We start from the raw sequence: 57,671 nt of genomic DNA, 5'->3' as shown, positions 1-57,671 counted from the left end.
TTTTTCTCCATCAATTGATGGCACAGCTTCTAGTAAGCTTCTTGTATATGGATGAAGTGAGTTATGAGCTATTTCAGAAGTTGAACCAACTTCCAGTAATCTACCTTTGTTCATAACTGCAATACGATCAGAAATGTATTCGACCATTCTTAAGTCGTGAGCAATAAATAAAATTGTTAAGTTATATTTTTCTTTTAAATCATTGAAAATATTTATAACTTGAGCTTGAATTGAAACGTCTAAAGCTGAAATTGGTTCATCAGCTACTAATAATTGTGGTCTAAGTACCACGGCACGCGAAATCCCAATTCTTTGTTGTTGTCCACCACTAAATTCAAGTGGGTAACGTTTTAGCACTGAACTATCAAGTCCAACACTTTCAAGTATATCAATTACTAATTGTTTTTTACATTGTTTTTCAGATCATTTATTTAATTCTAAACGCTGATTTTTGGCATTAGTTAAATATTCAATTGCTTCTTTATCTTTATACTCGTCTAAATCACTAAGTAATTGTTCATATAAAGCCTTAAAAGCTTCATCTTCGTTGGTTACAATTGCTTTATTTAAGTTAGTTAAATATTCACCATAAAACTGCTTATGTGAAGCTTTTGTAAAATAAGTTTCATACAGTTCTTTTTGGACACTTTGGTCGATGTTGTATAAATAAATTTCTTTTGAAGTTTTTAAGTTATCTAACCCTTCTGAAACTACACTTTCGATGTTATTGTATGGGTTTAAGGAGTTAGCTGGATCTTGGAAAATCATTTGTACTTTATTAACCATAAAGTTTTCAATTTCTTTATATTCTTGCAGTTTTTTACCAAATTTTAAACCACGTTTTAAAACTTTTGGCAAGGTTTTATTAAGTAATTTGATTTCACCAAAACTATAAGGAACTAGTCCAACTAGTGTTTTTCCAATGGTACTTTTACCACTACCACTTTCACCAACCAGTCCTAAAACTTCTCCTTTATAAATATTTAAGTTTAAGTCAGTTACAGCTCTGAAAGTTTTTGATCCGTGTCCATATGAAATATCAACGTTTCTTAGTGAAGCTAAGATTTCTTCTCCATGTTTTGGAGTTAACATATCATTTGTTCCAGCTACAATATCACGCACATATCTTTTTTTACGAAAGAATTTATATTTAACTTCTGTATAGTATTCTTTATTTTCCATCTTGATTTGCTTGTAAATATTCCTTTCATAATTTTTGAATAATAGCTGGTGGTTGATATTTTGGTGCATTTGGATCTAGTAAAGCTGATTTAACACGGTGAGTTTCACTCACATAATAAAATTTAGGTTCTTCAACAAAATCAATTCCTAAAGCATATTCATTTCTAGGAGCAAATGCGTCTCCAACAATATTATTTAAGTTTGCTGGCACGCTTCCACGAATCGTTGCCAATCTTTCACCAGTATTAACATCTGGCATTGATAAAATCAGTCCTCAAGTATATGGATGTTGCGGATAACGAAGCACTTCTTCGTTAGTTCCTTCTTCCACAATTTGTCCAGCATACATAATTGAAATATAATCACTAATTGAAGCTACCACACCTAAGTCGTGAGTAATAAAGACAATTGATAATTTTAGTTTTTCTTGCAGTTCTTTAATAATATCTAAAACTAAAGCTTGTACGGTTGGATCTAGCGCAGTCGTAGGTTCATCCATAACTAAAACTTTTGGTTCTAAAGATACTATAGCAGCAATAACAACACGTTGAATCATCCCCCCACTCATTTCGTGTGGGTATAGATGCATTACAGCTTCTGGATCATTGATTTTAGTTAGTTTTAAGTATTCAAGGGCTCTCTGGTATGCTTCTTTTTTAGTTTTAACTACTTTATTAATTAACATACCTTCCATAATTTGTTTTCCTACTTTCATCGTAGGGTTTAAGGTAGACATTGGGTTTTGGAACACAGCTGAAACTACTTTTCCACGGTATTGAGAATTTTCTCAATCTCTTAAGCTAAATTTTTCAATGTTATTGTTATAAAGCTTGATTTCGCCACTTTCAATAACTGCATTATCTCCAGTTAGTCCGTATAAAAGTGAAGTAATAACACTTTTACCACTACCACTTTCACCGATAATAGCATGCACTTTTCCTTCGTAAATTTTAATACTTGGTCCACGTAGGACTAAGTTTTTTTCACCTGGACGAGCTGGGTTAGTAAATGATAAATAAACATCATTAATTTCAGCAGCTATTTTTAGTTTTTCTCCATTAGAAAACTCTTGATATTGGACATTTTTATAAAACTCATCTCAATCAAAATTATGACGCTTGTTTCTAACAAAAGGCAACTTTGATTTTAGTTTTTTTCATAGTTGTGATTTATTTGAATTACTTAACTCTTTTTCCATTGTTGCCTCCTATCTTTGTCTTCTTAATGAGTCTTGAATTCCAGCACCAATTAACTGAATACTTGCAGTAATTAGAATTAAAAAACTTGCAGGTATAAACACATATCTTAAGTAACTAGGGAATTCTTTTTGTCCGTCAGAAATTAATTTTCCAAGAGTTGGTACATCATCAATTGCTAGTCCAATGAAAGCTAAAGACGTTTCACTTAAAATAACACCTGGAATTGAGAAAACTAATTGTGTAATTAAAATTGGTAAGATAACTGGTACATAGTTTTTTAAGATTTTATAAGTTGGAGTTCCAAGTACCTTAGAAGCTGCCACTCATTCAAAGTTTCTCGCACGTTTTACTTGTGCTCTGATTTGGTTGGCAATACCTGTTCAAGAAGTAATTGATAAAGCAAAAACAATAACTCAGAAACTAGGTTTAACAATAATAGTTAATAAAATTAACAAAATAATACTTGGTACGACTGAAATAATTTTAATAATGAAGGTAAAGAATGCATCAATTTTTTCAAATTGACCCATTAAAACTCCAACCACCACACCAACTACGACTGTAATAAATGTAACTACAAAAGCTAAAGCTAATGAGTATCTCAGTCCATGTCATAACAGTGCTCAATAATCACTTCCGTGGTTGTTTGTACCTAAAATATGGAAGATAAATCCTTGTTGTGATGAGCTTCCTGGTGGTAAGTGAAATGGGTGTTCTGGACTAGTTGAATAAGTAGTTAAAGGAATAATTAAAGCTGATACTAAAATTAAAACTAAAACAACAAATCCAAATAGCGCACCATAATTACGAGAAAAACGGTAAACAAACTCTTTAAAAGGTTTGGCTTCAGGTCTTAATTGACGTGCTTCATTGTATTCAAAAATATCACCGATAATTTTTCATTGTTGATGTTCAAATGGTTTTGTGTACTTATTTGGAGCATATTCTTCTTGAGCTTTATTTAAGTCATTTAAATTATCTCTAGCTCTGATTTTATTGGCAGTATTGTCAATTCAATTTCTTAATTTACCCATTATGCTCCTCTTTTTCTTACACGTGGGTCGATGATTTCATACAGAATATCACGTGTAGCATATGAAATAATTGTTAGTAATGTGTACATAATAACCATAAATAAGATTACGTTGTAATCTTTAGTTTGAATAGCTTGAAGCATTGTAGCTCCTGATCCAGGAATGAAGAAGATTTGTTCGATAAATAAACTTCCTAAGAATGAACCAAACACAACAGCAGGAAAGAAAGTTGCAATTGGGAATAATGAAGGTTTTAAAGCGTGTTTTCAGACAAATTGATTTTTGGTTAAACCTTTTAAGTATGCAAATTTAGCATGTACTGAATTAAGTTCACGGTTTAATTCAGTACGAATATATTTAATATAAATGATAATGCTTCCAAGTGATAAAGCTAAACCAGGTAAAATATAAGTTAAAAAGTTACTTTCTTCAAAAACATAAGGTAAGCCAACTAAACGACCAATAAATACTAAGACTAGCGCGAAAATAATTGATGGAACTGATGAAAAGACAGAAACTACGATAGTGGTAATGTTATCAACTAATCCACCTGGGTTTCTACCCACTCACACTCCAACTGTAATTCCAACGACTGTTGTAATTAAAACGCTGAAAATTCCAACTAAAAAGGATTTGTAAAATCTAATTCAAATAAATGAATTTAACTCTTCACCAGGGAAAATAGCATAAGAAATACCAAAATCACTATGAAGAAGTCTTTCTAAATAAACTAGATATTGTACAAATAAAGGTTGATCTAGTCCGTATTTAGCTTCAATGGCTTTAGCTACTGCTTCTTGTAAATTAGCAGTTAAACCACTTTTTCCAGCAACAGCATTAATTAAGAAGAAAGTAATTGTAATAACAGCTCATGCAATTACGATAAATTCTAAAATCATTTTAGTTAGTTTTCAAAGCGATCTTAGAACTGGTGAATCTACTGCTGTTAGTTTTTGTAAAAGTGTTAGTTCCGTATTACGTTTTTGATTAATAATCATTTGACTGGAGCTAACTTCGTATTTTTTACCATCAATAGTACGATGTTTGTGCATTATTCTCCTCCTGGTGTTTTACTTGGTAAGCCTGGTTTTGGTGGTTTGGTTACATCATAAGCATATTGTAAGTTGAAGGTATAAACCGAATCAACTCCACCTAGTTTTGTTACTTCCCAGTTGGTATCAACTTCCATAAGCGGAATAACTGGTGAAGCATCTCTAATTATTTTTTCCATCACACCAACAAATGGATAAACAGCAGTTGCTTCTCAATGTTGTTCTAATTCTGCATCAGTAAAGTTACTTGAGAAAAAGGCGTTGATTCTGTCTAAATATTGTTGTAATGTTTCTTCAGGTTTTTTGAAACTTAATTCAATCATTTTGGTTCAAAAATCAATTAAATTTCCATCGCTTGCTCTATATGGTTTTACATTTAATCTTTCAACTATTTGGTCTGTAAATCCTTTGATTCCTTCAACACCATATTTTTGGAAAACATAGTTTTCATAAGCTAGTTCTAGTTTAGCTAGCATAATGTTTTGAAGTTTTTGTCTTTGCTCTAAGTTTGTTGGTTTAATTCTTGAAACTAAAACATATTTTAAAATGTTGTTTACAAAATCAATGTTGTAGTATTTAGCGTTTTCACTATCACTTGCTTTAGCTGCATCAGCTATTTCATGTTCAATTGAAACTACTAAATCACTGATTTTAGTGATGTTTTCGTATGTAATTGTGCTTAATTCTGTTTTTAAGCTTTGGTTTTGAGCTGTTTGAGCATCTAAAGCTTTAGTTAACTGTTGTATAAATGGAGTTAAAGTTGCTTGTTCAGTTTCACGGTTGTGGTTTTTGACAATGTCTGCAAAGTATCTAGCGTAAGTAAATCCACCTGTTGGATTTGTTCTAAATCCTTGGTTTTTCGCTACTAATGCATCAGTTTCATCTTGAAGCATAAAGGCCGCAACATAATCTTGAACATTGTTTCCACCTAAACGATCAAAGTTATCATAAACTAAATCATATTGTCCACGGTCAACGTAGTAAGCAAAGGTATTTTCAGGTAATGAACGAAGATCTAAATTAATTAATCCATTACTTACTTTATATAATTTGTCTTTTAAATATAAAGCTGCATTTTTATGCTCATCATTACTTGCGTTAAGCAAGAATGTTAAAGTTACTTGTTTAACATTTGGATTTTGTTTTCTAAATTGATCAATGTAATATTCAGCTGTTTTTACATCGTGGGTTTTGTCGGTTCTATCTGTAATTTCAAAGTTAAAGTTTTTAGCATTATGTTCAATAACTGTATAGTTTTCTAATGGAAATTCTTTGTTATTTTTAGCTTTAACTTTTTCATTTTGCAAGTAAATTTCAAGGTTTACACCATCAAAAGTACGATATTGACCATAAGCGGTTCAAGTTGTTAAAGGTAAAGAGAAATCTCAACCAACAAATTTTAATAATTCAGCACGGTTAACAGCATAATAAATTGCGTTTCTAATGTTTTGATCTTGAATGTAGCTTTGTCCATTTGATTGTTTATCTAGGTTAAAAGCAAACGCAATTGTTCCATAACCACCATTTTTCTTTAAGTACTGTTTTAAGTTTGGGTTATTTCAGTATTGAAGAATTTTATCTGCAGTTATGTAGCTTTGAGAAATATATCCATCTTCAAAAAAGACAGCATTAATATTTCTTTCAGTTGAGAAAATAATTTTAATTTTGTTAGAAATAGTATTTTGTCTATCAAAATATGAGTTGTTTTTAAATAGCTCAATATATCCTTGTGGACCTAGCACTACATTTTCAGGTTTAATCACAAACGGTCCACTAGTTAAAAATCTTTCAGGCGTACTCCCGAACCTACTGATTCCACCGATTTCATTTTCGATGTATTTTCTATTAACAGGGTATAACTTTTGCATTACGCTAAATAAAGTAAATGTTAAACTACCAGTTTTGTTTCTATCGTAAATATAAGTAAATGAAGTTTCATCTCCAGCTAGTGATTTAATTTTGTTTGTTAATTTACCGTTTTCAATGGCATACTTTTGATTTGGTAAAACATATGGATTTCTCACTAGTTTAACTGTAATTTCAGTTCCATTATCATTTACTTTAAAGTCTTGTACATCAGCTTGTAAGTTAAAATCTGGGTTTAAGTGTAAGTTGTCACTAATTAAATCATTTGGATAGTCTAAAAAGTATTGTCCAGTATAAAACCCAAAACTTAAAGCAGCTTTTTTAATTGCTTCTACATAAGTTTCATCACCTGGGTTTTGACTTTGTCAAACTTGTTGGTCTGGGTCTTGGATATATCTAAATTTAGCTATTTTGGAAGGGATAAATTTTCTTCTTCCTCATGGGTTGATATATGGTTTGTTGAATTTTTTAATATATTCGTTTTGAGCATTCGTAAACTCTTCTGATCCACGAATTGAAAGCTTTTTGATTTCTTCAATTTTTTGGCTACCAGAGTTAAAGTCTAAAATGTATTCAAAATAATCACGTAAGTCTTGAGCTGTAATTACATCACCATTGCTTCACACGTTTTTTTCTTTATTAACAAAACCTGTAAAAGCCATTATGTTATTTGGTGTTCTGGGGTTTGCAAAACTATAAATAGTTGGTGCTCTTTTAATGTCAGTAATACTATCACGACCAGTTCCACCAAAAATACCAAAATCATGCAGTCCATATCAACGACCTTCAACTAGTCCATAACCATCATCACCTTCTAAGTTTTCGAGGTTGCTTGCGATAAATTCATCAAAATCACTAGTTCTAGCTCCTTTTGATGTATCAACTGTAGTCATATTAAATTTTGTTGTACTTAATAAGTTTTTTAACTCATCAGTAGGTCCAGATTTTAAGAATCCATCAACTAATGAAGGTAAAATTTTATCTACAGATTTGTTAATTACGTAGTTTAAAGAGTTTAACGGTTGTGTTGTTAAACCTAAATCATAATTTGCGTTAGCATTCACTTTTGTTTTTGCTTGTTGATTGTTGTTTGTAGTTGTACAAGCTACAATAGGTAGCAACAAACTAGTTGAAACTATTGATGCTAAAGGTAAAATAAATTTTCTTTTCATATAATTTGCTACTCCTAATCTTTATTAAATTGGTTTCTAACTACCATAACCGCTTTACCTGTTTTTTTACCATTTACTACTTCAGCTTCAATATAAACAGGACTTTGTACGGCTAGTTTTCCATTTTCTGTTAGTAAATCACGATGTCCTAAAAGTGTAGTTGCATTTTCTTTATATACACTGTTTTCACCGTATTCGTCAGGAACTACATTATTATTTTCATCAACAAACTCAACATAATATTTATTATCTGGTAGTAATCTTGATTCTCTTAATTTAGTTGTATATGTGTAATCACTCATTCATGATACATAGCCATATTCACTTAATTTTTTCTTAGAACTTTCAACACCTTGTTTTTGTAGTCAGAACATATTATTAGTGTTTTCAAAGTTTACAGCTACATATGAAACATCTGAACTATCTTTAACATTAGTAAATCTAAGTTTTTTAACTTTTTGAGCTTGTGAAGCACGCATATAACCATATAGTGCTGTAATATCGTGTTTTTTCAGACGATAAATTCCAGAAAGTGTTCTTTGACCAACTCCAAAGTTTAATAGTTGTGAAACGAAAAACGCTTCAGGGACATTGGTTACAAATTCAGTTCCTTCAAAGTTTTTCAATCTTCTAAATTCAGGTTTAATTTCAACAGGTGTACCATCATCATTGTATAAAGGCATTTCTATTGCTTCTTTTTCAAAACGATCCATTAAATAACCTTGACCTGATGAAATCACTTGTCCAAAGTAATTGCTTGATCTTTGAGAAGTTTCATTTCTTTGTAATTTAGCTTGTGTGATGTATTTTTTGTTTAAGTTATCTCTTAATGTTGCAACTTCAGCATCATAAGATTTTCTTAATTCATCAATTTTTTTAGAAACTTCTTCTAGTTTGTTATTTAATTCTTGAATTTGTTCTGGAGTTAAGTCTGTTTGTTTGCTTTGTGTTCTTAAATCAGTTAATTCTTTATATAAAGCTTTTTGATTAGCTTCAAATGTAGCTGATTTTTCAGTTAATTGGTTTTGTAATAATTTTTCAACTACTGTTAAATGCACTAATGCTTGAGCATCTTGCATTGTTTTATGGTCAATTTTGGTGCTATTTATATAATTTAAAACTGTTAAATCTAAAATATAATCTTGCCCAACATTTGTTTGGTTTGCGCCAGAAATAAAGCTTGGTGTATTTCCAAAATCTTCTGTTTTAGGTACAAATGTTGTTTGTACATAATCACGAGTTAATGTTTCAGGTAAGGTATAAACGTAGTTACTAAAGTAATCTGAAATAATATCGTAGTTTCTTTCTGAGTTTGCATTAATTACATCACTTGAAGGTGTTCCACCGTTTGGTGTTGAATAAATAAATGAAGCTAAAACTAATGATGAATTTCCTTTATTTGACATTTTGACTGTATTTCCTAATAAATCAAATAAATCAAAAGTATCTAAATTAGCTATATATTTGTTAATTTCAGCTTCAGAAGCTCCTTTGAATGCGTTTTTAACATAGTTTGATAACATTTCTTGCATTTTTTCAGGAGTTACACCATAATCCATATCTTCTTTTCTAATTTCAGCTACTTCATAATAAGCATCTCTAAAATCAGTATCTAAAATGCTAAATCCATATCTTCTAGATAAAGCAGCTTTATTATTTACTAGTTCTGTTGCTGGGTTAAAGTCTTTCATCGCTAAAACTAGTCCACTATTTCTAAATAAGTACATTAAGTAGTTAGCTACTTTTTGTTCAGCATCAGTTCCTTCAACTAGTGATTGATGTAATTTATCTTGTAAATCAGTGTTTTCAGTGTTTTTGATTGCATTAATAAATGCAGCTATATCAAATTTAGTTTTTACATACTCAACATCTCAGTTGTAATCAACTTTTTTAGATCCATTTTCATCTGTTACTACCGGTGTAGCTTTTGAATAATCTAGTGATAAAACATCAACCATTTCAGTAAAGTTAGTAAATTTCAACACTATTCCTTGTCTAGTTACTTCTGCTCTAGTTCTTGGATCAGTTTTTGCATATGAAACAGCTTTAGAAGTTTTGTATAAAGGTTTTAAAGCTGTTATAAAATCTTTTGGAACTGTGTTAACTAATGTTCCATTTTCATTTGAAGCATAGAAATTATCTGCAAGAATATTAACAGCTAAAGTTCTATCAGCTGTACTTGGTTGTGCACCAACAAAGGTAGTTTCATTTTGATCAACATAACCTAAAACATCATTGTTTAAGGCTGCTACATAAAAGTAATCAAGTCCGTGGTGAGTTCTACCTGATAAAGTTCTTAATTTATTTGCTGAAATAATGTTTCTAACACTATCATCATATGTTCCACCATGAGCAATTGAAGAAAGAACAGAGTTAGAAAAGACAGGTAAAGTATATTTAACTAATTTTTCAGCACCACCAGTAGTTTGTTTGTGCACTAAAACAGTATTGATTTGAGCTTCTGCAGCTCTTGGATAATTTACTCCATCCAATCTAAAACCAGCTGGTGCTGTATATGGATTTCTTCCGCCTCTTTGGTAAATTGATAAGAATGAGTTAATTAAGTAACCGTTTTGAGTTGTTTTATCACCACTAAGCACTAAATAACGATTTGCTGTACGTTTTTTGTTTGTAGTGCTAGATACAATTCCTAAAGGGTTGAAACTAATATCAGTTTCTTCTGGATTAGAACGATTTTTTAAGTTCTCTTTTCACTCATTTAAACCTTCATTTGAATCTTCAAATGTAGTATCATCAGCAGTTCCGTATTCAAATCTAGGTTCAATATTTAAGTTTGAACTTAATGTATTTCAACCGTTATCAGATAAAAATGTTTGGAATAGATTAGTAAATGTAGAAGTAATTTGAGACACTTGCTCTTGCACATATGCTCATGATTTTTCATCTAAAGGTTGGTTTAAAGGTACATTTATAGCAGGTAAACCGTTTTTGTCTTTTAAGTTAACTTTTGTAACAACATGATAAGTTTTACCATCAACCATTTGAGTGGTTGATTCAATCACTTTAATTGTGCCACTTTGTGCATCAAAGTCTTCTTGTGTTAATTGTCTTCCACTTCCATCTTTTAAGGTTAATAAACCATCTTTAACAACTAATTCCTTGAATTTGATGTTATTTCCATCACGCTCAATAACTTTTTTTGTTCCTGAAATTCCTGGATTTAGTGTTGCTGAATGGCGATCGATAGAGTTAGCTAAAAATAAATCACCAATATTAACATTTCTTAATTTAGCTGCATTTAGTAAACCTTCATAAGTTTGTAAAAACCTTCTGCGCTCATTTTTAAGTGTTTTAAAGACATTATTATTTTTGTGATATCCAAAAATATCTTCCGAATCTTCTACTGTATGTTTGTTTGGATCATCTTTATCTCTAAAAATAAAGTTAATAAAATCACCATTAGCATCTACATTGTAGTTTGGATCAACTTTTTGGAAATCTAAACCAGTTCTAGCATAAAAGTAATTTCTTACAGCTTCAGCGCTATAGTATGAGCTTTCATTTAAACCACCACGAGAGTTAATTGCATCTATAACCACTCTATCTTCAGGAACATCAACAGCTTGTGATCTTTCTAAAGTGTAGTGGTGTCCATATTCGTGAGCTCCAACATATTTTAAGAAGTCTGTTGAAATACCTTCATAATTATCAACTAATGCATTTAAGATAACTGGTATCCCAATACGTGAACCTTCACTAAATCCTCTGTATTCACCGTCTTCTACTTTATATTCGTAAAAACCTTGGTCATTTAAGTATTTGACAACATGAGGACCTTCATATTTTTCTAATAATCACGGATAAACTTCGGTAATTTGATCAATTAAGTTTGCATAAGTTTCGTTAAATAGCTCAAATTTTCTACTGTTAATTCCAGTTAAAGCATTTCCATCTTCATCTCTTGCTCCACTGTCTTCTGGAGTAGCGCGAAGTACAGTCGGAACAATTGCCCCTTGGTATCCTAAAGCGCGCTTAAATGAAATAAATGAATTTTTTCTAGCTTTTGAAACTTCATTTGAAGTAAATAAAGCTTTTAATTCACTATTATCATGTAAGTTTAAGTTAGCCTCTAAAACAAATAAATTACTATTTGCTTGTTTTTGCACTGTAGCATTTTTAAATGTTGCTTTAGTGATTGGAACCATTTCTAAAGAAGCATCTTTTTTATACTTAAAGTATGAATCATAAGCTTTAACATATGAATCAAAGAATTGATATACATTATCATCAGTTTTGTAAAAATAAACTTCTCTATCGTAATAATTAGCTATATCGTAAAAATCTAAGAAACTTAATGTTGAATTTTCAATAACTCTTTGAAGTGAATTTAGTGATTCAAGTACATAATCGTAATTCGCATCATATCTAAAAGTGTAAAATTCTTTACTTAATGGTTGTGGTTGGTTGTTATTTGCGTTTGTATTTGAAGCGTTATTTGAACTATTTGTTTCAGCTGATGAATTTGCTTCTGAAGACATATTCGCTGAAGTTTCGCTACTATTAGTATTTGTATCAGTCGCTTCTTTAACTGGAGCAAATTTAACTCTTAGTTGTTTATTTGGTTCAAATTGACTAGCACCAAGATAAAAACTTCATAAAGTATCAATTTTTACAGGCTCAAAACTCTCAACAGTCGCATTAGCTAGTAAAGTTGGGTATTTGGCTTTTAACATGTCTAAAGTAGCTTGGTCTACTTCTTTATCTCAAATTAAGATTTTACGTTGTTTCGCTTCTTTAATTGGTCTTCCAGCAGTGAATAAATCTACATAATCATAAGTTTCAGCATCATCTTCACTTGATCAAAACACATACACAGTTTGGTCTTTTAATCTAGCTGGATCTAATAAGTTTTTAAAGTAGTTTTGTGAAGCTCCAAATTGAGTCTCAACAGCTTGGTTAGATGTTACTTTCTGTTTGTAATTTTTAGACATTGAAGCATATGGAATAGTTTTTAGATAGTTATCTAATTCAACTTTAGTTACTGGATCATTAAAAGCGCTATAAGTTAATGAATCACTAGCATGACCTCTACCACCAGCAATACTGTACATTGGTAAAGAACCAAAGAAACCATCTGGGAAGAATTTAATTTCTGAATATTCTTTTCTTCTTGTTGAGTGGTTTCCAAGTGTAATAGCTCCTCCACGTTGCTCAACTCCACGTACAATTCTAAAAGTATCTAAAGTAATAATATCTGGTCCATAAGAAATGTTTTCCATAAATCAGTGAGCAAATTCGATAAATTGTTGTGGTCTAATTGCTAAAACATATTCATCGAAAAAGCTAAATGAACCATATCTAATTTGCACCACAAAATCATCACCAAATCTTTGACGATATCTACGGTAAAAGTCACTAAAATTATATTTTTGACTAGGTTGATCAAGGAAACTAAACTCAGTACCATCAGCATTAATGTGCGCTACTTGTCTTGATTTTGAAGTATCTAAAACTCTAACTTCTGGTTTGTTAAATCTTGGAATAGCTGTACTTTTTACTCTGGCTAATTCTTGAGCCGATAATGATGCTAAAACTGTATTTGGTCCTTTAACTTCATCACTGTTTTGAGCATAACCATAAACTGCTCCATAAGTTGTACCAACAGCGACACCGATAATACCAAAAGTAATAGCAGTTCTTACACTTAGTGGTAAATCACTAAATTTTTTTCTGTTTTTTTTCATATGTCTCCTTCTAATTTGCTGGGGTTAGGTTTAGTGTTTCTAATCATTCTAACACTTCTACAAGTGCTTGTTTTTGTGTTAAGACTTTTAAATAATTTAATGGGTATAAAGTAATCGCAATCGCACCTGAGTGTTGGTAAACTGAATAAGTTCCTTTAGCACTAAATTCAGCTTTTAGTTCTTTAACTTCTTGGTTTTGGTCATTTGTTTTGGTTGTATATGAAGCGTTTTGCACTGCTGTATAAACTTTTGTTCTAACAGCTTTTAATTCATTTCTTAAAGTAGTTAATTTATCTTTACCAGCTTTTGAAGCAACTGCATTTAATAATTTCTCATTAGCTGCATAATAAGCTTTAATTAAAGGTAAAATCGGACTTCAAGCATCTTTTAGAGCTTGTGAAGTTTGAGAATTTTCTGGGTCAATTTCGTTGTATAACAAGAAATCTAGTGGAATATCATTTCTGCCTGATTTAACGAGTGTTGAATATGAATTTAATAGTTCACTTAAAAACGCTGTTGAACCTCTTTTGTTTAGATTATCTTTTAAACTTAATAATTTAGCTTGAGTTGGTACATAATCTTGTTGTGTAAATCAAATTAATTCTTGAACTGGTAGTAGTTTTCAACCAGATTGACGTTCAGCAAGATTGGTTTGTGAGTTTGCTTTTAGTTCATATTTTCTTGAAACTGATGTAGTAAGCGAATTTATGCTTGTAAACACTTCATTTAATTTTGTTCCAGTTTCTTTTACTTTTTCACTAGTGTTTTCAGCATTTTCAGTTTTTAATGATTCTATTTTTGCAATTACATCGTTTACTTTTGAAACTAATTCATCAGAAACATCATTAGTTTGGTTTTTTTTTCCTTGAATGTATTCATCTAAAGAAGTTTTCATTGTTTCAAGTGGCATAACCAATTCTTTAACTAGTTCTAAATTTGCTAATAATTGAGATTTTAGTTGATCATTATTATCAACTGTTAATCTTTTATATTTTCTATATGAAGCAAATAATGATTTATTTGCACTTGCAACTTTTACTAATGAACTTAATTTAGGGTCTAAATCACTTAAAGCTAATTGAGCTGCATCACTATTTTGTTTAGCTAAAAATACAGAGTTATCAGCTTCATTATCTTGCAATCCAGAATTTAATCTTAATTCAGCTAAAACATCACTAACACCTGCATTTTTTCAATACTCAACGTATAAAAGCATCTTTTTAGCGTGTGTTAAAACTGTTTTTAAGACGATTAATTTGTTTAATTCATAGGTTAATTTAGTTTTTTCATAGTTACTTTTTAAAGCATTATCATCTAATACTTTGGTTTTATCTTTTAATTCTTTTTCAACATCTTTTAACAATGAACTATATAAAGCTGAATAATTATTTTTTACATTTTCTTGATTATTAACTTTAGAATTTAGGTCACTAACTAAACTGTCATATTCAGTTTTTAATGCAGCATATTGACTTTGAGCTGATGCTAATAATTTAGTTTCTTGTTCATTTTCTAATGCAACTCCAACTTTTTCCTCACTAAATAATTCATTTAGTTTAGCTTTTAGTTCTTCAAAACTTAAACCAGCATTGTATTCTACTTTTTCTAAAAATTCTTTAGCTACTCTACGGTTATCGCTGTATTTTGCATATAAATATGATGAAGCATAGCTTTGGTTTTCTCACTCACTAACTTTAGCTTTATATGTTTCTAAATTTAGTTCACTTCATTTACTTACTTGTTCTTTATTAATTTGATCGAAAAATGGTACATATCAATCAACACTTAAAGTACTATCATAACTTTCGCTAAAGTAGTTTGGATTAGTTCTTAGATCTACAAAACCAAGATTCCTTCTTGAAACAAAGTATTCAAATGCACCTGCAACTGAATCTATTTGTTCAGCTAAACTTTTGTTTTTAACACTTTCTTTTCACTCTGTAAATGCTGGTACATAACTATCAATCATTCTTTGACCAACATTTGCATATCTAGTATTTTTAATTCTTGCACCAGTAGCTTTAATGTGTTCACCGATTCTTTTAACATTATTGGTTATAAAATCAAACATATCGCTAACTAAAGTGTTATTTGTTAAATCAACCACATCTAATTCACTAGCTGGGTATGATTCTCAAGTTTCAACCATTCTAGTTCCATCTTCGTTTGGTTTAGTTGTTATAGTTAAATATAATGGAGGTCTTTGAGTTTCTCTTACAGCACTAAAAATTCTTAAAGCTGTGTTAAATGACTTAAATAAGTCATATAAAGTTCTAGTTAATTTAGGTCAATTAGTTGCATCTTGCACTGTTTTAGTTAAAACATTAGCATAATCAGTAAATTCTTTATGATAAGCGTTGAATGTAGCTTCATAAATATTTGCTAAATTTGGATCTGATTGCATTTTATTAAATGCTACTTTGTAATAGTTATCTATGTATTTTAAAATTGGAGTTAGTGTTTTTTCATACTTTTTATCAGTTGTTACACTTAATGAAAGTGGAGCAAAAGCTAAACTATATGCTGCATAAGTTTTAGCTTTTGGAGCTTCTTCAGTTGTTGAGCTATTAGCTTCTACTTCACTCGAAACTTCAGCTTCACTAGGTGTAGAAACAACTAATTTATCAGCTGTAAATACTGGTAAAACTTCGTTTGTTTGTGGTTTTTCTCCTTCAGTTGTTGCTGGTAGAGTTTTTAAACCTTCGACAAACTTATCAACCATTTTATTAAACTGATCTTCAGAAATTTTTCCACTCATATATTGGTCATAAACGCTTTTTAGACCGGAAACAACTTCTAAATTCCCTTTAAATAAAGCTAGTTGATTAGCAGTTTCGTAATTTTTACTACTTACACTTGATAAACTAGTTTGTTGGTGTGCATTTGCATTTGGTTCAACACAGGCAACCAAACTTAGTGTCGACAGTAGTGATGTAGATGATAAAAGCAATAATAATTTTCTTCTTAACATATTTTCTCCAAGGTTAATAAAAATGCGCATTTTACATATTAAAGTGTAAAATGCGCATTTCTTCAATGTGTTTAATGATTAATAGAAATTTAAAACTATTAAAGTACAAATTAAATCATTTTTACCATAATTATGGCTAATGCGTTTTACACTCATAAGCCATAATTATGATTTTAATTAATTATCATATCTTAAAAAAGGCTTAACTTCTCTTTTCAAATATTTTTAATATTTTTAATTGTCATAATGGTTTTAATTACAATAAAAGCAGTCATAGCTTTAATATTTGCAGATTTAAAGAACACCTTACGGTTTACAAAGGTGTTTTGAAGTGCAGCAAAAAATACAGATGTGTTAGCATCTAAATGTAAATCTCTTAATAATAATGAGTTTGCCATAACTTCTCTTTTTTTCTATCTGCAAGTAATTCAAGTTAATTATACACTAAAAAAATTAGCCCCAAACTTTTTAGGCTAAATTTAAACAAAAACAAGCTTGGTAGCTTGCTTGTTGTTATATTAATAATTAAATTAGTGTGTCAAAAACATCATCACCAGTTTCTAAAACTAAATCACAACCAAAGTTTTTAGCAATAATATTTCCAAGTGTTCCTAAACCTTCAAAGTTAGGTAAAACTTTTGGATTGGTAAATGATGGTGAGTAAATTGTTGCTGGTAAAAATTCTCTAGTATGGTTAAATCCAGGATATAATGGGTCGTTTCCATGATCACTTGTAATAATTAGTAAATCATCTTCACGCATAACGTTAATTAGTTTACCTAATTTAACGTCTAATTTAGCTATATTTTCAGCATATCCGTGTACATTTCTTCGATGTCCATAGTGAGAATCAAATTGTACTAAGTTAGTAAAAACTAGTTGGTTTTCAGTATCTTGTTGAGCTAGTTCGATAGTAATATCCATACCATCTTCATCACCTTCACTTTTATATGAAACATCAATTCCTTGACCTACGAATATATCATTAATTTTTCCAACACCAATAACTTTCACACCTTTAGCTTGAAGTTTGTTTAAAATATTTTCGGCTGGTTTATTAGCATAATCGTGTCTGTTGAATGTTCTAACGAAATTACCAGCTTCTCCTAAATATGGTCGAGCAATAATTCTTCCAACATTTCACTCTGGTTTAGAAGAACAAATTTCTCTAGCAGCTTTAGCATATCTATATAAATTATCTAACCCAGTTCATTCTTCATGAGCACAAATTTGAAGCACAGAGTCATTTGAAGTATAAACAATAATAGCTCCATTATCTTTTTCTTCTTGTCATAACTCATCGATAATTTCAGTTCCTGATGAAGCTTTGTTTCCAACAATTTTTCTTCCATCAAAAGCTTCTGATAAAGCTTGAATTAATTCTTCAGGAAAACCATTTTCAGCAAAAGTAGGAAATGGAACTAAAGTTTTAATTCCCATCATTTCTCAGTGTCCAGCTAAAGTATCTTTTGCATTTGAAACTTCTTGGATTTTAGCCATATAAGCTAGTGGTTTTTTAACATGATAATTACCATTTAAGTTTGTTATATTACCAATACCTAATTTTTTTCAAGTATCAATGTGAAACTCATCTGCCATTGAAGCTGATCTAATAGTGTTTGCCCCTGAATCACCAAAAGCTTTTTGATCACGATCAGGTCCAATCCCTAACCCATCAGTAACAATCATAAACACACGTTTAAATTTATTCATTTTACTCCTATTAATAAGTAATTTGCAATAGTTTCGCACTAATATTATTTTAGTCCTTTTAATAGTTTTATTAAACTATTTTTGTCTTTTACTAGTCAAAAATATTTAAATTGTGATGTAGGTTTAATGATAAATCATTGTACAAGTTTGATATCTTGAAAACTTAAACTAAAAAATTACTTTTTTAATAGTTTTTTAACCAGTTTTTAATGCTTTTAGTTTAAAAAGTTAATTTTCAGGAAGCTTCATAGTTAGATATTGGTATAATATAAAAAATAAAAACGAGGTATTATGAAAAAAGTTTTATTTTTAGATGGAAACTTAAATCAAAATGAAGTTTCTTATTCATATCAAATAATGGATGCTTGTTTTAAACAAGTAAATAGCAAAGAATTTGATGTTAAAAGAGTTAACTTAAACCAAACTGAATTAGCTAAAACTTTCTTAACACAAGATAGTTTTGCAACTTACTTTGCTGATGTGGAATCAGACAAATGAATTAATGAATTAAAAGAGGTAGATTTATTAGTGCTTTCATGTTCAATGAATAACTTTGGTCCTTCTGTTGTTGTTAAAAACTTTATTGATTCAATTTGTGTAGCCAATAAAACATTTAGTTACAAATATTCAAATAAAGGTGATGCAGTTGGGTTATTAAATAACTTAAATGTGGTTGTTGTTGCAACACAAGGAGCTCCAAGAGATTGATATCCATTTGGAAGCCACATTGAATGATTAAAAGGAACATTTAACTTTTTAGGTGCTAAAAGTATTAACACATTAGAATACTGTGGAACAAAAGTAGCACCAATTAAAGATAAAAAACCTAGTGAAGTTGATCCAAAATTAGTGGATAAATTTGTTAAATTATTAAAAGAGATTTAAGTAAAGTTTTGATAAAAGGGCTAGCCGCCCTTTTTCTTTTAAGTTTCAAAATTACAAAAAGTATACATAACGAATATAACTATATATTGATGATATTTGTTATGTAAATTAAGTTACTTTTCTTTTTACCACAAATGTATAATAGTTTTCACTGGCATTAAATAACCTCAAATAGCAAAAATTAAAAAGTTACATCTATATCGTTTATATAAATTGCATATTTTTTACCATTTTCTTCTTTTTTTTTTTTTTTTTGTTTAATAAAAGTGAGAATAACTCAATTTGACGATTAATTGATATTCAAACAAGTATTATATAGGTCAAATGTTTAATAAGCAAAATAGTTCAAAAACCTACATATTACTTGTTTTTGAGGTAAATTATGAAAAATAGAAAATTTAGATTAATTTTATCCGCCGGTGTCTCATTAGCAATTGTTCCTACAATGATTGCAGCTAGTTGCGGAAGTAAAGCTGCAACTAATGAAAATACAAACGATGAAACAGCAGGTGATTCATCTAATACAAATGCAGATGGTGGAAACGATAATACTAATCCAAGTGAGCCTACTACACCTGAAACAAGTGGTGATAAAGATAGTACTCCTACTCCTAAACCAGTTGATCCAGTTACTCCAAGCGAAGGTAGTGGTGAAAAAGAAAATCCTACAACACCAGCAACAGGTGAAACAGGTAAAGAAACAAAACCAACAAATCCAGAAGATAATGCAGTTACTGAATTAAATAAGGTTAAAACTCAAGCTAAAAAAGATATTGATGCTTTAGCTAAATTATCAGTTGAAGTTAAAAATGAACTTAAAAAGCAAGTTGAATCAGCTGCAACAAGAGAGAATATCCAAACATTAGTAGATAATGCTAAAGCAGTGGATGCTGTAGTTATGCCTCTTGTACAACAAATTACAACATCTAAAGAAGTTAAAGCTAAATCAGATAGTGTTAGCGGTGATGTTAAAACAACTTTTGAAGCTGAATTAACTAAAGCTGAAGGTTTATTAACAAAAAATAACTTATTAAAAGCTGCCGCAACTACAAAAGATGAGTTAACTAAAGTAACAGCTGCTCTAAAAACATCTACTGATAAACTAAACGAAAGTATTTCATTAATTGCAAAACACTCAAGTGTAGTTGCAGAATTAGAAACTAAATTAGGTGATAGTGATACTTCAGTTAAAACATTAGTTGATGAATTAAAATCAAATCTATTAGAAAAAGTTCAATCATATAAAACTTATTCAGCGGAAAATGCAGCAAAAGCTGTAGAAGTTAAAGACTTATTAGATAAAGCAGATGTATTACAAACTTTAGTTTCTGAAAGTTTAGCTTTAAGAACATCATATACAAGAAATTACTACAACGCTTCAAATAAAGCTGAATTTGATAAAGCATTAGATAAAGCTTTAGTTTTATACCCAGAATACAACTTTAAAAACACTGAATTAGCAAATGCTGCTAAATATACAGAAGCTAATAATTCATTATATTGAGCTCCTGCTAGAGCAAAAGATGATTACAAACTACTTAACTATGTTAAAGAACAAGAAGGTAAAGTAGTTGTAGAAGAAACAGCTGATAATCAAGTAACTTCAACATTAGCGGCTTTAAAATCTCTTGAAGCAAAATTAAATGAAACTAAAACAGCATTAAACGGTGAAAGTAGAAAAGATTCTCAAGCTTACTTTAAAAATCCATTCAATTACACAGTTAGTTGAAGCGGATTCATGCCACATATTAAAATAGATAACTTACCAGGTTACTGAGTTGATTTAAAAAATACAGATGATAAAGATAAAGCAAATGGTTTATATGAAAAAACTGCATTCAAAAATACTACTAAAATTGATGAAAAAGAACAAAGTTTAATAACACCATTGAAAGCTTGATTTGATAATAAAAACAACTGAAAAGATTTATCAAGCTCATTAACTAAAAAATTAGGTTCAGAAAACTTTAACAATGTTAAATTAGGTGATCCAACATTTTCTTTCAAATATGTTGTATTCGATAAAGGTGTCTATATATTTACACAAGCAACTTTTGAGTTAACTGCACAAGATAATACAACATGATCAAAAGAAGATGGAGTTAAAAATACCATAACAATTGAATTAAGTGATTTAAGAAATGCATCACACAATAACGGAACAGAGCCAAGTGATGTAGGTTGAAATTACTTCACCAAAAATCTTGGTTCAAATGATCAAAAAATTGCATGGGATATTATGGCTAAATTCGTTGAATACAACGGACCAGCTATTCCGTTGGATGCAAGTATGTTAAATAATAGTAATTTAGGTACTGGGTTAACAGATCAGAAAACTATTTTTAACACTCAAAATGTTCCTGCAGATTTTAATAAGTCATTTAAAGATTGATTCTTGACATATTTAGATAATAGTGACCAAAACAAATTAAAAAATGTTTTAACACATTATCTAAAAAGATATGATGCCAGATTTAACTTATCAAATGGTGCAGTTGTCGCTTATCCATTTGATAGAAATAATGTAAAAAATATTGGGTACAACAGTAAAGATGAGTTAAGAAACAACTTCTCACTACAGCAAATCCAAGGTGATCATGAAGCTGTTTACTTACCAATACAAGTATCATCAGTTAAAAGATGAATCGCAACTTACTTTATAAGAATCCCATTAACAAAATTTGTAAAACCAGTAGCTAAATTGGAAGCAGCACAATCAGCGCCAGCTTCAGAAGCTGCTGCTTAATCTATACTATATAATTTATACAGTTCATAAAAATATTCCAATTTAAACATAAATTTCACAATTTTTATACATAGTCCTTTAAATAAAAAAAGCCACATATGATAGTCTCATATGTGGTTTTTTTAACATTAAAAAACTCTTATTATCATTTGGTTTGTTCTTTTTTAATTTTAAACACTTCGATATTATTTTCTACTAATTGTGTTTCGTATTGTGTTAAACGATCTAATGAATTTTCTAGTTCTAAAACTTGGTTTAGGGTTGGTTTAGTTACAGGTTTTTTAGGAGCAAATGATTCACAAGTTTCATTTGCTTTTATGACAGAAATATCATGTGTTTCTATTTTTCGAGCAATATTTATAATTTCATTTTTATCATAAGTTAAAAGTGGTCTTAACACTTGGTAATTTAAGCCATTGGCAATCACATGCATAGATTCAAGAGTTTGTGAAGCTACTTGCCCTAAATTTTCTCCATTACTCATTGCCATATAACCATATTTTTCACATAAAGATTGACCAATACGGTAGAAACTACGGCGCATTAAGGTAATTCTAAATGATTCATCATCACACATTTGTATATAAGACATTAAAGTTGAGTAATTTGCTAAATACAACATACTTGTTGTTTGATAACGGTTTAGGGTTTTTACTAAATTTAGCACTTTTTCATTAGTTTTTTCATCAGTTAAAGGTGGAGTAATAAAGGTTAAAAAATCTAGTTTAACACCACGTTTAAGCATTTGAAAAGCAGCTACAGGCGAATCAAAGCCACCTGAAAGCATATGCAATACCTTACCACTAGAACCAACAGGTAAACCACCTAGACCTTTGGTGAAGTTTGTGAAAATATATGAGTTTTTTTCTCTAACTTCAACATAAAAAACTTGATCTGGTGTATGAACATTGACCTTTAAATTAGTATGTTGTAAAACATAAGCCCCAAGATGGTTGTTGATTTGATTACTATTAAATTCAAACTTTTTAGAGTTTCTGTGTGCTTCGATTTTAAAAGTATGTGAATTAGTATTTACTAAATCTAGCACAGCTTTTTCAAATGCTACCATACTATTTTCAACAACTACAACCGGTGAATAAGAATCAATACCAAACACATATTGAAGCTTGTGCATATTTTCTTCAGTATAAGGAAGATACATGCGATCAAATGCAACTTCAGGTTTAGTTCCTACAATATGTAAAATATTATTAGCTAAGACATTAACAAACATATGTCTATTTTTCTTTTTCAAGACTAATTCACCAAAACGAATTAAGATTTTTGAATATGTGTGTTTCATGGTTATCCTTTATTTAGAACTAATGTTTTTAATTTATTAAAAGCTTGTTGATAATCATTATTTATGATATCTGTTTTACATAAATGAAGTGTGGTTTTAAGTTGTTCATTTAATTTTTCGCTTAACTCAGTTGTTGCATAAGTTTCAAGCTTTTTATACATTTTAGCGTATTGTTCATTAGCTGCGATAATTTTAACTAGTGATGCTAAATTTTGATTAAAAGCTTCAAGTTGCTTTTCAAAATTAGGATGAGCACTGTTTTTTAAATCTAGTTCCATAAATTGCTTTTCAACTTGATCTAAAAGCTGATTATTTTCATTATTAAAAGGAATTAAATTACTCCCAAAAACGTAATAAAAAACACTTTGAGCATTATGGAAGCGAGTATTAATTGAATGTGCATTTTTTTTGACTAAATGATCTGTGTTTTTATCATAAATATCTAAATAGATAATGTTTTGATAATTGTGAATAAAACTTTCAATAAGTTCTTTGATCGTTTGAGCTGAATGCATTTTAGCATTAAGCAAATCATTTTTAATACGTTCTAAATTTTCAATACATTCATTAATTTTAAGCTGTGTATGAGAATTTTTAGTTGTAATTAATTTACTTTTTAGGATCAAATTATCAAGTGTTTGTTTTTCCAATAAAATGCTATTAACAGTTTTTAATGCAGTTGCTTTAATGATTCTTTGGTTATATAAACTATAAATTTGATTATATAAAGCTTTAATTTGAGCAATAGTTGAGTCAACATTATCACAAATACAGTTATTTGATAGTGTTGTAATATCTTTTTCGATATTATCAAAAGCATCAGTTTCTCAATTTTTCTTAATATAGAAATTTTTAACATTTTGATTAACAATAGGTAAATTAGTATAAATAACAAATTCTAATTGATCTAGGATGAATACTTTTTTAGTTAGTTCGAGCAAAATACCTTTTGATTCTTTTAACAATTCCATCGCTTGGTTAAATTTAGCTTGTTGCAAATAAACTCGAGAATTTGATAAATTAGTTCTAAAAGTATCAATACTTTTTTCTAAACGGCTCGCAGTATTATCAATGTATAATCTTTTTTCTTCTAATACTTTTTCTAATTCAGCAGATATTTCCAGATAATTAGATGTTTGTTCATCAACTATCAATCATGGAATATTAAACTGGTTAGCAATACTATCAAATTTATTTTTTATAATTTTGATTTGTTTTAGTTCGCTTTTGGCTTGTCTTCTTAATTTTAATAACTTAAAAAACTTACTAGAAGTAATTTTAAGTTTCATTTGATCAATTAGTGCACAAATACTAGAGTATTTTTTCCCATATTGAGAGTTGATATTTTGTAAAGAATTAACTATATCTATATACTTTTCTTCTGTAGCTGATAGCACTTTTGAACGATTTATAGCATTTTCGTTATATGTTTTTCATTGCAAAATGTTATCAGCCATGTTTTCACAATACTGTTGTGTACGAGAAAAAAATATGTTTCTCACAACCATCACAAACAACCAAAGTTCAACTAGTGATAAAAAAACAATCGCAACTATAATAGCTTCAGACATTGATGCTCCTAATAAAATATAATTATATTAAATATAGTATAGCTGTTTTAACTAAAAAACTATTTCAAATTATTCAAAATATGCATTAACACACTAAAAATATTGTTAGTCTTCATAAATAGTTTTTTGGTGTGAAAAAAATCTATTTATGCTGTAAACTTCACCTAACTTCATAATATGGCATAAATGAAATAATTCACATAAAACAATGTTTTTTAGTATTGAATTGTTAAAGAATTAAGCCAAAGTTATATAATTTATGCATTAAATTTTCTCATAAACACAAAAGTGAAATTTCCCACAATTTAATTGAAAAAAATAGCAATTTACCTTTTTTTATTCTTTACTTTAAGCACCAATAATATATAATTTAAAAACTATGAGAAACAAAAAAGATGACATTACAAAAAACGCTACTGATGATCAATTAAGTAACAATTCTAAAAAAAATAAAAATAAAAAATTATTATTATTAGCTGGTGCATTGCTTTTAGTAAACGTTCCGTTTCTAACTACAATTACAACAGCAGTAGGTCTATCATTTAATTCAAACAGCATGGATTCATCACGTATTGACAATATTTTAAATAGCAATACAAGTAACAATATTATTTTTAACCCTTTTGAAAAAGAAAATATTAGTGTAAACCCAAACATTAATGAAGAAGTACGTGACAGCAATCAACCTATTTCTCAAATCACAGAATCTAACTATTTAGAATTTGTTTCAGCAACTATTTCAGAAAACAAAAAATCTGATGATGCAAAAAGTAATACTGAAACATTTTATAAACTTACAAATGAAAATTCAAAATTAAAAGGGGTTAATGTTGAAGACAATTCAATTTTAATCGAATTAATTCAAGGAAATGGACCAGGAAAAGTATTCAAAGTTGATTTTCCAAATGACTCATTTAAAAAATTTAATTTAGATGAATTAAAAGTCGGTTGAGAACAAAGTGAAAATGCAGCATCAATGAATCCTATTCCAAATAAAAGAGAACTTGATGGGATTTTAAATAATGACAATAATATCAATGTAAATGTATTTAAAAATATTTTAGGTGTTAACTTTACACTTACAGATCAATCTCAAGACTTACAAAGTTTCAAAATGAAGCCGTTGATGTTATCTGATGCAACATTAAGCAAAGATTTATTCTTAAATGTAAAAGTTACAGCTACTTTTGATATCCCAGCTGCTACAATTGAAGACCCAAATAAAATGACTCAACTTGAAAAATCATTCAATGTATCACTTGATTTAACACAATTAGACACAACAAAAGATTTATTCGTTAAAAAAGCACCTACAATCGAAAATGCAGAAGTTTACAACAGCATTATGCTAGGAAATCATTTCTCAAATATCACAACTAATTTAAATGAATTTTACAATTTAGATTCATCATCAATTAATAACAGTGAAGAAATTAGTAAATATATCACACAAACTAGCACACCTATAACTCTTAAAGAATTTTTAGAATCTAACAACATTTTTAACACAATTTTAGAACCAACAGACAATGTCAATCAATACTACAAAGTTTCAATCATTAAACCAACACTACAAGATTTATTAGACGGTGATGGTTATTTAGCCACCAAATATTTAGATAAACTAAAAGAAAATAAATTACCAGTCAAAATCGGTATCTTTAACACAAGGATAAAAGATTTACAGTTATTTAATTATGATGTAACTGTAACTCCTAGCCAATCAACCAGTTGAAGAATTAAAGCATTAAACAGCAGCAGCAATGATCGTTTTTTAGGTGTTAATGACTTTAATTCAAATTCTTGAAGAATTCCAGGAATTAATAAAACACAAGACGGTACACTTATTTTCCATACCGATAAACGTTTGGCAAACGATGAAGACTTTAGTGAAATCGATCAAATTAGTCGTGTTTCTAAGGATGGAGGAGCAACTTGATCTGATCCTCAAAATATTATCAAAATTGTTGCCAAAAATACTAATGAAGGTAAAAATAAAGGTATGGCAATCGATGGGTCTATGGTTGAAGCAATTGACCCAGTTACCAAACAAAAGAAACTTATTATTTTATTCGGTGTATCTAACTATCGTCATGTAGTTATAAACGAAGGAACTTGAAGAGATGATTGAGTTACTTCAGGATTTGTTAACAATGGTAAATGAATGGTGTTTTTTGACAAAGACAGGATAAACACAAAACTTGTAGCAAAACCAATTGTTGTTGATGGTAGAAATGAATGATGAAAAATTTATGAAGTTCAAAATTCTCAAAATATAAAATGAGAAAATATTAATGACAATACACCAATGACATCAGCAGGTATAGTTGTTGACAATAGTTATAAGAACGGTTATGTTACAGGTGATGTGTACGCTGGCATACCAAATGATATATTTGACAATTTTGGTGAACCAGGTAGAAATTCTACATCTCCACAAATTAGCAAATATTTAACTCAATATTCTGTTTGAGACCAGAGATATGATAGTTCGACTCCTGTAAAAAGAGGATACATTAAGAGAGAAGAGCGTTTTAAGGATTTACGTTCAAGTTTTAAATATTCATTTGACGCAATTTTATTTACATACAAATTAGAATCAACTGATGGTGGTCAAACATGAGGTAATTTTGAAAACATTAGTCCACAGTTAGGTAGAAAATGAGAAAAATTTCTAATTAACGGTGTTGGTTCAGGTATTCAGCTAAAAAACCAAAGAAGTAGTTCTAAAAACGGTAGAATTATTATTCCATTTTACCATTGAGATGGACGTTGGGAAAATCACCAATTAACACAAAAATCAACACTTGTAATCAGTGATGATATGGGTAAAACTTTTAGAAAAGTAAATAATAGCCAAGTCCCTGGTGTTTACTCTTCAGAATCATCAATCAATGAAGATTCACAAGGAAACTTATGATGATTAAGAAGAAGTTCAGTAGGTAGAAATACATTTATATTATTTAAATCTTCAAATGGTGGAGATTCTTGAACAAGAGTATTTGAAGGGCCAGCTGCCAATATTTCAAATAACCAATTTATCGGTTCTACCATTGTTAAATCAAGTGCTGGTGAATGATTGCTTTTTGGAGCACCTACATTACAAGGTGCAGACAGGACCAATGGTAAATTATTCATGATTGATTTAAAAAATCCAACCAGAATTACAAAACTTGCGGACATTAACAATCCTAATATATCATTCTCATATTCAACTACAATTACAACAAACGAAAACCCAATCTTTTTTGATATATTACTGTTTTATGAAACACATAGAGCAGGTGGTGTAGATAAAACTACAAGTATTCAACTTAGAAAATTCCGTGTATTCACAATTTAATTTATTCAACAGGTATTCAAATGAAGATCTGTTTTTAATACTTTAATTTAACTTATAAATCGCTAGATTTTGCTACAAAAATAAATTAATAGTTCTATAATATCACTAACAAAATTAAATAGGAAATCAATGAATATATCAAGTAAAATTAAATTCTCAATATTATCAATTTGCTCATTAGCTACTTTTAGTAGTTTAATCTCTTGCAACGATACTAGTGTAATAGTAAGTAAAACAGAAAATGTACCTCAAAATCAAAATAATAAAGAAAGTAAAAATAAAGAAGAAAAACCAGCTGAAAAAGATCAACCAATAACCAATGATAGTGGAAATACAACTACAGAAGTAAATACACAAGAATCAACAAAACCTACAGATGAAGAAAGTACTACAAATAATATACAGACATCAGAAAATAATACTGATGTAGAAAATAAAGATGAAGTTATTCAACCAATACAAAATAATGAACTAAATCAAGAATTTGTAAAAGGTGGAGTGATAAATAATTATCTAAATGTTGATAAATATGCATATTTAGTTTCGGAACTAAATCTAAACCCTAATTCATTAGCTCATTATCAAAAAGATAAATTCAAAATATTTAATAATGATGAATTAAGCTTAAGCAACATTACAATCACATATATTAATGATCAAAACGGAATTATCAAATGCGATGTATCTGGTAGTTATTTAGGTCATAATTTTGAAGCTAACGATATAACTATAAGTGGTTTTATTAAACCAACTAGAGTGAGATCAATTGGCTATGATTTTGATAAAGAATATTTAATCAAAAATAAAATTATAAAAGCTAATTTACCAACATTAAATCAGGAACAAGTTTTAAAAACTATAAAAAGATTATCAGGTGAAACATTTGAAGCGCTAAATAATACCAGAACTGCTTCTTATGATATATTAGAGTTAATCAATAACAGCGAAGTTAAAGTTGTGCGTGCTAGTTATGATAATAATGGTGTTTTATCACTTAACTTACAACAAAAATTAATACATTTTGAAAATAATAAAGAAACCACTGAAGAAATAAGTTTTTTAATTTGAAATGACATTAGAATTAATCCAGTAGAAAATACAGATATATTAGCTTATGTTTTAGCTAATCATTTAGTAGTAAACAATAATAACCTTACTCCTAAAGCCACTATATATCCATCATTTTGGACAAATATATACCGTAAAGAAATTAAAGAAAATACTAATTTTCCTTATATTACAGTTGATCCAGCTTGAAGTGAATTTAGAAGTTGAGAAGATAGTTTAGATAGTCATCCAGGAACTATTGTTAGTTTTATCAGCGATCTAAAATCTAATGATTTTGAAGGAAAACTATTTTTAACTCAAAACTTATATTGATTAGATAACAACGGTGATAAAATAGCAGAATTAAGTGGTAAAACATTTGAATTAAATGGATTTAAGACTATTTCTAAAGCACAGCTAAAATCACTTTTAACCGCACAACCTACACAAAGAGTCATTGATAATATTGCCAAATTATATATAAGCTCAAATAAAACTAAAAATGAATTTAAAACTAATGATCAATTAAGAGAATTGTTAAAATCACACATTAGTAGTAATGGATATTTCTATACTTTTATTAGAAGTCATAATAGTTCAATGTTTCATAATAACAATACCAATCCTTATATGGTTAATAATAACTTTGATGTTTTAATTAGACCTAATGATCAAAGTACTAATTTTACTGACTTAAAATTAAAATATGATCCATATAGTTCAACTATTTCAATTGCCAAAGCTCGTGATTTTATTGATATAAATGGTTTAACATTAAAAAATGTTAGTTTTATAGTTAATTCAATTAATGAAAGTGAGAAAAAAATAAACATAACTTTTAAAGCAACTTTAACACTAGGTATTTCTAATTCTAATATTAATAATAATGAATATAATGATTTAGATTTAGATATAAACACCACATTAGATTATCGTTATAATTAAGCTAATAATTAAGATTTTACGCACTTAAAAGTTTATTTTTGGTATCATTTTAATATGAAAAAAACAGTACAAGTAAAAGTTGAAATTTCAAAAAATTCAAGAATTAAATACGAATACAATCGTAAAACCGGTGAAATGGAAGTAGATCGAATCTTAAGAGGAGATTTTGTTTACCCATGTAATTACGGTTTTATTCCAGAAGCTTTAGATTGAGACGGAGATGAGTTAGATGTTTTAATTTATTCACCTGAAACATTTGCTCCTGGAGTTAAATTAAATGCTCGTATTATTGGAGCTATGAAAATGATTGATGATGGTGAAACTGATACTAAATTAGTGGCTGTGCATGCTGATGATTATCGTTTAGACCACATTAATAGTCTTGAAGATTTACCAAGTCCATTTTTAGATACAGTTAAAACATTCTTTAGCACATACAAAAACTGAAAACGTGTTGGAATTACATCAGTGAGTGGTTTTGAAGGTTATGAGTGAGCTATGGAAGAATATAAAGAATGTGTTGAATTAATGGAAAAATACGGTCAAATGGATAAAAAAGAATTCATCAAACTAATGATGCAAAAACACCCAGAAAAATATGAAGCATAAAAAAATCAGGTTCGCCTGATTTTTATTTTAGTTTTGTCTTGCTTTAATTAAATAATACAGTCCATATAAAGCGCTATCATCACCTAACTTATCAAATCTTAAAGTTACATTATGAAAGTGATTAAAATCACTTATTGTTTTAGCTTTTTCAAATGCTGCTAGCACCATGTCTTGTTCAGCTAGTCCAATTGAACCCCCAATAAAATAGTTGTTTGGCGCAATTAAAGCAGCTGTAATCGCAAAAGTTTTACTTAAAGCATCTGTCGCTTCATCAACTAATAATTTAGCCTCGCTGCTATTTTGTTTTGCTAGCTCAAAAATAGTTTTTGCATCAGCTGCTAGGTTATAATATTGAGCTTTAGTAGCTAACCCACTACCTGAGCAATGTAGTTCCAGAGCATAAGGGCTTTTTAGCTTATATTCACCTGGAAATTTCTTACTTGCTACTGGTAATTGTGCAATTTCTTGAGCAAAGTATTTGTTTCCATGGTATATTTGGTTATTAATAACTAACCCAGCACCAAAACCGGTGCTAATTGTAAAAAACTGACTAATTTCATGATCTAAGCAATTATAATAAACATGATTTGCATAAGCCATCACATTAGCATCATTTTCAAAAACAATATCTAATAATTTAGTTTTAGCTAATAAATAACTTTTAACATCAAAGTTTTCTCAACTACCACCTAAATTAGGTGATTTGTGAACTATTCCATTTTCATAATCACTAGGTCCAGGAATACATAATGCTAAAAACTTAACGTGATGGTCATTAACTAATTGCACAATTCAATCCATAGTAATTTCAGCGCTTAAACTATTAGTTTGAGTTTTATATTTTTGTTTTATTTTACCTTCACTATTAAATAAAGCGAATCTAACATTAGTTCCACCAATATCAACAGCTGCAAAGTCATTTTCGTGTGTTAAATGTTGTGTCATAGTTAAATTATAAAATAATTTAACTTATAAAACTTTTATCACTTTAATAGTTGTATTATCAACTTGTGTGTGCATTATGGCTAAACTTTATAAAGTTAACTATTAAACTAGTTAAATGTATGATTTTCAATTTAATAGTTTAAAATAGAACTATGAGTAAATTTGCAGTTTTTAGTGATGTTGATGGAACAATTTATCCGTTTCCAGGTAAACATTTAGACCCAAAAACTAGCTCTTATGTTGAAAAATTAGCACAAAAAGATGTACCATTTGTAATCAACACTGGTAATGGACCATATCCAAAAATTCAAAAACTAGCTGATAAATTAAATGCCAGATACATAATTTGTTCTAATGGAGCTTTAATTTTTGATAATCAGAAAAAAGAAATCTTAAATTTAGAACTACTACCACTTACAGAAGCTAAAAAAGTTTTTGATTTAGCTAAAGAAACTGGAGTTGGTTTATATTACTTTGGTACTCACCAGTACTACTTACATTTATATAGCGAACAGTTTTTAAACTTTATTACAGAGTTTTGTGAGTATGATCAATGAATTACTGATGGTAGATTAAACGAAGATATGCATAAAATCGAAATCTATGGTGATTTAGATAAATTGGATTTATTTTATCAAAAAGCTTTAGAGCAAAAAATTAACTTAAACATTTGTAAATTAGATCGTCATATTGAGATAACTAAAAGTGGAGTTTCAAAAGGTACAGGTATCAAATGACTATGTGATAATGTTTTTGGAGCTAAACTTGAAGATGTTATGGCAATCGGTGATTCACAAAATGATATTTCAATGTTTAAAATGGTCGGTTATCCTTATGCTATGGAAAACGCAGATAGCTACACTCGTAGCTTTGCTAAATATTACACTTCAACAGTTGAACAATTAGGTTTAATTGAAGCAATAGAAGACTACTTGTATCGTGTTGATTTTGATTTAAAGCGTGCTATTTCTCAACAAAAAGCTAAATAATACTTACCCCATTGGGTAAGTTTTTTATTGCTTTAAGGGCAAGAAAAAAATAGCAATTGCTTGCTATTATTTCATAAGTGGGTTTAGAGATTTAGCTACTTTATCTGCAACTTTAGGGTCAATGTTATTTAAGATTTTAGCTAAGTTTCTAGCTAGTTTTAAGAAGTCTTCAGCTACTTGTTCTGTAAATCAAGGGAATTGTTTGTTTGCTTGTTGTAATTTTTGCACTTCTTCTTTTGTATATTCTGGTGCAAATTTTTCACCTGTTAAAAAGTCAAATACAAGGCTTTTTCCTACACGTGAAGTAGCTTCTTCTTTAAATTGTTTATCTAATTCTGCTTCTGAAACTTTAATAAAGTTTAAGTATTCAGATTTTTTCATTCCTAAAGTTTTAAGTTGTTGAGCAAATTCTTTTTCTAAAGTTTCAATTTCTCTATTAATAAATTGTAGATATTGAGGAACATGAGCTACTTCGTAAATTTTACTAATTAAGTCATCTAATAGTTTTCTATTAGTTGTATAAACTTTGTTTAGCAGTAAGCTTCTTTTTAAGAAAGCTCAGAATTCATCAACATTTTTAATGTTATCCATTTGTAATGATTTTACATATTCATCAGTAATTTGGAATTTTTCTAATGTTTGGAAGCTGTGAATAAATACTTCAAAAACAGCATCTTTACCACGGTATGCAGCTGAAAAGTAGTTTTCAGGGAATTTAACTTTAACTTCACCTTTTCAGCCAGCTTTTTTACCTACTAATTGATCTTCAAATCCTTCAATAAAGCTTTTTGAACCTAATTGTAATTCGTATTCGGTTGCTTCTCCACCTTCAAATGGTTCATTATCAATAAATCCTTTGAAGTCAATTAAAACTTTATCACCTGATTGTGTTTTAGCAGTTTTCTTAGCTGGTACATATTTTGAAAGTTTTTGAATGTAATTTTCTTGTTCGACTTTGAATTGAGCTGCTGTAAATGTATATGAACCTGGTTTAACTTTAATTTTTGATCAATCTAAATCATCAAAATCTGGGTAGTAAACATTAACATAAGTAATAGCGATTGAATTTTCACCCTTTTGCTCACCTAATTCAACATATCTATCAATTAAACGAGATTTAATTTTTAGATTTTCAGCATATGTTACAGCATCCATATTCTTTTTATCTTTGAAATAGTTAAAAGTTCTCAAAGCAACTTCATCATGATTTACATAAGCAACTAATTTATTAAATGGAGCTTTACCAGCACGGTATCCTGGAACTTTAATATTTTTAGTAGCTTCTTTTACTTTATCATTATAAACTTTAAGATATTCTTCTTCAGGGACACTAACAACCACACGTAATGTTGCGTTTTTCTTGTCAAATGTGTGTTTGATCATATTTTCTCCTTATCATATGATGGTTTGTTTGTTATATTAACATTGTTAATATAATTTTACTTTATTTTTACCTTTTTCATAATAACTAAATACAAAAATAGCCTTTTTAAAGTTAAAAAAAGAAGCTAATAAACTAGCTTCTTTTTATTTTAGTTTGGCTTTAATTAGTTATTTTCGTATTTTGAACTATTAGCAATAAAATCTGTGAGATATGAAGCTTTTTTGTTATGTAACAAGATATCTATGATACTTTGTAAAAAAGGTACACTAACATTATTACGTTTAATTAATTTATTTAGTGTTTTTGCAGTTTCATACCCTTCAACTGTTGAAGTATTTTTAGCTAAAGCATCGTTAATTCCTATCTCTGCAACTAATAAACCAAATGAATAATTACGGCTTTTGTTTGATGAACAAGTTAAAATAATATCACCGATACCAGCATAACTAAAAGCTACTTCATGGCTAAATTCAGTTGGATATAACACTTGGTATAGTTTAATTATTTCTTGAGTACCAAGTGTGATTAGAGCTGAATGAGTGTTAACTGATTCGTTATTATATGAGCTAATTCCTAATCCAATTGATAAAAGGTTTTTGGCAGCCGCAAAAAGCTCACATCCATTAACTTTTTGTGAAGCGACCAATTTAAAGGAACTGTTGTTAAAGTATGAAGCAATATCTTCTAAATATTCAACATTTTCACCCACAATATTAATAACAGTTAAGTCATGTTGGAATACCTCAATAGCATATGAGGGACCAACTAGTGAAGCTAGGTTTTTTAAATTACTTCTAAATTTCTTTTGTACAAATTCAGAAAATAATAGTTCTGAATTTTGTTCAAAACCTTTTGAAAGGTTAATAATATCAACATGTTTATATTTGATAATATCTTTTAATTGTTTTAGTACTGTTTTTATTGCATGTGAAGGAACTGCTAATACAAAAGTATTAGCAAAATCAACTAATTCTTTTAAGCTGGTTGTAGCTATAACATTTTCTTGATGGCTAAATTTAATCGAATTAAAATATTTTGTATTTCTTCCATTATTTATATCGTTGATTTCAGCTAGATCAACACCATAAAGCATTACTTTATGACCATTAGAAGATAAAACATTAGCTAAAGCGCTACCTCAAGCTCCTGTACCTATAAAACCAAATTTTCTTAATTTTTTCATATATAAAATAATTATACTAGACTATACAACATTTAATGTTGTAGTTTTATAAAAACTAGTTATTTATGCTGTGTTTAAACTTATCATTAAAAACAAAAAGAAAACACTGCTGGCAACAGTGTTTAAATTTGAGTATTTTAATGTATTTTTAATGTTTTTTTGAATAAATCAAATTAGATTTATGGTGCCCAAGACAGGACTTGAACCTGCACGGGGTTACCCACTAGATCCTTAGTCTAGCGTGTCTACCAGTTCCACCACTTGGGCATACCTTAAATATTTTAGCACATAAATTGCAAATTTGATAAATTTTTTTATAAATTATTTAAAAAATACCCAAATGGGTATTTATTTATGAATGATTAATTTAATAAATAGATTATCTTTTCTTGAAGAACATATCAAGAGTCGTAAATGCAAATCTATCTTTTGTAGGAGTTTGTGGGTCTTCAGCTACTTGTTGACCAACTGCAACACCATAGTAATATCTGTTATTTCAGTAAGTTGCGTTTAATAAGTGACCTCAACCATCGATAAAATCAGGGTTTTTAGCATATGAGTGTCTTTCACCTAAAATCGCTTTTCAAACAGTTGTTGAAACAAATGATGGATAGAAACCATAACCTTTTTTAACAGGAAGTGGTTGGTTATCAACACCATAGTAATTATCAGTATAAGTTAAATTCAATCTAGATAATGCTTCTTGTGTTGTAGTTGCGTATGCATGTTCTTGCATATTTTTAAAATCAACTTTTCTTTCTTTTTCAGATAATTCATTTAATTTATTTTTTCTAGTAACAACACCTTTTGTGTGTGAAAGAATACCATGTAAAATTAAACTAGCTTTTTCTTGATCATTAAGTAACTCACTAGCATCCGCTAATAATGGAATATTTAATTTTGATCTTAATAAGTTATGTTTTCTAACTTGAAGTTTTGTAAACTCATCATTAAATTTAATTCATGGTTTAAGTATTTCAACAGTAGCGTTATCAATTGTAAAATTGGCTCATTTAGATTTATTACTTGTGAATTCACCTCTACCAGCAATAATTTCATCAAGTGAAATTTCCATATATTTTTTAGAACTTCTTGAATTTTTGCATCAGCAACGATTTTTCTGTAATCCTCGATTCCTGTATAAAATTCACCTGTTGCTTCTCTACGCTCTAAATTATATGTTGCATCAAAAATAGCACTATTTTTTTCCTTATCAAATTGATCATATGAGAAATCTTATCTTCTTTCTTTTTTAGGAATAGCATTAAAATCTGTAACAGCTTTATTTAGTCTATCCGCTTCTTTGTCTTGATCCTTTAATACAACTTTTATTCTACTAATTAAACCTTCTGCTGCTTTTAGTGTCCGTTGCTCATAGAAAGCTTTTGCTATTTGAAAAATTTCAGTAGTGTTAGGATTGTTATATCATTTATTACCATTTTTTAGTAAGTTTGCATCATTTTCAAAAGTTGATCTAGCTGCGTCATCTATAACAAAATTTACATAATTAACTTTAATATCATTGATTAAATCATCTAACATTTTAGAATACAAGAATACTCAATTACCAGCTTTAGCATCAGCAGGTGTATCTAAAATGTTTAATCCATAAGGTTCAAGAAAAGCGTTATCTCACATTGATTGAGTTTTTAACTGATTTTCTTCAGAACTAAAATCTGCATTTTCACCTTTTGCTTTCGCAGAAGTTAAAATACCACTAAAAACTCCTTTTCTGTTTGATTTTAATTGCTCTACATATGCTGTAAGTCCAGGAATTGGGTTTTTGTTAATATAGCAATAATATTGTCAGCACTTTTTAATACTTTTTCTAATTTTTGAACTGTTTTTTGTTTTGGAGTTCTGTTATCTACGACAGCTGTTGAAGTTGATGCAGATGCAGTAGAAGCATCTTCAAAAACAGGTGGTTCAGCATTTGCACTAGCAGATGTTGAATTACTTGCGAAAACATCAACTGGTACTAATGATTTACCGTTTGCTCCTTCAATTGCTTTAACTTCAATATTTGATGAAGCTCTTGCCCCTTCGTTTTCACTTCCTCCAGCTTGTGAATCTGTACCTGTATTAGATCCACTTGCTGAACTTTCAGTATTATTACCAGCACTTTCCCCATTTGCTGATGTATTACTTTCGTTTCCACTAGCTTGATTATCACCAGCTTTGTTGTTGTCGTTTTTATCTAATTTATTAACAATTTCATTCGCTTCTTTACATGAAACAGCAACTAACGGAATTGCTGAAACCATTAATGGAAGAATTCATTTGTTTTTAATTTTCATATTTTGTCCCTTTTGATATCCACTCTAATAACTATAGTTAATAAATAAATCTATAGCTGTCTATGTTAGAGCAGATTTTTTGTATGTTTATATATTATAAACGTAATTTTAAAAATTAAATAGTTGCATTTTCATAATTTCCAATACTAAAATATTGGTAAAACTAGCCTAAAATTTACTATTTTAAAAACTCATTAATTTAGTTTAATTAACTAAAGCAAAAACATAAGTAAGATTTTAGTTTCGTTATTTTGTTTCTAACTACATAATATTTAAATAAACAATGTATAATTTAAAAATATGTTAGAAAATCAATATACAAATCATAATTTTAATGATACTAAAGCTCTAACAAGAAGTAAAGGAATGTTTTATGGAACAATTCTAACAACATTCGCTTTAACTGTTATTGTTACGGTTGCTTTATCCTTTTTGTTTTTCAAAATAGCTACTGTAAGATATTATGAAACTACACAATTAATAGTAGGAGATTTAAACTTTATTTTAATGACAGCAGCAATAGGTGTATTAACTTTTGTTGTAATTATCTTAATGTGATTTATGTCGCCTCGAAGAAGAATATTAACTTTTATTTCAATACCTATCTTTATTCTTTACTTTTCAATTATTATCGGATATGGATTATCATTTGGAGTTAATAAAGCTGGGTTTGATGCTAATGTAATTTTAGCTATCTTCTTTATTCCTGGATTGATCTTATTAATTGCAGGAATATTAGGAATCTGTAGACTAGTTCACATTAAAACAATTTGACTATTAAGTGGTATCTTATTTGCTGGGTTAATTATTGCAATTATCGTTTCAGTAGTTTATGCTAGAGCTTATTGATGAATTCCGACAATCGCAATAGCATCAATAAGTGTTACATCTATTATTTCATTTTGAAATATTAGAACTACAGCTGATAATATCCAATTTGCTTCAACAAGTGAAATTATCAGCCACGGTATTTACTATGGTGTTCAGATGTTTATCTTCTATATTCAATTAGTAAGATTATTAATGGACTACTTTGTATTAGACCGTTAATTATAGTTTTAAGTACTGCTAAAAGCAGTATTTTTTATTTAAGTTTTATAAAAGAGGTTAGTGCTTTTTAATTAGCTAAACTACTGGTTTTACTATGGTTTTAGGTAAGATAGTATCAATAATTATGACTACTAAACCAAATCAAAAGTATTAAAAAAGCATCACATTGCTGTGATACTTAAAATGATTTATTGAAAATGATATTATTCAAACGCAACTTCTGCACCAGCTTCAACTAAAGCTGCTTTCATAGCTTCAGCTTCTTCTAATTTAACGTCTTCTTTTAGAACTGCAGGTAATGTATCAACGATTTTCTTAGCGTACATAAGTCCAACGTTAAGTAAATCTTTAACAACTTTGATGATAGCAACTTTTTTACCGTTATCTGCTTTTAGAACAACTTTAACAGTTGATTTTTCTTCAGCAGCACCTTCAGCAGGAGCAGCAGCAACTGCTACAGCAGCCATAGGGTCGATTCCGAACTCTTCTTTCATTGCTTCTACAAGTTCCATAATTTCTTTAATTGACATTTCTTTTAATGATTCAATAAATTGTGCTTTTTCTAATTTAGCCATGTTATTTCCTTTCTAATTTTGTCTTACGACTAATTTATGATTATTCTGATTTACCTTCACTTACCAATTTAAGTGATAATGACATTTGTTGTAAAGGTGACATCATTGAACGTGCAAGAATTGCAAGTGCTTCTTCATATGTAGGTAAAGTAGCAACTGAGTGTACTCCAGCAGCATCAACAACATTTCCTTCGTATGTACCAGCTTTAACAACCATTAGTTTGTGTTTTTTAGCAAAACCTACTAATAATTTAGCAGCAGACATACCATCGTTTTGTGAAAATGCAAAGATGTTTGGACCAACTAAGTGAGCTCCTAAACCATCAATACCACATTGTTCAGCAGCGATTTTTACAAGTCTGTTTTTGTAAACTTTAATTTCAACACCAAGTTTTTTAGCTTCTTTTCTTAATTCTTGTAATTCAGAAACTGTTAAACCACGGTATTCACCTAAAGCTAAAGCTTGTGAAGTTTGAATTTTCTCAACGATTTCAGCAACAACTTCTCTTTTTTCTGCTTTGAATTTTGATTCTGACATATTATTTGCCTCCTTTCAAAATTTTATGCAATACAAATGAACAATATCTAAGATATACACTCGGTAACAAATTAAGCGTATGCAGTTACTTTCTTCATGTATTGCTTATATATTATATATAAAAAGTTTTAAACCAAAAATAAAAATTTTAATTATTTTTAGCAATTAAATTTGCCAAAAAATTAATGTGTATTTTATGCAAAAAACTAGTTAGTTTAAGTATTATAATAGTGATTAATTTTTAATAAGTTAGTTTTTGATTTTTCAAGATATTTACTTATATACAAAAATCCTCAATATTTCTAAATTCATTTGTATTTAACTGACTTAATAATAGAAAAGCTAACAACCAAAAGTTAGTTTTTATATTATTTTTGAATAAGTTGACCAGCAAAATAATTATGATATTTAAACATTCAACTAAACAAAAAGGTAAAATAAAAATATGAGAAAAAACATAATTCTGCACACTAATACTGAGTATTCATTTTTATATTCAACTATTCGCTTACAAAAGTTATTTGAGTTGGCAAAAGAAAACAATCTAGAGTATTTAACACTGACTGATGTTGATAATATGTATGCGTTACAATACTATTATGAACAAGCCAAAAACACTGGAATTAAGCTAATTTTAGGTATTGAAACCAAAGTTATTTTAGATCAAAATAGCTATTTTAAGGTTATCGTTATTGCTAAAAACAATTTAGGTTTAGAATTTATTTATAAATTAATAAATAACGCTTCCAGAGGTGTTTATGCAACCAAACTTGAAGATTTAGCTAATGAGAATGTTTTTGTTATTGACCATAAAGAAAAAGGATTAGTAGCTAAAGGGATCAAAATAGCTAGCTATAGCAAAAACTTCTACTTTAATAGTGATAAAGAAATAGCACCTAATACCGTTTTTGCGCCAACTAAAAGAGTTTTATTTGAAAACGAAAACGAAATTATTAATGTTTTAGAAAACATTTCTGGTAATGTGAATGACAATGTGGTGTTTAAAGACTATTTTGAAACTGAAAGTATTGAAAAAATAGATCTAAAAGTCTATCAAAATATGTTGGAATTAGTTGAAAGCATTTCATATGTAATTCCTGATAGTACACTTAAATTAGCTAGTTTTAGTGAGGATAATGAAAAATTACTTTTAAAACTAATTACTGAAAATGAAAAAGTTGAATATTTAATTACTCACCATGGTAAAGAAACAGTATTAGAGCGAATTAAATATGAATTTGGTGTAATTAAAAAACTTGGTTTTATTGACTACTTTTTAATTATTTGAGATGCAATTAGATTTGCAAGGCAAAATGGAATTGAAGTAGGTCCAGGTCGTGGAAGTGCTTCTGGATCGCTAATTTCTTATTTATTAGATATTACAAGAGTTAACCCATTAGAATTTGGTTTATTATTCGAACGTTTTTTAAATGTCGATCGTGTGTCACTTCCTGATATTGATATTGATATTCAAGATAACCGTAGAGAAGAATTGCTTAGATATATTCAAACTAAATATGGAGCTGACAAAGTCGCTTTAATTTCAACTTTTCAAACACTAGCAGCCAAAAGCGCTATTAAAGATGTCGCTAGATTTCTCAAAATTAGCCCTTCAGAAGCCAATGCAATTACAGCTACTTTAGGGGTTAATGATAAAGATAAAAATTTAGATTACTACTATAAAAATAACAAGCGTTATCAAGTAGCTGTTTCTAAATACGAAAACCTACACCGATATGCAAGCATGATTGAAGGATTACCAAGACAAAGTGGATTGCATGCAGCTGGAATTATTATTACTAATGAAACCTTAAATAAGTCATTTCCAACTGCTTACAACCAAAACGGTTTTGAACAAATTCAGTTTACTTTAGATTATTTAGAGCGTTATGGACTTGTTAAAATGGACTTTTTAGGTCTTAAGAACCTAACAATCATTCAACAAATTGAAGCTTTAATTGATCAAAAAGAACATTTTGATACAGTTGTAAACAATAACTATTCAAGGTTTGTTGATCAGGAAACGCTGAAATTACTAAATAAAAAGTTAACTAATGGTATTTTCCAAATTGAATCAACTGGAATGCAAGACGCTATTCAAAAAGTTCATATTGATAGTTTTGATGATTTATATGCAATTATTTCTTTATACCGTCCAGGACCGATGCAATATATTGGTCAATATGCTGAAAATAAGCGTGATTTTACTAAAATTTACAGCATTGAACCTAAATACGATAAAATCGTAAAACCTACTTTTGGTATCATAGTCTATCAAGAACAAATTATGGAAATTGCTCAACAAGTAGCAGGTATGAGCTTTTCACAAGCTGATTTATTAAGAAAAGCTATATCTAAAAAAGATGAGCAAAAACTTCATAGTTATAAACAAAGCTTCTTTGATGGTGGTATTAAAAATGGAATTAGCCAGTTAGTTTTAGAACAAATTTACAACAATATTGAAACTTTTGCTTCGTATGGATTTAATAAATCACATGCAGTTGCATATGCTTTAATTTCGTACAAAATGGCATATTATAAAGCAAGATTTCCACGTGAATTTTATAAAGTATATTTAAGCAACATAATCGGTGATTTTGGTAATGTTAATAAATGCATCATGGAAGCTAATCAATTAAACATTAAAATAAATTCACCACTAATTGAAGTTTCATCAAATGTAGTTGAAATTGTCAACAAACAACTATATTTACCAATTAATATGATCAAAGGGATCGGAGATGCTGCGGTAAGTAAAATCCTAGCTGAAAAGGCTAAAAATGGTAAATTTACAGACTTTAAGTTCACCATTTGAAGATTAATGCTAGCAGGAGTGACCGATTCTATTATTGATACTTTAATTAAAGCTGGTGTTTTTAGAAATTTTGCTAATGTTGAAACATTACTAGCTTCTGTAGGTGATTTAGCTAATATTTATAAACTATTTGATTCAAAAAACAAAAAAGATAAATCAAACCAAAATAATGATTACCAAGCATTATTAGACTTTATCAAGGGAAATAATTATGAACAAATCCCTCTAATTTATCGTGATAAAAATATCCAGGCTGAAATGGATTATGAAACTGCGTTACTTGGTAATATTTACAACTCAATTCAAATTAAAACAAGTGATACTACTGTTGTAAGACCTAAATTAAATGAACTAAAATCTGAATTAGTATGAGTTTTAGCCTACTTAACTCACGCTAAAATGGCAGTAAATGGAAAAAGTGTCGTCATTTCACTAAAAGATGAAACAGCTGGTGTAACTTGCTACGGATTTGACGAAAAAACCAAGCAATTACACATTAATAACAAACCAAGGTTGATTTTAGTGTACATGATGAAAAACGACAAAGGTTATTACAATATCAAAGACTGAAGGGAATATGAAAATTAATAATAAACTTTCGCTCGTAGTTGATGGAAACTATTTAATGTTTAATAGTTTTTATGCAACCTATTACGGACCAGGCGAAATTATGAGCACTAAAGACGGTATTCCAACTAATGGAATTAACACCTTCTTAATTCAGCTAGCTAAATTAATTGCTGAATTTAAACCAACTTACTTATTTGTAGCATTTGATGCTGATTCAAAAACAAAGCGACACGCAATGCTACCAACTTACAAAGACGGTCGTGCAAAAGCACCAGAAGAAATTCATGTGCAATTTAATTTAATTAAAGAAATTTTGACTTTACTAGATATTAATTGAGCACAAAAATCAGGTTATGAAGCCGATGATTTAGTAGCTACTTATTGTGAACAAATCGAAGGAACAAAACTAATTTATTCAAGAGATAAAGATCTATTGCAACTAGTGAAAAATAATGTCTATGTGATTGATAAAAAACAAAACAGCTACTCATTAATAACTGATGAAAACTTTTTTGATCACTACCAAATGTATCCGCATCAAATTACTTCATTTAAGGGGCTAAAAGGTGATCCAAGTGATAATTTGCCTGGAATTACAGGTATAGGTGATAAAACTGCAATTAAACTACTTAGTTGGTTTGATAACTTTGAAGGAATTTTTAACAACATAAACGACTCTCGAATCGCCGAAAGTGTCAGAAAAAAACTACTAACAGGTGAGCAGCAAGGCAAAATGTGCTATGAAATGGCACAATTAATTTTAGATGTACCAGAATTTGATTCAAACATTAACAACTATCAATTAAGTCTAAATATCAATAAAGCATTAGATAAATTACAATCACTAGAATTAAAAACTGCAACTAAATATTTAATGAGTGCTAATGAGCAATAACCACACTAAAAACGAACATAAACAAATTGCAATTGTAGGTTATAGTGCTGCAGGAAAAACTGTTTTTATTAACATCGCAAAAAATTTAGGATACAAAATTTTAATTTGTGATGAATTTGTTGCTAATTTATACAGCACAAATAAAATTTTCATTCAAAAAGTAGCAAATTTATTTGGAAATAGCATTCTAAAAGATAATATGATTAACAAACCACTGCTCAAACAATTTCTACACCAACACCCAGAGCGTTTTAGCGAACTTGAACAAGCCGTATTTGCTGAAATTTTCAAGCATTTAGAAACAAATAAGTATGATTTTGTTGAAATACCTAAGTTAAATACTAGTTTTGTTGATTTTAGTATCTTTTTTGAACAAATATGATTTTTAGATATTCCAAACCGTGTGAGAGATAATTTTCAGAAAAATAAGCACCTTGATCACTTTACTAAAAAACTAATTAATTCCTTAAATAACTACAATTGAGCCAAATTGAAAAATTTCCGTAACATACCAGTTATTACAATCCCTTGAAAACACCGAAACACAACAAAAAAAATCATAAATTTACTTAAAAAATTGCCGTAATTTTATAAGATATATAAACAAAAGAAAAATATAAAATTAACCACAAAATAAAGGAGCATCATGCAACAAACAAGTTTAAAATATCCATATTATGTGATACAAACTAAATCATTTATTTCAAGTGATGATTTAAGAAACTTAAGAACTTTTTACGGTCCAATTATTTCTGCTGATGCAGTTTATTTATATGAATGATTTGTTGATTTTGCCAAAGGACAAAATCAAAAATCTTCAAGTGTTGATTTTAACTCTACTGGGTTATTTTTAGGTATGGATCGTAATCGCTTAGAACAAGCGAGACTAAAACTAGAAGGAATTGGTCTAATTAATACCTACCTAGATGATAGTAAATTAAAAACTGTTTTTGATATTCAAAAACCTTTAGATGCTAAAGGAATAAAAGCAAACGAAATCATTTCAGAGCTTATTATTCGTAAAATTGGTAAGTCTAACTTTGATGCATTTATTAAAGAAAGAGTCCAAACCATTAGTATTATTAAAGGAAATAATTTCACAGATATTACTGCTAATTTTGTTGATGTTTTCATGGGTGAAGAAGAACACAAAGAAGCAGAAGAAATTGCTCAATCATATGTTAATAACGGTCGTTTATCTATTGAAAATAACCAAATTCAAACATTATTTAACACTAGCGAATATTTATCAAACAAACTAACTATCGGTTATGTAAAATACAGTAATCACTATGAAGCTTTAATTAAACTAAGTACAGTTGACTTTTTACAACAAATTAAAGAACGTGCCATCAATGACACCGAAGAACAACTGTTAGCAAGTTTTGAAGCTAAAATTGAAAATAGCAAAATTATTAATTTAGTAACTTATTTAGCATGTAATAAATATAAAAGAGCTACAACAGCTTGAATGAACCTGGCAAATAAATTAATCGATGAATTATTAGATAATAATATCACCGATTTTGAAACAGTATTAAACTACTTTAATGGTAAATTTATGAGTATGACTGATTCAAGTTTTAAAGCTATTTTAGATTCAATCATTATTTGTCGAAACACTCTTAATTAAGCAATATGAGCCAACAATTAAACAAAAATTTACAAGATTTAAACAATAAGCTAACTGATGAAGTTTCAAAGCTAAATATTAATAGTTTTGTTGATCAATTAAAAAATAATATCCACTTAAATGGTTTAATTAAAAGTCTTAAAATTTCAGATCAAGAAATTTTACAAAACTATGTTGAATTATACGAATACATTCAGTGGTGTGCTGAAGATAAAGATTCGGTTTTTGATCGTTTTGTTGAACGAAATAAACACGGCAAAGTGGTTGTAGTCAAAAAACTAGCCAAAAATACTAAAGCTAAGCAATTTATGATTAACAACCATTTAGTAGCAACTGAAATTTCTGCCCCTATTACACCTTTAACTTTAGATGAAATACCAAGAAACACCTTAAATCAAGCTAAAGATGTGTCTTTTTTAACATACAAAAATTACTTGTTAAATGTATTAGAAGGTCAAGCTCAAACTCCACAACTACTTAATGGAATGTATATGGCTGGTAGTGCTGATAAGCGTAATTTTTTACTAAGCACTATTGCAAATACTTTCGCTTATTATACTTACCAATCAGCATATATTAATGTTAGTTATCTAAATGAATATTGATATAGTTCTATTCAAGATAAAACTATAGATATGCGTGGTGTGGTTGAAACCTTATCAGAAGTACAAATTTTAGTTTTAGATGAATTATGTATTAAACCTTTAAATAGCCGTTTTTTAGAAAGCGTTATTTACAAAATACTTGAATATCGTGCCCTAAATCAAAAAGCTACTTTTATTGGTTCATACATTGAAATAAATAAATTAACAACTACTAATTTAGTGGAAGTAAAAAAGAGTTCAGATAAATTTATTGCTGAAAAAACTATCAAAATCATTCATGAACTTTGCATAGGTAAAGATAATTCTTAGGAGCGTTATGAAAATAGTTTTAGCCGGTACACCTAATTTTTCAGTTCCTATTTTTGAAGAAGTAATTAAAAACTATCAAGTAGTCGCAATAGTTAGTCAACCTGATCGACCAGCTAATCGTGGTTATAAACTAGAACCTACACCTGTGAAATTACTTGCTAATAAGTATAATATTCCATTATTTCAACCTGAAAAAATCGGTCAAATATACGAACAATTACAAGAATTAGATTTTGATATCTTTCTAACTTGTGCTTTTGGTCAATTCATTCCAGATAAGGTACTGCAATTAGCTAAAATTGCTAGTGTTAATATTCACGGTTCACTACTACCTAAATATCGTGGAGCAGCACCAATTCAACATGCATTGCTAAATGGAGACAGTGAAACTGGTATTAACTTAATATATATGACCAACAAAATGGATGCTGGTGATATTATTAAGGAAGCTAAAATCCCAATTTTAGATACTGATACTTCTGATAGCTTATTTCTAAAGCTATCTAATCTAGCTACTATTCACATCATTAGTTGACTAAAAGACCTATATAATGGTAATATTAGTCCGATTTCCCAAGATGAAACTAAAGTAGTTTTAAGTCCAAAACTACTGAAAGAAAATGGTGAATTATCACCTAATTTATCGACCACAGAGGCTTTTAATTTAATTCGAGCTTACTCATCTAACCCTGGTGCTTTTTACTTAAAACAACCAGAAAATAAAAGAGTAAAAATCTTTTATGCAACTAAAACTAAAGAGCAAAAAAATGCCTTAGAATTAGACTTTAGAGACGGAAAATTGTATGCAAATGACTACCAATTTGAGTCTAAAAAACGTGTTAAATTGATTTAGTGTAAAAGACTGGAAATGTTTCCAGTTTTTTATTTTTACCACCAAAAAACTAGTGTAAAAAAATTCGCAAAAAGTAATATAATTGTTTTTGTAAGATATTAATATCTTATATCAAGTTAACTTACAAAATCTTACATTTCAAGAAAGGCTTTTTATATGAAAAAAGTTGCAATTAACGGATTCGGAAGAATTGGTAGATTATTCTTCAGAAGACTATTAGAAACTAAAGCTAATTTAGAAGTTGTTGCTGTTAATGACTTAACTGACCCAGCTACATTAGCACACCTATTAAAATACGATACAGCATTCCACGAATTAAAACATACAGTATCACACACAGCTGATTCAATCATTGTGGATGGTAAAGAAATCAAAGTTTTTGCTGAAAAAGATCCAGCTAACTTACCATGAGGAAAATTAGGAATCGACTTAGTTGTTGAATCAACAGGATTTTTCACATCTAAAGAAAAAGCTTCAGCTCACTTAACAGCAGGAGCTAAAAAAGTTGTTATTTCTGCACCAGCAGGTAAAGACTTACCTACAATCGTTTACAACGTAAACCACGAAACATTAACAAAAGAAGACACAGTTATTTCTGCTGCTTCATGTACAACAAACTGTTTAGCACCAGTTGTTAAAGTTTTAGTTGATGAATTTGGTCTTGTTTCAGGTAAAATGACAACAATCCACTCATACACAGGTGACCAAAGATTACAAGACGCTCCACACCGTGATTTAAGAAGAGCAAGAGCTGCTGCTCAAAACATGATCCCTACTTCAACAGGTGCTGCTGCTGCTATTGGTTTAGTAGTTCCAGCTGCTGCAGGTAAATTAGATGGTGCTGCTGTTCGTGTGCCTACAATTACAGGTTCATTAGTAGACTTAACAGTTAGACTACAAAAACAACCTTCAGTTGAAGAATTAAACGCTGCAATGAAAAAAGCTGCAAGCGAAACTTTAAAATATGAAGAAGCTCCAATTGTTTCATCAGACGTTATTAACTCAAGCTACGGATCAATTTTTGACTCTGAGTTAACAAAAATCGTTAAAGTTGAAGGACAAGACAACTTATACTCACTATTTTCATGATACGACAATGAAATGTCATACGTTTCACAATTAGTTAGAATAGTTGTTTATTTCGCTTCATTATAATAACTATGAACTATAAAAGAGTGCAAAACGCACTCTTTTGTTTTTAAATTTTAGAAACTACCATTACTTTTTTAACAATAGGTGCTAATTTAGTTGTTTTGTGGTATTTTCTTGCAATCAAATGCATTTTATAAATTAACTAGTATAATTTAAAGAAATAAAAGCAATTTAATATTTATTAAATATTAAAAAAGGAGGATTATGGCTAAATTAAAATCAAAATGATTAGGTTTATTATCTATTTCTACTTTAGCTATCGCACCAGTTGTTTCAAGTTGTAGTTTAACTGATGCTATAAATCAATATATAACTAATGTTAAAACAGGTGCCGCTGATAGTGTGATTAGTAAAATCATTTCTAACGATGATGGTCATAACCATTTAACAAATAACACTCCTCCAACTAAAGAAGAAATTAAACAAGCAAAAGAAAATACTGATGATAACAAACCAGTTGAACCAGCTGTAGATCGTCAAAAAGATAATTCAAACAATAACGCAAATAGCACTTCAAGCAGAAGTGGTATTTCTTCATCAAATACAAGTACTACAGCTACAAGTAATGTTTCTACCAGTGAAACTACCAGTCAACCAACAACTATTCCAACTGATAACACCTATTCTAATGCCTATATTTACAAAGTTAGAACCAACGGTGGTCCAATGAAAAACAGAAAGTATGAAACAGAACGTTTAGTGATTACTTTAAGAGACGGACAAAATATTGATACTGATATTTTCACCCCAGTTTTACCTTCTTCAACTCTAAACGGAATTGAAATCCATGGACTAGTACAACCTAAAGAAACACCAATTGATCGTTTTATTAAACCAAATGAATATTCAGCTAGTGATCTTTTAAGTAAACAAGCTAATGATCAAATTAATGAAATTGCTAATGTTTACGAAAACAAAGAGCAAACAATGATGACTTATAAAGACCCTTATACAGGTGTTTCATTTAATCAATTTAAAGTTAAAAGATTATACAAAATGGAAAATAAACCTGTCGAAGATGCAGTATATTACTTTACACCAGCTGAACTAGTTTTATTTGCTCAAGAATTTAAACGTAAAGTTCCATTTGGACCTGAAATTAAAAGACTTGTTTCAATCAATATCAACAGTAACAGATTAAATTCTAGAGTTAACGGACTATACCACGTTGGTGATTACCAAATCGATATTAACACCACAACATATATTCCATTTAAAGAACAAATGGGTTCATATGAAAAAATAGGTGCGATTATGGCAACTGTATTCCACGAATATATGCACCATTTTTCAACCGTTTATATTCAAAACGCTGGATTTGATAATATCTTTTTTGGCGCAAACACTCCAACTATAAACCAACTAAATCCTACTCTTTCTCCAGACATTTTACAAGATAAAAAACTATACTACAACCCTAGATTAAACCCAAATAATGATCAAGGATCAGTTTTAAATTGAAACTACTATTTTATTAATAACTTCTACAACTTACTAAATTATGATGTTGAAGATCCTGGTTATATTCGTCCAGCTTTAACCTACTTATGACCTGCAGTTGGAAATAATAAAACTGGTGGTATTTTAGGAAATATGTTCTCACCAAACTGAATTTGAAATACAGCTAATAGACCTACAAATTTAACACCAGAAGAATTAGAAACTAAAGCTTATTTTGATTCACAAAAACTATTCAGTTTAACAGTGAAAATGTTTGGTTATAACTATTCAATTATTGAACTAATTCCGCGTGAATATACTAAATTTGCCTATGAGTCATACTTTAATATCAATGAAAGTAGAAACAAGTTAGCTTCAAATCAATATTTAAACAGAAGCCAAACAGAAGCTTTAAGTTTAAGTTATTTTGGAGCAACTATATCTCCAACTAATCCTTATCAAACAAACTTTAATATTGCTCCTTCAGCTCAAGCTGAAGACTGATCTAAAGTTTACTTAAACTCACTTGGTGGACCTAATAGAACTGGTATGTTTATTAGTCAGGCTGCAGTTTCACCTAATTCAGTTTTTGATATTTCTGAATTTAGATATGTTGATAAAGATGGTGAGCCTCAAAGATTACCGGATGAAAAAACTAAAAACAGATCAGTAGAGTTTTATCAAGAATTCCTAAAAGTTATGGGTTATGGAAAAAGCTTAGCTCAAATTTATTATGAAGATAACACTTCACAAAACACTGGAGCTACTGTAAAACAATTTAACAGAGTTAAATTTAGTGGATACTTACCTGATAATAAATACACTGGTATGGTAATTAAAGATGGCTCAACTTATAAAACTGTGACTTTCGATTACATTCCAACATTTAACTTCTTTGGACACTATAATCTAAACCCAGGTGCTAGATATGGTACAGAACAAAGAAAAGAAGAATTAGGTGATAGATTATATCCAGAAAATAAATTCATCAGCTACGTAACCAAACAATTTGTTTCATTAAATAAAAATTCACAACTATTTATGTGAATTGATAAAAACAAAAATGGTAGATATGATGAAGGTGAAATTGATCAAGACTTCCAATGATCACTTCCGATTGCTCGGTTTGTGTCATCTAGTGAAGCAACTTCACAAGGTGGAAGACCTTTAACGGCTATTTTAGATAAAAACGATAATCGTGTACTAAAACTAGTTTAAGCAGCTAAAAGCACCCAATTTGGGTGCTTTTTATTCAAAAAATAACTCTAAAAAAGTATAATACTGATATGGACACATCTTTTAAGAAAAAGGTTAGTATTTGAACTATAATTTTGTTCATTTTAAAAGTTACTTTTATTGGTTTTGGTGGTGGAAATGCCTTAATGCCAGTGATCAAAAAAGAAGTAACTGATAAACACAACTGACTAACCGAAGAAGAATTTGACAATGTAGTAATTGTAACTAATATGCTTCCTGGAGCGAGCGTAATTCAAACTATTAGTTATATTTGCATTCACTTATTAGGTAAAGTTAAAGGTACTTTAGTTACTTTAATTGCAATTTTACCTCATGTATTACTAGCTTTTGGTTTATTTTTATTAATTAACAAAATACCACGAGAATATAGCACAATTATCTCAATTGGAGTTTTAATTTCAATTGTTGCTTTTTTAACTCAATTTGGTTTAAGATATATAACCCAAAGCAAAAACACTTTAAAAACTCCGATTTGAATTTCAATCTTTATTTTCACTTTAGCTTTTAATCTTTTTGTGCCAGCTCCTTATAATTTACCAGTTATTGCCATTTTTGTAGTAATAGGTATTTATAGTATTTTTTACTTATATCATAAGCAAAAAATACATAAATTACTAGCTAAAAAGGAGGAAAAATAATGATCGCTTTAATTGTTGCAGTTCCTCTTTTAATCATTATTTCGCTTTCAGTTTTTGGTGGTGGACAAGTATTTATGCCGATTTTTCAATGGTTATGAAACTTAATGGCTAATCAATTTGGTGCTAGCAATATAACTGATGATTACATTAATACTATTTTTGCAGTTTCTAATACCACCCCAGGAGTGGTATCGACTAAATTCGCCTTTTTTACTGGCTACATAGTAGCAAACGGAGCTTGGTGAGGGTATTTGGCGATGTTTTTAACTTATGTCGTATTTTGTATTCCGGCTATTATCATTATGGTTTTAGCAATGAAATACATTAATAAGTTTAAAACTAATACTTATGTAGCTAATATGCTACTAGTTATGAAACCAATTGTAGCTGGGATTATGATTAGTTTGGCACTACAACTACTTATTTCTGTGTTACTTCCACAATACTACTTTAATAAAGGAATAGATAAGTATTTAGGTAAATATATTGCTAATAAACCTACTGGAGCTATCTTTTTTGATGTATTAACTCAAGCTGGTCATTTTCGAGATGTGTTACTTAAAATTTATGTTCCGATTGGACTAGTTGGTTCTTTTTGGCTAGCAAAAAGAAAATGATCTCTCTTTATGATCATTCTCTTAAACATTTTTATTTCAATTATTTTATTTGTCTTTGTACCATATCTAGCTGGATATGGCTGACCACATCAACTTTAGGAGAACTATGTATAGAATTATTGCCGGTAAATATCGCCACCGTGTCTTAGAACAACCAGATAAAAACAATACTCGCCCAACCAGTGATAAAGTACGTGAAGCTGTTTTTTCTAGTATCCAATTTCAGTTAGAAAACACTGAAATTTTAGACCTGTTTAGTGGTTCTGGTGCTTGAAGCTTAGAAGCTTTAAGTCGTGGAGCTAAATATGTTGAAGCTATCGATAACAACAAACAAGCATGTTCAATAATTATACATAACGCTAAAACCTTAGCTGAAAACAACATTAAAGTATGAAACCTAGATGCTTTAGAATATTTAAATAAAACCAAAAATAGTTTTGATTTTATTTTCATTGACGCTCCATTTATTAACTATGACCTAGTTAATAAATGTTTAGAAACTATTTTTCTAAATAAGACCTTAAAAGCAACAGGAACCATTATTGTTGAAACAGATAAACCAGAAAATATAGTTCTTCCAGCTTTAGCAAATGTCTATAAAACCAAGCAATATGGAAAAATAAATCTATTATTTATTGAATATCAAAATGAAGAAATTAACTAATTTACATTGCAAGGAAACTAGCTACGAAGGTCTAGGAACTATTAGATTGGACAATCAAACTATTTTTGTTTATGACCTATTTGAAGATGAAATAGCTGATGTATCAATTATTAAACAAACTAAGAAAATAGTTTTTGCTAAAGTTGATAAATTAATCAAAGCTTCTGTATATCGCTTAAAAAACCACAGTAGCAATATCTTTTCAGCTCCACTAATTAATTTAGATTATCAAAAGCAAATTGAATTTAAGGCTAACTATTTTAAAAACCTTCTTCTAAGAAACACCAAGATAAAAGAAGAAGTAATTTTCCCATTTGTAAAAGCTAATCAAATTTACAATTATAGAAACAAAATTAGATATAAGCTAAGTGTAGATCAAAATATTTTAAAAGCTTACGAAAGTATCGCTAAAACTAATCAACTAATTTTAGCTAATAGTTTTAATCAAAATAAAGAGGTGTTAAATAAAACACTGACATTTGTATTAAACAAAGTAAATACCTTTTATCAAACAAACAAAAACTCTAATTTAAAATACTTTAAACAAATTACTTTAAGAACTAATCAAAACAATCAAGTCAGTCTTAGTTTTGAAATTGATAAATTATACGATTTACCAAAAGCTTTAATTAATCAAATAACAACTAATTTAAATATTATTGAAATAGCAACACAAAAAGACAAACAAACCCAAATCATTTATCAATCACAACAGTTTTATATGCAGCTACTTGATAAAAAGTTTGTAATTAGCCCAAGTGCTTTTTTCCAAGTAAATGATGAAATAGCTAGTATCATTTTTACTAAAATCAAAGAGTTACTAGCTGATTTTAGTAACAAAACTATTATTGATGCTTTCTGTGGAGTTGGTGTTATTTCGCAGCTAGTGGCAAATGACAACCAAAATGTTTTTGGTGTCGATATTGAACAATCAGCTATTTTAGCTGCTAATTACAATAGCGAGATCAATAAGATAAATAATGCTAAATATATTGCCGGTGATGCTTTTAAGGTTTTAGTTGAACATAAACAAATTCTTAAAGATTCAATTATGATTTTAGATCCGCCTCGAGCTGGGTTAGGTAAGGAACTGGTTGATTTTATATCTAAATTAAATTTAGATAACTTAATCTACATGTCTTGTGATCCAAGAACTTTAACCAGAGACATTCAATTTTTTGAAAATCATGGTTATACAGTTAAATATATTCAAGGTTTTGATATGTTTCCAAATACTTCACATATCGAAAGTGTTTGTTTGATAACAAGAGTTGACCACTAAGTAAAAAAGTGTAGAAATTATAGGCTTATTCCAAGTTATCGTTAAAAGGTATCGGTAGCTGGGAATGAGCCTTGTTTTTTAGGTTTAAAATGTGTGTGGGGAAAGTTATCGACAGTAAAAGGTTGACAAGTCAGAGTGGATATTTGCAAAAATACACCCACCTGGACAAACCTACTAACCTTTAAATTACAAATATTTAAAATTGGGATTTTACTAACTTGAAAAAACAATGCCTTTATGTTAAGATAATATAAAAGTGGAGGTGATTTAATGCATGGTGGAATAAGAGAAGGTGCAGGACGAAAAGCCCTTGAAAATAAAAAGAAAGCAACAACTATATATTTAAATGAAAATGATATTGAAATGATAGAAAATGCACCATTACCAGCTAGTACATCATTTTCTCAAAAGTGTAGAAGTTTAATTGATTTAGGCATTTTATATATTAAAGATGAATTAAACTCTAGCGCTGATGAGATAAAATATATTGACTTATTTTGTGGTCTTGGTGGCATCAGAATTGGGTTTGAACAAGCCTTAAAAGAAATGGGCTTGAAAGGAAAATGTGTATTTTCTAGTGATATAAAACCTGCGGCAATTTCATCATATAAGAGATATTTTGGTGAGGATGCTAAATGTGATATTACAAAAATTAAACCATCTAGTTTGCCAAATTTTGATTTCTTATTAGCCGGATTTCCATGTCAAGCCTTTTCTCGAGCTGGATTGGGTTTAGGCTTTCAAGACACTAGAGGAACTTTATTTTTTGATATTGCTAAAATCCTAACGGAAAAGAAGCCTAAAGGATTTGTGCTTGAAAATGTAGAAGGGTTAGTTTCTCATGATAAAGGTAGAACCTTTAAAGTAATTAATAATACGTTAAAAGAACTTGGTTATAGCGTTGAAACTAAAATTTTAAATGGTAAAGATTTTGGATTAGCACAATCACGAAATAGGGTTTATTTTATCGGATATAGAGATGGGAAAGTAAAGCCATTAGAAAATTTTGAAAAAGTTCACGTACAGTTAAGGGATATTATTGATCAAGATACTCCACCTGTTGATACAGATTTCACAAGAAAACTTTTATCACATTATCCGATTGAAGATTTATATGGAAAAGCAATAAAGGATAAAAGAGGTGGAGATAATAATGTTCATAGTTGGGACATTGGTATTAAAGGTGATGTTAGTGATGAACAGAAGGAACTTCTAGATATTTTACTAAAACAACGTCGAAATAAAAAATGGGCAGATTTGATAGGTATCAAATGGATGGACGGTATGCCATTAACAGAGGAAATGATTAGAACATTTTATCCACATAATAATCTTCACGAACTGTTGTCCGATTTGGTAACTAAAGGTTATCTAGCATATGAATATCCTAAACAATTAATTGGAAATAAAAGAGTACCTGACTCATCTCTAGAAAAAGGATACAACATAGTAACTGGAAAGCTATCATTTGAGTTTACCAAAGTGTTATCACCAGATGAGGTTACGCCGACACTTGTTGCTACAGATGTGCAAAAATTAGCGGTCCCTGTTGGAAATGGAATTAGACCATTAACAGTTAAAGAAGGGTTAAAATTATTTGGGTTTCCAGAGGATTATTCACTTGATGGTATTAAAATAACTGAAGCTTTTGATTTATTAGGAAATACAGTATGTATACCTGTAATAAAAGCTGTCTCATTAAAGCTACTTGAATCTTGCAAACAAGTATAAAAATATAGAGGTATCGGAAAATTATCGATACCTCTTTTAATTAATATTTTGATACCTTATCAAACCATTCATCTGGAGTAAATGGAAATACAGGATTTGGGAAGAGTTTAAATGCTTCTTTTACAGCTTTAATAAACTCAATTTTTGATGAAAAAGATCCGTTAGAATTCCGATTAAAATTGTATGGCCTCATTGCATATGGCATATTTCTTTTAACTTGTAGTCCTATGGGATATTTTTTTGTTGAAGATGTAATTTCCCATATATGTTTAAGAAATACTTTTTGGACTGTAAAACCTTGAGAAAATCCATCATCATCAGGTTTGTATCCTAAAATAAAATATTGTGCATTTAATTTACCAGGAGTGTTATATGTTGTTTCTACAAAACTTTGGAAATTAGCTAAGTCGAATGCAGGAGAATTGTTTATATTCCATGCTTTAACTTCGAAATCATATTCTTTATCCCCAAACTTGACAATAAAATCAGGGAATACTTGTGTCCCTTTACCTGATCTGATATTTACCCCAAGGTGCGTAAACCAGTTTGGAAGCCATTCTTGTAGACAATTACCAATAACATCATTACCAGTATATACATGGCTGCTATTAGCAAAAGTGATTGTAATTATACCATGTTGTCCCTCTAATTTCGCTTTTGAAATATCAAAAAGTTCTTGTAATGACTTAATTTCCATTTATTTTTCCTCCTTTACTATTTTCTCAATATCACTTATATCACAGTCTAAAACTTCACATATTTTGATTAATACATCAGTAGTGACATTTCCGCCGTTTGCTAGCTTTATCATTGATGAAGAACTACCCCAGCTTCTTCACGTAGCTTTTTTTAGTCCATCCTTTACAATTAGTAGTTTCCGTAATTTGTTATAACTTAGTTTCATCGACCACCTCTCTATTCGATGGTTTCCAGTAAAGTTCTCCACCATTTTCTCATAGTTGATGAACCTTGTTATTTTGTAGTATTTTGTAAGTTTCATCTCTATACGATCGTTGCTTATCAAATGCTATAAATACTTGCTTGTTTATTTTCTCTACATTCGCATAAATCTTTATAATGCCATCATTTTCTTCATCATCAATATTTTTAAATAACAAGGAAGCATGAACAATGGCAGGAAGAGGAGATAGAGATAAGACTGCTAAGTCTAGAAAAATCATACCTTTAATGTTCGTGCCAGTGCCTGTATCTTTCGGTATATAGAATTCATGACTATTATAGCTTTTTAGATTCATATTTGATGCATTTCTTTTCTGGCTGTAAAGAATGCTATTAAATGAATATATTTTGAATTTAGATTAAAAGAAATATCAGATAACATAGACGCTATATTTTTTTAAAGGGTTTCTCTCGCATTTTTATTTGAATTCTTTAATTCATTTTCTAAATCCCTGATACTGCTATCAAGAAATGCTTTTTCATTTTAAAATTCACTATTAAGTATTGAAGATGATTTTATATGATAATTCTCCACTTCACAAATTTTTTATCTCTACATTTTGAAAATACTACTCTGTAAGGGATTGTAAATCTGCTTCAGTGGGTGTAGTCCGCACTTCATACTAATGCTAGTAATTTTGAGTGTCTTTTGAGTCTTTCCGTTTGTACCTTTACCATTATTAATTCTATATAGTCTTTCGTAAGTTATATTTTCACCAATATTGTTTTCATTATTTGTAACTAAAGTAAAGGTTCTAGTTTCACCATCTTCTCTATTTAACTCTAGTACTGCATGGCCTGTTGTACCACTTCCCTCTCGTGTCAAGCGACTGACACAAAATATATTGTCTATTTTTAGACAGCAAAAAGAGAGTGATTTCTCACCCCCTCCCCCTGTCTATTTCCATATGATTTTTTGAACTATACTACCTTCACAGATAACTGA

At 29.3% G+C, this 57,671-nt stretch carries 43 protein-coding genes, 1 tRNA gene and 1 pseudogene (2 of these 45 cut by a window edge); 20 read left to right on the top strand and 25 right to left on the bottom strand.

All coding sequences use genetic code 4. From position 1 onward, the window contains the following. The 9 genes from ACJA23_RS01700 to ACJA23_RS01660 form a co-directional block, all read right to left on the bottom strand. Nucleotides 1-1,182, bottom strand: partial view of an ABC transporter ATP-binding protein gene (locus tag ACJA23_RS01700; protein WP_406614699.1) — the 5' portion only. 144 nt of this gene lie to the left of the window's left edge; 1,182 of the gene's 1,326 nt are visible here — the first part of the coding sequence; its start codon is at nt 1,180-1,182; its stop codon lies beyond the left edge, outside the window. After that, the gene (locus tag ACJA23_RS01695) at nt 1,172-2,380 is read right to left on the bottom strand and encodes an ABC transporter ATP-binding protein (RefSeq protein ID WP_406614697.1); all 1,209 of its coding nucleotides are present in this window, start codon (nt 2,378-2,380) and stop codon (nt 1,172-1,174) included. The genes ACJA23_RS01700 and ACJA23_RS01695 overlap by 11 nt, the downstream gene beginning before the upstream one ends. Nucleotides 2,381-2,389: 9 nt before the next feature. Further along, nucleotides 2,390-3,415 carry an ABC transporter permease gene (locus ACJA23_RS01690; RefSeq protein ID WP_406614695.1) on the bottom strand — a complete coding sequence of 342 codons (1,026 nt, stop codon included), beginning with the start codon at nt 3,413-3,415 and terminating at the stop codon, nt 2,390-2,392. Beyond that, nucleotides 3,415-4,467 carry an ABC transporter permease gene (locus ACJA23_RS01685; RefSeq protein WP_406614693.1) on the bottom strand — a complete coding sequence of 351 codons (1,053 nt, stop codon included), beginning with the start codon at nt 4,465-4,467 and terminating at the stop codon, nt 3,415-3,417. The genes ACJA23_RS01690 and ACJA23_RS01685 overlap by 1 nt, the downstream gene beginning before the upstream one ends. Continuing rightward, complete coding sequence (locus tag ACJA23_RS01680; protein ID WP_406614691.1) at nt 4,467-7,505, bottom strand: hypothetical protein; 3,039 nt, start codon at nt 7,503-7,505, stop codon at nt 4,467-4,469. The genes ACJA23_RS01685 and ACJA23_RS01680 overlap by 1 nt, the downstream gene beginning before the upstream one ends. A 14-nt stretch (nt 7,506-7,519) precedes the next feature. Beyond that, a complete protein-coding gene (locus tag ACJA23_RS01675; RefSeq protein WP_406614689.1) occupies nt 7,520-13,210 on the bottom strand; it encodes a PDxFFG protein in 5,691 nt (1,896 codons plus the stop codon). A 10-nt stretch (nt 13,211-13,220) separates the two neighbouring features. Next, nucleotides 13,221-16,181 carry a hypothetical protein gene (locus ACJA23_RS01670; protein WP_406614687.1) on the bottom strand — a complete coding sequence of 987 codons (2,961 nt, stop codon included), beginning with the start codon at nt 16,179-16,181 and terminating at the stop codon, nt 13,221-13,223. 191 nt (nt 16,182-16,372) lie between these two features. Next, the gene (locus ACJA23_RS01665) at nt 16,373-16,579 is read right to left on the bottom strand and encodes a hypothetical protein (RefSeq protein WP_406614685.1); all 207 of its coding nucleotides are present in this window, start codon (nt 16,577-16,579) and stop codon (nt 16,373-16,375) included. Between the two features lie 127 nt (nt 16,580-16,706). Continuing rightward, nucleotides 16,707-17,894 carry a phosphopentomutase gene (locus tag ACJA23_RS01660; protein WP_406614683.1) on the bottom strand — a complete coding sequence of 396 codons (1,188 nt, stop codon included), beginning with the start codon at nt 17,892-17,894 and terminating at the stop codon, nt 16,707-16,709. A gap of 291 nt (nt 17,895-18,185) precedes the next feature. On the opposite strand from ACJA23_RS01660, the gene ACJA23_RS01655 reads away from it, so the two are divergent. Both ACJA23_RS01655 and ACJA23_RS01650 read left to right on the top strand, forming a co-directional pair. Continuing rightward, nucleotides 18,186-18,779 (top strand): FMN-dependent NADH-azoreductase, encoded by a 594-nt coding sequence (locus tag ACJA23_RS01655; protein WP_406614681.1) that lies wholly within the window; start codon nt 18,186-18,188, stop codon nt 18,777-18,779. A 382-nt stretch (nt 18,780-19,161) separates the two neighbouring features. Then, nucleotides 19,162-21,525 (top strand): hypothetical protein, encoded by a 2,364-nt coding sequence (locus tag ACJA23_RS01650; protein WP_406614679.1) that lies wholly within the window; start codon nt 19,162-19,164, stop codon nt 21,523-21,525. A 142-nt stretch (nt 21,526-21,667) separates the two neighbouring features. Here the strand turns inward: ACJA23_RS01650 and thiI are convergent, their stop codons facing one another. Beyond that, nucleotides 21,668-22,828: a tRNA uracil 4-sulfurtransferase ThiI gene (gene thiI, locus ACJA23_RS01645; protein ID WP_406614677.1), complete on the bottom strand. Its 1,161-nt coding sequence runs from the start codon at nt 22,826-22,828 to the stop codon at nt 21,668-21,670. A gap of 2 nt (nt 22,829-22,830) precedes the next feature. Beyond that, entirely contained in the window at nt 22,831-24,399 is a 1,569-nt protein-coding gene (locus ACJA23_RS01640) for a hypothetical protein (protein WP_406614675.1), read from the bottom strand. Nucleotides 24,400-24,778: 379 nt separating this feature from the next. Here ACJA23_RS01640 and ACJA23_RS01635 point away from each other — a divergent pair, with 379 nt between their 5' ends. The 3 genes from ACJA23_RS01635 (at nt 24,779) to ACJA23_RS01625 (ending at nt 30,343) form a co-directional block, all read left to right on the top strand. After that, a complete protein-coding gene (locus tag ACJA23_RS01635; protein WP_406614673.1) occupies nt 24,779-27,742 on the top strand; it encodes a sialidase family protein in 2,964 nt (987 codons plus the stop codon). A 129-nt stretch (nt 27,743-27,871) separates the two neighbouring features. After that, complete coding sequence (locus tag ACJA23_RS01630) at nt 27,872-29,734, top strand: hypothetical protein (protein WP_406614671.1); 1,863 nt, start codon at nt 27,872-27,874, stop codon at nt 29,732-29,734. Nucleotides 29,735-29,788: 54 nt separating this feature from the next. Next, entirely contained in the window at nt 29,789-30,343 is a 555-nt protein-coding gene (locus tag ACJA23_RS01625; RefSeq protein ID WP_406614669.1) for an inorganic diphosphatase, read from the top strand. A 27-nt stretch (nt 30,344-30,370) separates the two neighbouring features. On the opposite strand, the gene ACJA23_RS01620 is transcribed toward ACJA23_RS01625, so the two are convergent. After that, nucleotides 30,371-31,288 carry an ROK family protein gene (locus tag ACJA23_RS01620; protein ID WP_406614667.1) on the bottom strand — a complete coding sequence of 306 codons (918 nt, stop codon included), beginning with the start codon at nt 31,286-31,288 and terminating at the stop codon, nt 30,371-30,373. 152 nt (nt 31,289-31,440) lie between these two features. Between ACJA23_RS01620 and ACJA23_RS01615 the strand changes: the two genes are divergently transcribed. Beyond that, on the top strand, nt 31,441-32,277 hold the full coding sequence (locus ACJA23_RS01615; protein WP_406614665.1) for a Cof-type HAD-IIB family hydrolase: 837 nt from the start codon (nt 31,441-31,443) through the stop codon (nt 32,275-32,277). 66 nt (nt 32,278-32,343) lie between these two features. Here ACJA23_RS01615 and tig read toward each other — a convergent pair whose 3' ends face one another. The 6 genes from tig to ACJA23_RS01585 all read right to left on the bottom strand — a co-directional run bounded on the left by tig (nt 32,344) and on the right by ACJA23_RS01585 (nt 37,141). Beyond that, nucleotides 32,344-33,660 carry a trigger factor gene (gene tig / locus ACJA23_RS01610; RefSeq protein WP_406614663.1) on the bottom strand — a complete coding sequence of 439 codons (1,317 nt, stop codon included), beginning with the start codon at nt 33,658-33,660 and terminating at the stop codon, nt 32,344-32,346. A gap of 164 nt (nt 33,661-33,824) precedes the next feature. Next, nucleotides 33,825-34,844 carry an NAD(P)H-dependent glycerol-3-phosphate dehydrogenase gene (locus ACJA23_RS01605; RefSeq protein ID WP_406614661.1) on the bottom strand — a complete coding sequence of 340 codons (1,020 nt, stop codon included), beginning with the start codon at nt 34,842-34,844 and terminating at the stop codon, nt 33,825-33,827. A 182-nt stretch (nt 34,845-35,026) separates the two neighbouring features. Continuing rightward, nucleotides 35,027-35,111, bottom strand: a tRNA-Leu gene (locus tag ACJA23_RS01600). A 112-nt stretch (nt 35,112-35,223) separates the two neighbouring features. Continuing rightward, entirely contained in the window at nt 35,224-35,919 is a 696-nt protein-coding gene (locus ACJA23_RS01595) for a hypothetical protein (protein WP_406614659.1), read from the bottom strand. A 161-nt stretch (nt 35,920-36,080) separates the two neighbouring features. Beyond that, nucleotides 36,081-36,482, bottom strand: a complete 402-nt coding sequence (locus ACJA23_RS01590) for a hypothetical protein (protein ID WP_406614657.1) — start codon at nt 36,480-36,482, stop codon at nt 36,081-36,083. Between the two features lie 113 nt (nt 36,483-36,595). After that, complete coding sequence (locus ACJA23_RS01585; RefSeq protein ID WP_406614655.1) at nt 36,596-37,141, bottom strand: hypothetical protein; 546 nt, start codon at nt 37,139-37,141, stop codon at nt 36,596-36,598. 300 nt (nt 37,142-37,441) lie between these two features. On the opposite strand from ACJA23_RS01585, the gene ACJA23_RS01580 reads away from it, so the two are divergent. Next, nucleotides 37,442-38,191 carry an MAG0110 family membrane protein gene (locus ACJA23_RS01580; RefSeq protein ID WP_406614653.1) on the top strand — a complete coding sequence of 250 codons (750 nt, stop codon included), beginning with the start codon at nt 37,442-37,444 and terminating at the stop codon, nt 38,189-38,191. A gap of 203 nt (nt 38,192-38,394) precedes the next feature. Here the strand turns inward: ACJA23_RS01580 and rplL are convergent, their stop codons facing one another. Both rplL and rplJ read right to left on the bottom strand, forming a co-directional pair. Further along, nucleotides 38,395-38,766 (bottom strand): 50S ribosomal protein L7/L12, encoded by a 372-nt coding sequence (gene rplL, locus ACJA23_RS01575; RefSeq protein ID WP_406614651.1) that lies wholly within the window; start codon nt 38,764-38,766, stop codon nt 38,395-38,397. A 40-nt stretch (nt 38,767-38,806) separates the two neighbouring features. Further along, nucleotides 38,807-39,304, bottom strand: a complete 498-nt coding sequence (gene rplJ, locus ACJA23_RS01570) for a 50S ribosomal protein L10 (RefSeq protein WP_406614649.1) — start codon at nt 39,302-39,304, stop codon at nt 38,807-38,809. A 445-nt stretch (nt 39,305-39,749) separates the two neighbouring features. Between rplJ and dnaE the strand changes: the two genes are divergently transcribed. The 13 genes from dnaE to dcm all read left to right on the top strand — a co-directional run bounded on the left by dnaE (nt 39,750) and on the right by dcm (nt 55,765). Then, the gene (gene dnaE / locus ACJA23_RS01565; RefSeq protein WP_406614647.1) at nt 39,750-42,707 is read left to right on the top strand and encodes a DNA polymerase III subunit alpha; all 2,958 of its coding nucleotides are present in this window, start codon (nt 39,750-39,752) and stop codon (nt 42,705-42,707) included. Next, entirely contained in the window at nt 42,697-43,584 is an 888-nt protein-coding gene (locus ACJA23_RS01560) for a 5'-3' exonuclease H3TH domain-containing protein (RefSeq protein WP_406614645.1), read from the top strand. Before dnaE ends, ACJA23_RS01560 begins: the two co-directional genes overlap by 11 nt. Beyond that, nucleotides 43,574-44,170 (top strand): dephospho-CoA kinase, encoded by a 597-nt coding sequence (locus tag ACJA23_RS01555; protein ID WP_406614643.1) that lies wholly within the window; start codon nt 43,574-43,576, stop codon nt 44,168-44,170. Before ACJA23_RS01560 ends, ACJA23_RS01555 begins: the two co-directional genes overlap by 11 nt. A gap of 60 nt (nt 44,171-44,230) precedes the next feature. Continuing rightward, on the top strand, nt 44,231-45,217 hold the full coding sequence (locus ACJA23_RS01550) for a hypothetical protein (RefSeq protein WP_406614640.1): 987 nt from the start codon (nt 44,231-44,233) through the stop codon (nt 45,215-45,217). 5 nt (nt 45,218-45,222) lie between these two features. Then, the gene (locus ACJA23_RS01545; protein WP_406614638.1) at nt 45,223-46,131 is read left to right on the top strand and encodes a hypothetical protein; all 909 of its coding nucleotides are present in this window, start codon (nt 45,223-45,225) and stop codon (nt 46,129-46,131) included. 7 nt (nt 46,132-46,138) lie between these two features. Beyond that, nucleotides 46,139-46,984 (top strand): methionyl-tRNA formyltransferase, encoded by an 846-nt coding sequence (fmt, locus tag ACJA23_RS01540; RefSeq protein ID WP_406614636.1) that lies wholly within the window; start codon nt 46,139-46,141, stop codon nt 46,982-46,984. 156 nt (nt 46,985-47,140) lie between these two features. Then, complete coding sequence (gene gap / locus ACJA23_RS01535; RefSeq protein ID WP_406614634.1) at nt 47,141-48,139, top strand: type I glyceraldehyde-3-phosphate dehydrogenase; 999 nt, start codon at nt 47,141-47,143, stop codon at nt 48,137-48,139. 201 nt (nt 48,140-48,340) lie between these two features. Further along, nucleotides 48,341-50,794 carry an MYPU_1760 family metalloprotease gene (locus tag ACJA23_RS01530; protein WP_406614632.1) on the top strand — a complete coding sequence of 818 codons (2,454 nt, stop codon included), beginning with the start codon at nt 48,341-48,343 and terminating at the stop codon, nt 50,792-50,794. Nucleotides 50,795-50,862: 68 nt separating this feature from the next. After that, entirely contained in the window at nt 50,863-51,471 is a 609-nt protein-coding gene (locus ACJA23_RS01525; protein WP_406614630.1) for a chromate transporter, read from the top strand. Continuing rightward, nucleotides 51,471-52,187: a chromate transporter gene (locus ACJA23_RS01520; RefSeq protein WP_406614628.1), complete on the top strand. Its 717-nt coding sequence runs from the start codon at nt 51,471-51,473 to the stop codon at nt 52,185-52,187. Before ACJA23_RS01525 ends, ACJA23_RS01520 begins: the two co-directional genes overlap by 1 nt. 7 nt (nt 52,188-52,194) lie before the next feature. Further along, a complete protein-coding gene (rsmD, locus tag ACJA23_RS01515; RefSeq protein ID WP_406614626.1) occupies nt 52,195-52,752 on the top strand; it encodes a 16S rRNA (guanine(966)-N(2))-methyltransferase RsmD in 558 nt (185 codons plus the stop codon). Next, nucleotides 52,736-54,034, top strand: a complete 1,299-nt coding sequence (gene rlmD, locus ACJA23_RS01510) for a 23S rRNA (uracil(1939)-C(5))-methyltransferase RlmD (protein WP_406614624.1) — start codon at nt 52,736-52,738, stop codon at nt 54,032-54,034. The genes rsmD and rlmD overlap by 17 nt, the downstream gene beginning before the upstream one ends. A gap of 270 nt (nt 54,035-54,304) precedes the next feature. Beyond that, a complete protein-coding gene (dcm, locus tag ACJA23_RS01505) occupies nt 54,305-55,765 on the top strand; it encodes a DNA (cytosine-5-)-methyltransferase (protein WP_406614622.1) in 1,461 nt (486 codons plus the stop codon). A gap of 40 nt (nt 55,766-55,805) precedes the next feature. Here the strand turns inward: dcm and ACJA23_RS01500 are convergent, their stop codons facing one another. From ACJA23_RS01500 to ACJA23_RS01480, 5 genes and pseudogenes are all read right to left on the bottom strand, one after another. Further along, nucleotides 55,806-56,462 (bottom strand): NgoBV family restriction endonuclease, encoded by a 657-nt coding sequence (locus ACJA23_RS01500; RefSeq protein ID WP_406614620.1) that lies wholly within the window; start codon nt 56,460-56,462, stop codon nt 55,806-55,808. Then, nucleotides 56,463-56,576 carry a helix-turn-helix domain-containing protein gene (locus ACJA23_RS01495; protein ID WP_406614752.1) on the bottom strand — a complete coding sequence of 38 codons (114 nt, stop codon included), beginning with the start codon at nt 56,574-56,576 and terminating at the stop codon, nt 56,463-56,465. Between the two features lie 76 nt (nt 56,577-56,652). Continuing rightward, nucleotides 56,653-57,054, bottom strand: a complete 402-nt coding sequence (locus tag ACJA23_RS01490) for a DUF2326 domain-containing protein (RefSeq protein ID WP_406614750.1) — start codon at nt 57,052-57,054, stop codon at nt 56,653-56,655. A 224-nt stretch (nt 57,055-57,278) separates the two neighbouring features. After that, on the bottom strand, nt 57,279-57,551 hold the full coding sequence (locus ACJA23_RS01485) for a hypothetical protein (protein ID WP_406614618.1): 273 nt from the start codon (nt 57,549-57,551) through the stop codon (nt 57,279-57,281). 72 nt (nt 57,552-57,623) lie between these two features. Continuing rightward, nucleotides 57,624-57,671 (bottom strand): annotated as a pseudogene (locus tag ACJA23_RS01480) (recombinase) (its annotated part continues 222 nt past the right edge of the window); the annotation flags it as partial.

It is taken from the genome of Mycoplasma corogypsi, assembly GCF_045276875.1.
Classification (GTDB): Bacteria; Bacillota_I; Bacilli_A; order Mycoplasmatales; family Metamycoplasmataceae; genus Mycoplasmopsis; species Mycoplasmopsis corogypsi.
Note: the sequence above shows the minus strand (reverse complement) of the source record. Positions and strands in the feature narration are given on the sequence as shown.